The sequence below is a fragment of the Thalassoroseus pseudoceratinae genome (genome assembly GCF_011634775.1).
GTDB lineage: Bacteria > Planctomycetota > Planctomycetia > Planctomycetales > Planctomycetaceae > Thalassoroseus > Thalassoroseus pseudoceratinae.
The window spans coordinates 576,715-634,385 of sequence record NZ_JAALXT010000002.1 but is presented as its reverse complement, the minus strand read 5'-3'; the positions used below and the strand labels follow the sequence as shown (position 1 = coordinate 634,385).

The 57,671-nt window shown below is 54.3% G+C and carries 50 protein-coding genes, 2 tRNA genes and 1 pseudogene (2 of these 53 only partly in view); 24 read left to right on the top strand and 29 right to left on the bottom strand.

Going from position 1 to position 57,671, the window contains the following annotated elements:
- Positions 1-916, bottom strand: the 5' portion of a protein-coding gene (locus G6R38_RS08115; protein ID WP_166822627.1) for a hypothetical protein. The gene continues 242 nt to the left of window position 1, outside the view; only the first 916 of its 1,158 coding nucleotides appear in the window; it begins with the start codon at positions 914-916; its stop codon lies beyond the left edge, outside the window.
- A gap of 314 nt (positions 917-1,230) precedes the next feature.
- Here G6R38_RS08115 and G6R38_RS08110 point away from each other — a divergent pair, with 314 nt between their 5' ends.
- Both G6R38_RS08110 and G6R38_RS08105 read left to right on the top strand, forming a co-directional pair.
- Entirely contained in the window at positions 1,231-2,100 is an 870-nt protein-coding gene (locus tag G6R38_RS08110) for a DUF1571 domain-containing protein (protein WP_166822624.1), read from the top strand.
- Positions 2,101-2,416: 316 nt separating this feature from the next.
- A tRNA-Ser gene (locus G6R38_RS08105) sits at positions 2,417-2,505 on the top strand.
- Positions 2,506-2,831: 326 nt separating this feature from the next.
- On the opposite strand, the pseudogene G6R38_RS28410 reads toward G6R38_RS08105, so the two are convergent.
- Positions 2,832-3,446: pseudogene (locus tag G6R38_RS28410) on the bottom strand (site-specific integrase); the annotation flags it as partial.
- Between G6R38_RS28410 and G6R38_RS27990 the strand changes: the two are divergent.
- Positions 3,327-3,908, top strand: coding sequence for a hypothetical protein (locus tag G6R38_RS27990; RefSeq protein WP_240928115.1), 582 nt, complete (start codon positions 3,327-3,329; stop codon positions 3,906-3,908). The pseudogene G6R38_RS28410 and the gene G6R38_RS27990 sit on opposite strands and share 120 nt — an antisense overlap.
- A 586-nt stretch (positions 3,909-4,494) precedes the next feature.
- On the opposite strand, the gene G6R38_RS08095 is transcribed toward G6R38_RS27990, so the two are convergent.
- The 16 genes from G6R38_RS08095 to G6R38_RS08020 form a co-directional block, all read right to left on the bottom strand.
- On the bottom strand, positions 4,495-4,665 hold the full coding sequence (locus G6R38_RS08095) for a hypothetical protein (protein WP_166822621.1): 171 nt from the start codon (positions 4,663-4,665) through the stop codon (positions 4,495-4,497).
- Positions 4,658-4,921 (bottom strand): hypothetical protein, encoded by a 264-nt coding sequence (locus tag G6R38_RS08090; protein ID WP_166822618.1) that lies wholly within the window; start codon positions 4,919-4,921, stop codon positions 4,658-4,660. Before G6R38_RS08090 ends, G6R38_RS08095 begins: the two co-directional genes overlap by 8 nt.
- The gene (locus G6R38_RS08085; RefSeq protein ID WP_166822615.1) at positions 4,909-7,635 is read right to left on the bottom strand and encodes a hypothetical protein; all 2,727 of its coding nucleotides are present in this window, start codon (positions 7,633-7,635) and stop codon (positions 4,909-4,911) included. The genes G6R38_RS08090 and G6R38_RS08085 overlap by 13 nt, the downstream gene beginning before the upstream one ends.
- Positions 7,635-8,036, bottom strand: a complete 402-nt coding sequence (locus G6R38_RS08080) for a hypothetical protein (protein WP_166822612.1) — start codon at positions 8,034-8,036, stop codon at positions 7,635-7,637. The genes G6R38_RS08085 and G6R38_RS08080 overlap by 1 nt, the downstream gene beginning before the upstream one ends.
- A gap of 120 nt (positions 8,037-8,156) precedes the next feature.
- Positions 8,157-8,393, bottom strand: coding sequence for a helix-turn-helix transcriptional regulator (locus G6R38_RS08075; protein WP_166822609.1), 237 nt, complete (start codon positions 8,391-8,393; stop codon positions 8,157-8,159).
- Positions 8,383-8,619 (bottom strand): hypothetical protein, encoded by a 237-nt coding sequence (locus G6R38_RS08070; protein ID WP_166822606.1) that lies wholly within the window; start codon positions 8,617-8,619, stop codon positions 8,383-8,385. The genes G6R38_RS08075 and G6R38_RS08070 overlap by 11 nt, the downstream gene beginning before the upstream one ends.
- Positions 8,620-8,940: 321 nt before the next feature.
- Entirely contained in the window at positions 8,941-9,372 is a 432-nt protein-coding gene (locus G6R38_RS08065) for an ASCH domain-containing protein (protein WP_166822603.1), read from the bottom strand.
- Between the two features lie 446 nt (positions 9,373-9,818).
- Positions 9,819-10,157, bottom strand: a complete 339-nt coding sequence (locus G6R38_RS08060) for a hypothetical protein (RefSeq protein ID WP_166822600.1) — start codon at positions 10,155-10,157, stop codon at positions 9,819-9,821.
- A gap of 103 nt (positions 10,158-10,260) precedes the next feature.
- The gene (locus G6R38_RS08055) at positions 10,261-10,461 is read right to left on the bottom strand and encodes a hypothetical protein (RefSeq protein ID WP_166822597.1); all 201 of its coding nucleotides are present in this window, start codon (positions 10,459-10,461) and stop codon (positions 10,261-10,263) included.
- Positions 10,458-10,739, bottom strand: a complete 282-nt coding sequence (locus G6R38_RS08050) for a hypothetical protein (RefSeq protein WP_166822594.1) — start codon at positions 10,737-10,739, stop codon at positions 10,458-10,460. Before G6R38_RS08050 ends, G6R38_RS08055 begins: the two co-directional genes overlap by 4 nt.
- 70 nt (positions 10,740-10,809) lie before the next feature.
- A complete protein-coding gene (locus tag G6R38_RS08045; RefSeq protein ID WP_166822591.1) occupies positions 10,810-11,070 on the bottom strand; it encodes a hypothetical protein in 261 nt (86 codons plus the stop codon).
- Between the two features lie 77 nt (positions 11,071-11,147).
- Positions 11,148-11,345 carry a hypothetical protein gene (locus tag G6R38_RS08040; RefSeq protein WP_166822588.1) on the bottom strand — a complete coding sequence of 66 codons (198 nt, stop codon included), beginning with the start codon at positions 11,343-11,345 and terminating at the stop codon, positions 11,148-11,150.
- 161 nt (positions 11,346-11,506) lie between these two features.
- Complete coding sequence (locus G6R38_RS08035; RefSeq protein WP_166822585.1) at positions 11,507-11,773, bottom strand: helix-turn-helix domain-containing protein; 267 nt, start codon at positions 11,771-11,773, stop codon at positions 11,507-11,509.
- 121 nt (positions 11,774-11,894) lie between these two features.
- Positions 11,895-15,005, bottom strand: a complete 3,111-nt coding sequence (locus G6R38_RS08030; protein ID WP_166822582.1) for a type I restriction endonuclease subunit R — start codon at positions 15,003-15,005, stop codon at positions 11,895-11,897.
- Positions 15,002-16,381, bottom strand: a complete 1,380-nt coding sequence (locus G6R38_RS08025) for a restriction endonuclease subunit S (RefSeq protein ID WP_166822579.1) — start codon at positions 16,379-16,381, stop codon at positions 15,002-15,004. Before G6R38_RS08025 ends, G6R38_RS08030 begins: the two co-directional genes overlap by 4 nt.
- Complete coding sequence (locus G6R38_RS08020) at positions 16,378-18,171, bottom strand: type I restriction-modification system subunit M (RefSeq protein ID WP_166822576.1); 1,794 nt, start codon at positions 18,169-18,171, stop codon at positions 16,378-16,380. The genes G6R38_RS08025 and G6R38_RS08020 overlap by 4 nt, the downstream gene beginning before the upstream one ends.
- A gap of 399 nt (positions 18,172-18,570) precedes the next feature.
- Between G6R38_RS08020 and G6R38_RS08015 the strand changes: the two genes are divergently transcribed.
- The 3 genes from G6R38_RS08015 to G6R38_RS08005 all read left to right on the top strand — a co-directional run bounded on the left by G6R38_RS08015 (position 18,571) and on the right by G6R38_RS08005 (position 20,688).
- Entirely contained in the window at positions 18,571-19,434 is an 864-nt protein-coding gene (locus tag G6R38_RS08015; protein WP_166822573.1) for a HipA family kinase, read from the top strand.
- Between the two features lie 17 nt (positions 19,435-19,451).
- Complete coding sequence (locus G6R38_RS08010) at positions 19,452-20,261, top strand: DUF3037 domain-containing protein (RefSeq protein WP_166822570.1); 810 nt, start codon at positions 19,452-19,454, stop codon at positions 20,259-20,261.
- A gap of 277 nt (positions 20,262-20,538) precedes the next feature.
- Positions 20,539-20,688, top strand: a complete 150-nt coding sequence (locus G6R38_RS08005; RefSeq protein ID WP_166822567.1) for a hypothetical protein — start codon at positions 20,539-20,541, stop codon at positions 20,686-20,688.
- Positions 20,689-20,859: 171 nt separating this feature from the next.
- On the opposite strand, the gene G6R38_RS28405 is transcribed toward G6R38_RS08005, so the two are convergent.
- Both G6R38_RS28405 and G6R38_RS07995 read right to left on the bottom strand, forming a co-directional pair.
- Positions 20,860-21,471 carry a TIGR02996 domain-containing protein gene (locus G6R38_RS28405; protein ID WP_390881383.1) on the bottom strand — a complete coding sequence of 204 codons (612 nt, stop codon included), beginning with the start codon at positions 21,469-21,471 and terminating at the stop codon, positions 20,860-20,862.
- A 147-nt stretch (positions 21,472-21,618) separates the two neighbouring features.
- On the bottom strand, positions 21,619-22,353 hold the full coding sequence (locus tag G6R38_RS07995; protein WP_166822561.1) for a hypothetical protein: 735 nt from the start codon (positions 22,351-22,353) through the stop codon (positions 21,619-21,621).
- Here G6R38_RS07995 and G6R38_RS07990 point away from each other — a divergent pair.
- Positions 22,345-22,917 (top strand): hypothetical protein, encoded by a 573-nt coding sequence (locus G6R38_RS07990; RefSeq protein WP_166822559.1) that lies wholly within the window; start codon positions 22,345-22,347, stop codon positions 22,915-22,917. The genes G6R38_RS07995 and G6R38_RS07990 overlap by 9 nt on opposite strands.
- 167 nt (positions 22,918-23,084) lie before the next feature.
- Positions 23,085-23,172: transfer RNA gene (locus G6R38_RS07985), tRNA-OTHER, on the top strand.
- Between the two features lie 109 nt (positions 23,173-23,281).
- Here the strand turns inward: G6R38_RS07985 and G6R38_RS07980 are convergent.
- The 5 genes from G6R38_RS07980 to G6R38_RS07960 all read right to left on the bottom strand — a co-directional run bounded on the left by G6R38_RS07980 (position 23,282) and on the right by G6R38_RS07960 (position 27,730).
- The gene (locus G6R38_RS07980) at positions 23,282-24,523 is read right to left on the bottom strand and encodes a tyrosine-type recombinase/integrase (protein WP_166822556.1); all 1,242 of its coding nucleotides are present in this window, start codon (positions 24,521-24,523) and stop codon (positions 23,282-23,284) included.
- Positions 24,501-24,827 carry a helix-turn-helix domain-containing protein gene (locus tag G6R38_RS28400; protein WP_166822553.1) on the bottom strand — a complete coding sequence of 109 codons (327 nt, stop codon included), beginning with the start codon at positions 24,825-24,827 and terminating at the stop codon, positions 24,501-24,503. The genes G6R38_RS07980 and G6R38_RS28400 overlap by 23 nt, the downstream gene beginning before the upstream one ends.
- A gap of 83 nt (positions 24,828-24,910) precedes the next feature.
- The gene (locus tag G6R38_RS07970) at positions 24,911-26,029 is read right to left on the bottom strand and encodes a hypothetical protein (RefSeq protein WP_166822550.1); all 1,119 of its coding nucleotides are present in this window, start codon (positions 26,027-26,029) and stop codon (positions 24,911-24,913) included.
- Between the two features lie 618 nt (positions 26,030-26,647).
- Entirely contained in the window at positions 26,648-27,103 is a 456-nt protein-coding gene (locus tag G6R38_RS07965; RefSeq protein WP_390881382.1) for a transposase, read from the bottom strand.
- Between the two features lie 279 nt (positions 27,104-27,382).
- A complete protein-coding gene (locus G6R38_RS07960; RefSeq protein ID WP_166822544.1) occupies positions 27,383-27,730 on the bottom strand; it encodes a transposase family protein in 348 nt (115 codons plus the stop codon).
- A gap of 362 nt (positions 27,731-28,092) precedes the next feature.
- Between G6R38_RS07960 and G6R38_RS07955 the strand changes: the two genes are divergently transcribed.
- Both G6R38_RS07955 and G6R38_RS07950 read left to right on the top strand, forming a co-directional pair.
- A complete protein-coding gene (locus tag G6R38_RS07955) occupies positions 28,093-28,314 on the top strand; it encodes a helix-turn-helix domain-containing protein (protein WP_166822541.1) in 222 nt (73 codons plus the stop codon).
- Positions 28,315-29,033: 719 nt separating this feature from the next.
- On the top strand, positions 29,034-30,773 hold the full coding sequence (locus tag G6R38_RS07950) for a TolC family protein (protein ID WP_166822538.1): 1,740 nt from the start codon (positions 29,034-29,036) through the stop codon (positions 30,771-30,773).
- 35 nt (positions 30,774-30,808) lie between these two features.
- Here G6R38_RS07950 and G6R38_RS07945 read toward each other — a convergent pair whose 3' ends face one another.
- Positions 30,809-32,902, bottom strand: coding sequence for an efflux RND transporter periplasmic adaptor subunit (locus tag G6R38_RS07945; RefSeq protein ID WP_166822533.1), 2,094 nt, complete (start codon positions 32,900-32,902; stop codon positions 30,809-30,811).
- A 1,057-nt stretch (positions 32,903-33,959) separates the two neighbouring features.
- On the opposite strand from G6R38_RS07945, the gene G6R38_RS27825 reads away from it, so the two are divergent.
- Positions 33,960-34,130, top strand: coding sequence for a hypothetical protein (locus G6R38_RS27825; protein WP_206028502.1), 171 nt, complete (start codon positions 33,960-33,962; stop codon positions 34,128-34,130).
- A 391-nt stretch (positions 34,131-34,521) separates the two neighbouring features.
- On the opposite strand, the gene G6R38_RS07935 is transcribed toward G6R38_RS27825, so the two are convergent.
- The 3 genes from G6R38_RS07935 to G6R38_RS07925 form a co-directional block, all read right to left on the bottom strand.
- A complete protein-coding gene (locus tag G6R38_RS07935) occupies positions 34,522-34,809 on the bottom strand; it encodes a hypothetical protein (protein WP_166822530.1) in 288 nt (95 codons plus the stop codon).
- Positions 34,810-34,949: 140 nt separating this feature from the next.
- Entirely contained in the window at positions 34,950-35,093 is a 144-nt protein-coding gene (locus tag G6R38_RS07930; protein ID WP_166822527.1) for a hypothetical protein, read from the bottom strand.
- A 15-nt stretch (positions 35,094-35,108) separates the two neighbouring features.
- Positions 35,109-35,585 (bottom strand): ArdC family protein, encoded by a 477-nt coding sequence (locus G6R38_RS07925; RefSeq protein WP_166822524.1) that lies wholly within the window; start codon positions 35,583-35,585, stop codon positions 35,109-35,111.
- Positions 35,586-36,813: 1,228 nt separating this feature from the next.
- On the opposite strand from G6R38_RS07925, the gene G6R38_RS07920 reads away from it, so the two are divergent.
- From G6R38_RS07920 to G6R38_RS07860, 13 genes are all read left to right on the top strand, one after another.
- On the top strand, positions 36,814-38,238 hold the full coding sequence (locus G6R38_RS07920) for a TolC family protein (protein ID WP_166822521.1): 1,425 nt from the start codon (positions 36,814-36,816) through the stop codon (positions 38,236-38,238).
- Positions 38,239-38,249: 11 nt separating this feature from the next.
- Positions 38,250-39,677 (top strand): efflux RND transporter periplasmic adaptor subunit, encoded by a 1,428-nt coding sequence (locus G6R38_RS07915; protein ID WP_166822518.1) that lies wholly within the window; start codon positions 38,250-38,252, stop codon positions 39,675-39,677.
- A gap of 115 nt (positions 39,678-39,792) precedes the next feature.
- A complete protein-coding gene (locus tag G6R38_RS07910) occupies positions 39,793-43,218 on the top strand; it encodes an efflux RND transporter permease subunit (RefSeq protein ID WP_166822515.1) in 3,426 nt (1,141 codons plus the stop codon).
- Positions 43,219-43,264: 46 nt separating this feature from the next.
- Positions 43,265-43,759 (top strand): hypothetical protein, encoded by a 495-nt coding sequence (locus G6R38_RS07905; protein ID WP_166822512.1) that lies wholly within the window; start codon positions 43,265-43,267, stop codon positions 43,757-43,759.
- A 619-nt stretch (positions 43,760-44,378) separates the two neighbouring features.
- Positions 44,379-45,065 (top strand): GNAT family N-acetyltransferase, encoded by a 687-nt coding sequence (locus G6R38_RS07900; protein ID WP_166822509.1) that lies wholly within the window; start codon positions 44,379-44,381, stop codon positions 45,063-45,065.
- 255 nt (positions 45,066-45,320) lie between these two features.
- Positions 45,321-46,859 (top strand): TolC family protein, encoded by a 1,539-nt coding sequence (locus G6R38_RS07895; RefSeq protein WP_166822506.1) that lies wholly within the window; start codon positions 45,321-45,323, stop codon positions 46,857-46,859.
- 165 nt (positions 46,860-47,024) lie between these two features.
- Positions 47,025-48,548 (top strand): TolC family protein, encoded by a 1,524-nt coding sequence (locus G6R38_RS07890; protein WP_166822503.1) that lies wholly within the window; start codon positions 47,025-47,027, stop codon positions 48,546-48,548.
- A gap of 43 nt (positions 48,549-48,591) precedes the next feature.
- On the top strand, positions 48,592-50,079 hold the full coding sequence (locus tag G6R38_RS07885; RefSeq protein WP_166822500.1) for a copper oxidase: 1,488 nt from the start codon (positions 48,592-48,594) through the stop codon (positions 50,077-50,079).
- A gap of 119 nt (positions 50,080-50,198) precedes the next feature.
- Positions 50,199-50,666 carry a hypothetical protein gene (locus G6R38_RS07880; protein WP_166822497.1) on the top strand — a complete coding sequence of 156 codons (468 nt, stop codon included), beginning with the start codon at positions 50,199-50,201 and terminating at the stop codon, positions 50,664-50,666.
- A gap of 117 nt (positions 50,667-50,783) precedes the next feature.
- Positions 50,784-51,113: an HMG-box domain-containing protein gene (locus G6R38_RS07875; RefSeq protein ID WP_206028501.1), complete on the top strand. Its 330-nt coding sequence runs from the start codon at positions 50,784-50,786 to the stop codon at positions 51,111-51,113.
- An 11-nt stretch (positions 51,114-51,124) separates the two neighbouring features.
- Positions 51,125-53,326 (top strand): efflux RND transporter periplasmic adaptor subunit, encoded by a 2,202-nt coding sequence (locus G6R38_RS07870; RefSeq protein WP_166822494.1) that lies wholly within the window; start codon positions 51,125-51,127, stop codon positions 53,324-53,326.
- Positions 53,327-56,818 (top strand): efflux RND transporter permease subunit, encoded by a 3,492-nt coding sequence (locus G6R38_RS07865; protein ID WP_166822491.1) that lies wholly within the window; start codon positions 53,327-53,329, stop codon positions 56,816-56,818.
- A 15-nt stretch (positions 56,819-56,833) separates the two neighbouring features.
- Positions 56,834-57,671, top strand: the 5' portion of a protein-coding gene (locus tag G6R38_RS07860) for a permease (protein ID WP_166822488.1). 377 nt of this gene lie beyond the right edge of the window; 838 of the gene's 1,215 nt are visible here — the first part of the coding sequence; it begins with the start codon at positions 56,834-56,836; its stop codon lies beyond the right edge, outside the window.

Here is a 57,671-nt window from a genome sequence, read left to right as displayed (position 1 = left end):
TCGACGGCGTTCGTGACCTGCTTGGAGCTTCGGATTCCCAACCATCGTTGGAGGAGAACTCCGGTTCGCGAGGGCGTGATCGTTGGGGATCGGGCACATTCACCCGACGATCCGGCGTTCCCGGTGGTCCAAAGAGTGTGCGATCGGTCGACGGGCTTTCATCGTTCACGGCCAACTCCCCCATGGAATTCGAGGACGATGGTGGACCGAAGACGGAATCATCGACAGACGGTGATCCCGAGTTTCCATCCGAAGCAGTGTTGGCAGACTCGGCGAGATCGGCGTTCCATTCAAATGGATTGGCGGATCGAGGCGACGCCGGATTGCGACTCGGGCTCTCGTTCGACAGCGGACGAGAATCGGCTAAGTCCTTTGGGAATCCCGATGACGGCTGCTCAGATGCCTCTTGATGTCGGGTAATTGATTCCGACGGCGTGGAGGCTCCGAACGCGGGTGAATCTTCGAAGGGGTTCTCCCAACGGTTTTGCTTCGGTTGATGTGCCGGTGTATTGACCATCAGCGACGTGGGCTCGGAATCGGCATCCGCACGTTCACTCGACGGAGGCGAATTGTCCGCAGGCGGTTCGAAGGAGGGCAAGCTAAGTGGATGCGCCATCGCTACGGGACTCCCATTGGACGGGTTGTCGTTGGACGAGGCCGGAGGCAGCGTGTTCCCCGCCGGTTGAGCGTTGTCGAGTGGGGCGAATAAGTCTTCCGGGGTACGGCGGGCGGTTGCGGAATGACCGGCGCCGGGTTCGGGAAGCTCTGGCGCGAAATCCAGTGTTTCGAGATCAACCGCACCGGCAGCGATGTCCTGCGTCGGCATCGAAACACCAAACGCGGCCAAAAACGGAACCGCCAGAAGTGGCACAAACATGAGCAGGGTTGCCGTCAACCCATTGGCGACTGAATTCATAAGCGGGGACCTCCTTGTCGGACCGCGATGGTATGCGATTGGGATGTCACTCACCTGACATCGACTACTGATTTTCGAAACGGGTCGACCTGTCCCCCCAGTGAATCGTCCCGATGATGGTTCACTCAGGCAGTTTTCATGCCGGAATGGAAAAAATCACGATCATGGCATCAAATGTGCCTTGGACGGCCCAGTGTTGCGGTCTTCGAAGCAGGACAGGAGGAAAATCCTGCTCACCGCGGCCCGATTCTGGTAATCTTTACAATGGAATCGGCAGATATTGCACAACGCAGCCGCAAAAAGGGAGTCGGTCGGTGAACACTTGGAAAAATTTGCGTCGCTCTGCAATTGTTGGTCTATTCGTTCTTGCCGCGACGGCGGTTTGGTTCGGTTGGAGTCATGGAGTCGATCAACTCGATGCCCAAGACAAGTCTCCGATGCTCGTCGTGGATCGCGGTGTGGTTCAGACGGCCGCGACGAAAAGTCCGGTGGAAACGCATCCACTCACGGCTCCCCTCCGACTCGCTAAGCGATCCCGTGTGGCGGTGGAGAACCTCGATGAGTACGCCTGCCGATTTGCCAACCGCGACGAAGTGAAAGGCCGAATCTATCACCATCAGGCAGCCGTCAAATTCCGGGCTCAACCGCACAGTGTGTATATGCGATTCGAAGGCGAACACGTCGGCCGGGAAGTGTTGTACGTGGAAGGGCGACACGACGGCAAACTGCTCGCTCGTGAAAAACGAGGTCTTGCTGCCCTGGTCGGAACCGTGATGCTCAAGCCAGAAAGTTCGCAAGCTCTTTCTGAAAGCCGACAGCCAATTACCAAATTCGGCATGGCCCATGTGCTGCAAGCGGTGATCAAGCAGTGGGAGTCCGAAGCTCGATTCGCCGCCGAGGAAACCGTCTCACAGTATTATCCCAGCGCGAAACTTCAGGAAATGGATTGCCAGGTCATCGAGACCTATCATCCAATCCGCCGCCGTGAATTTCCGTACTACCTGACTCGCTTGTTCATTGATAAAGCGACTCAACTTCCGGTGCGGATCGAGCAGTACGATTTTCCATCCCGTCCGGATGCCACGCCCCCGCTCGTCGAAGAATACACATTCTGGGACATCGTTCCCAACCCCGGTTTCACCGAAGCAGACTTCGACAGTCGTAATCCCAAATACAGTTTCTAGTTGGTCAAACATCGTCACTACAAGGGTTCGTTCGTCCGCAGGACCCTTGTTTCGGCAGGACTTCGGTTTCGCCGTTCCAAGACTTCTCCGTAAGTCTTGCCCGAATTAACCACATAGTGGTCTTTGGTGGCGATGCTCGACACAAATCAGGCCCGAGTTCCCGGGCTCAACCCCACAAAAACCTGCGAAGAACAACGCGAAATCGTGATAAAACAATTCGCCGCTGACCCGCATCGGAGATAATCGTAGGAATCATGGCACCAGCCTTTCCGTCAGCTTGACCCGCTTGCCGCAAGTCAGTATTATCGCCCGACCCGGAGAGATGCCAGAGTGGCCGAATGGGCCGGATTGCTAATCCGGTGTTCGGGTTTACCCGGACCGCGGGTTCGAATCCCGCTCTCTCCGCTTGTTTTTGACTCGAACCCCTGTGAGCCTAACGGCTTACGGGGTTTTTCGTTGCCAGCCGCATCCGGGTCGCCTGGTTTTTCCGAACCCGCAAAGCTGTCTGTTTTCGGCACAGAGCGGCATTGTTCGGCACCCGGTTTGGTCCTACTGGTGGTCTCACGATTGGTAGGCCGGGGAACCGAGTCCGTTGTGCCGGTTGCCGCAAGCGGTCTTGGTGACGTTGGGACCTTCGGAAGCTTGTTGACTGACTGACCCAAATCGGACACCGAGAGCTTCGTGTAGACACTTGCGGTCAACTTTGGGTCCGAATGCCGGGCGAGCCGCTGGGCGTCCTGAAGACTCACACCGGCCCGGCCAAGGTCGGTAATGAACTGCGACCGCAAAGCGTGGAAGTCAAATTGCAGTCCGTCGGCATCAACAAACTGCAATCGGTCGGATTGTTTTCGCCGCTCGTGTTCCGCGTCGTCATGGGCTTCTGCAATCCAAGCAGTTCGAGCCGCTTCCAGATCGCGTCGAAGCATCTTCGAGCAACTGTTGAACCATTTGCCCGGCCAAAGCTTTTCCGCTCGCGCTCCACCAATGGAGACGGTATTTAGTTCGCGGTACGAAAGCCAGTTTGTGATTTCAACCGCAATGTCATCAACCAAGGGGAGGACTGCCCCCCGACGTGCTTTTTCGTCGCCAGCATCAATCCTGACAGTGGCTGGTGTCGAATTCAGATCGAGATGCCCACAAGTCAAGCTGGCGAGTTCCTGAGCCCGTAAGCCGGTGCGTCCAGCCATCAGATACAACATCGCCCGATCGTCACCGGACAAGCCACGATGAACTTGCTGACTGTTTCTGGCGGCTTGAATCAGTCGTCCGAAGTCTTCCAGCGACAACGCCCGGCGGACAAGTTTGCGATCGGTTTCGACGTTGCCGCCTTCCAGATGGGCGAACACGTTCAATTGCATTCGGTTGTTCGCCACCATCCACTTAGCGAACGCCTTGGCACAACGAAGGTAATCATTCGAGGTTCGAACAGAGAGATTGCCGTCGGTCCGTTGCTCTTTCAGCCAGCTATACAGTTTGTCCGCGGACAATTCGGAAGGAAACACGAACTTGCAGCCGTCGAACGCCTTTCGCAACCGCGATGCGGTCAGCTTCACGTGATCACTTGTATTGTCCTTGGCGTTGAGGTATCGCCGGAATTCGTCGATGTGAGCCGACAACGGCTTCGCTTCCGCCACGGCCCGCGGATCGAGCATCCCCCATTTGGCGAGTTTCGATTTCAGATTACCGTCGATCGTTTGCAGCCAGCCCGATATCTCAGCGTCCGGCGGTTGGTGCATCGCGACGAACTGAGCCAGGCGTTCGAGCTTACGCCCGAGTTCCTGCGACAGTGCTTTATCGGTGAAGCCTGACACCTTGCGAAACGCTCCGCTGTGGTCGCGGAACTTGACGGACCAGTTCGAGTACTTTTTCGTTTTGCCGCCGCTTTTGTATGTCTGCTTGAAAACGCTCGCCATTTGTTACCCCCGGAAAAGTCATTGCTACCTAATCTTGACCCACGCCACAACCTTGAACCGCCGCAGTCCCCACGGGCTGCTTGCGATATTCACCCCCAACGCTATGGATGAGCTTGTCGGCCGTTCGTTTGGCCGCACTCAGTATTAGCCACGCGGCACCTCCACACGTGCGAACCCCAAACCGGCTTCACGACCCGCTTGACCGGACTTTTTCCGAAACCGATTCTGGCTCGGCCCCTTTTTCCAGAACCTCGCGGCAATGGGTACACCGCAGGGAAAAAGCCCGCAGTAATAATTTCAACGCTGACCGGAGCCGCTGGATGACCGATACATTGCTGTCGCTGCCCGACAAGCGGATTTCAAAGACTCGTCGCTTACTCATTCTTTCAAATCCTGAAGAAACAATCCGAGCGATTCTAACGCGGACACGCGGTTGAAAAGAGCTGCTCGGACCTTGTCGAGCGATTCGGCCACGCTGTTTTCAGTTTTGCCCCTGGCCGACGGAGTTGTCGATCGATTGGGCGAGATACGCACAGCCGTTCATAATTGCGACGGCGATCGCGTGTTGACCATCCTCGGGCAATGCTGCGATGTCTTGCTGCAGGCGGCCGGTGTACCACGGGTGATTGAATTCGAAATTGGGTTCAGTCATTGAAAAAGTCCCTTCTTGCCAATCGTTCTGCTTCGTCAGGAGATAGCCCACCGTCGACGACCATAATGGCGATCCGTTCCGCCAAGTCTTCTTCCACATCGGGGGTGAGTAGTTCCACAATTGCGGGCTTGTTATCTAGCAATTCGATTGCGACTGCCTCGGCTGACTTTGGCCCTTGTACGACCAACCGCTCGCCCTCGACACCCACAGTTAGTCCTACACGCATGGCTTTGGCCAGTAATGTTACCGCTCCCATCTCACGGCCTCCGCTGCAGGTGATGCGGGTGATTGCAGGGGATGTTTCGCCCCATTACTGATATGGATTCCGTTGTCACGCCTTATGCCTTGTGTATTGTGGGGGTTTTCATCACCTTCAATGCCCTTCATCACCTGCGTTTTCTGTGGCTCCGCAGGTGATTGCGGGTGAACATTCTCTTGGGTCTCGACCAATCGCCAGACTGCCGTCTTCTGACGGTCGGTTTCACAGTCGAGGCAACAACCGTTAACGATTCGCCGCCGAACGCCCCGAAGTCGATAACCGAGAACTCGCGGTGTAGGTAATCCACCAGACTTCCCAGGTGCGAATTCACAGATAGCATCGTGTAGCCGTTCCAGGTCGACTGGCAATTTGAATTTTGGCTCCCAAAAAGATGGATCGAGTTTGCGTAGTAGCTCTGCCAACCGCACACCGTCCGCAGGGATGTGGTGTTTAGCCTCGCTCCATGCTTCCAAGAGTTCCCGCAAGGCCATCACTTCGGTATCAACGGATTCGGAAAGTTCTTGCCGAGTTTTGCCGGGATCGGTCAAACCAACCCACACGACTGCATTGCGGACGGTTTCTGACCAACCCTCAAATGATCCCCACGGCGGAAGCTTCATGTCTGGCTTGCCAGCAACTTGATACGCCCGCAGAATCGTGAGTGCCGCGGACAACAGCCGCCCCCGGTTTTCGCGGGCATAACGCCTGATGTCGGGATGTTTGAACCCTTGGCGTTCCTCTGGCTTCTCACAATTAGCCTGCAGTCGGATGTGAGCGGTTCGCCGGGATGTGTCAGCCTCAAGAGCAACATTGTTCCCGCTGGCACACCATGTCATATAGAGCGGAAGCTTGATCTGCTCGTTTCGGCCGAGAACTCGGTCTTGCCAAATCGTTGACGTTAAGGCCGCATCAAGACTGGCACACCCCAGTTTGCCGCTGATGTTGTCCAACAGAACAAACATCGTGCACCACATCGCCGCCGTTGTAATCTGTTTGCGGCATTCTTCATTGTCTTTCGGGTTGCTCATGCGGGCAGCACTGCGGCCGTAGCAAATGATGCTCACCAGTTCGGCCAACAAGCTTTTCCCGACGCCCGGCGTGTTCGCGTCGATCAGAAATAGCGGAGACGGTCCATCGTAAGCCATGCGGGCCAACACGGTGAGCAGGAACGCGAACCACGCCGCCCTATGCGCGTCGGTCGCAAATGGGAAATCAGTCGTCAATTCCGAAAGCATGTCTCTTGCAGCGAGAGCTTGTGCTCGAGTCGGATTGCTGGGAACTGAAACCCGGATTGCACCGTCATGAAGATACAACCCCGTCGCTGCGTCATATCCGGGTTGCGTCAGGATCGATCCGTCGGGTTTCAAAATCGCGTGTTCAACAATCGCCCTGAGCGGTCGCACACTTTGCGGATATTGCCCTCGATCACGAATCGCCTGCGAACACCATTGTGGTGGGTGTGCCGGTCGCAACTCCTGGCTGCCGTCTTGATTCTTCACGATCGTCATGAAGTCGCATTGACGGGAAAGACACTCCCGAACGCTGGCAATCGATAGAGGTGCAATCTGAGGAACAGCGACCGTTCCGTTCGGTTCAACTGCCGTCGTCACAGTAACGAGTTGACCGGCCCGTTGGTAGATACTCGAATCCTTTGCGAGCAGTTCAACCGCCTTGTCGTTGACCTTGTGTTCCTGATGTGAAAGAACGATCTGGCGTTCCTTCTGCTCCGCAACATTACTCTTGGCTTTAGCCAGCGTCAGCTTGATGTAGTCCGGACGTTGGGCTTTGAGTGGTTCCTCATCGTGAATTCGACGATGTTCGCTGACCAGCCAAGCCGTTTCGGAGTCAGTGAAACTGTTGCGATAAGCGACGTGTGCCAAGTGCCAATCGTAGGCAGATTGTGAGCCGTCGCCAATTTCCGTTTCGCGGTTCCAGACCGCCGCAAACTTCGGTTGCTTCAACAGCAATTCGAGTTTTGCCGACGCCTCTGGATTGTCTTCAAGTTCGATGTGATCAACATTGACCTGCGACTTGGCAACTTCTTCCGGTTCAAACTCTTCGAAGTCGCTCGGTTCGTATCGTCGATCGCGATCATCTCGTAGTATCCTGACTTCTTCCCCGCCACTCTTTTGGTGGTATGTTCCCGGCGGACGAAAAATCCTGGCGAGGTCTTTCAGCCGTTCGTACTTGTATCCACGCTTGACAAATTCAGCCTTAATTAGATCGTTCCATCCCTCAAGTAATCGCTCGGCACAGATGCGATCTTCGGGAGTTTCAAGCATGGTCGGTTCATGGAAAAGCCAGTAAGCATGAAGACCGCCATTCTCGCCAGAGCTTCCGACAACCAGCGTCGGTGCGAGTGGCAACGCCTCAAGAATCTGCAAAGCCTCACTAGCGTCTGCAGGGTGATTCGGTCCATGCGTCAACGCGGTGTCGATGTCGGCGTACAACCCAGGCAACGCCGACGATAGTGAACTGTCGCCGCGTTTTCCCTTGGCGGGAATTCTCTCGAGAGTTGTGATGCGAAAATAGATGTCTTCGTCCGCACCCGTCCGATTGATGAATTCCACAGTATCAGGGATGTTGGTGAACGTCGCCGGAATAAAGTTGCTGGACGGAGTGCAGACACTCAAGAGATAGCCGTTGCCTGGTAGTTCTCCGTAGATTTCTTCAAGAAAATCGGTCGTTGCAGCGATGTTGATTGTCTTCACTATGCGTCCTCCCACGTGGAGAGAGCCGCCTTAGTCAACTCGTCAACTTTTGGTTGCAAGCGTTCAGCGTCATCTTCATTTTGCCAAGTGCAGACGACCAACTCGCCGTTGGGTAATTGGGTCTGATAGCGATGATCGGCAATTGTCAGTTCGCCAACTTCATTGATAAAATCCGCCGCGAGTTCGGGGTAGGTATAGCCCTCACACAAAGTCACAACCAACGCGACGACCTCATAGAGTTCGTCGCCACCACCCCATACGTGAACCAGTAACATCCGTTGCGACGGTGGCGATAAGCTGGTCGTGAGTGCCTTGGGGGCGTTGTCCCACCTTGAATTCAGTGCCCGAATCCACTCCTTGAGCAAATTCCCGTTGTTTCCTCGATTGTTCTGCCTTATCATATTCCTAGGTTTGAAAATTGAAGGCGTCCGCTCACCCCTAAAATGCGCGGGCGTCTTCGCATTTGTGATTGAAAGATTTCAGCCTTAACCCCCCGGTGCAAGGCCACAAACTTCAAACGATCACCGTGAAGGTGACTTCTTCACGACATCCCACCGTTCGCGAGCAGGTCCGCCAGCGGCCAGCCATGCCCTGAGCTCGACAACTGACCATCGCGGCGACTTGCCGAGTTTGATCGGCTCCGGAACCCGTCCTGCCGTGTTCAAGTCTCGGAAGTGCCGCTCGGAAATTCCTAAAAGGGCGGCAGCGTCTTTCGCATCAACGGCAAGCCGGTCACTGGGTTTGAGTTCACTCACCATCTGCTTCGGCTCCACGTTGCTGACTCGGGTATTCATCCTCACCATGTTTGTCCAGGTACGCCAAAAAATCGGTCCCCATCACGAACCCACGTCCGCCGGCATAGCGGACCCGCAGTCCTTTGCGCCTTGCTTTCCGTAGCGAATCTCGGCCCCAGCCGGTCATCCGAAAAAAGACCTCAAGCGGGTAGGCAGTGCCGCCGGTGATCGGTTCAAGAATCTGAGTCACTTTCACCTCCAAAATGAAACTTATGGTGCTAGGTCAGCCCCAGCGTTCGGATAGCATCGCACAGACCCCTAAGCCCCCCCCAATGTCAGATCGAGAAATTTTTTCAACTTTTTCGGAAATCGTCCGCGCACGAAAAAACGCGACGGAACCCCAGCGAATAACTGGAAAGAGCCGCCGCGTCGGAGCACGGGATGAAATCGCTAAGGAAAAAAATTGGCTACATCGAATTGAATAAGGCCGTCGATGCACTTGTATCCGACCAACTGGACCATTGCCGCACCCGGTGGGCAATGCGAACTGGCTCCATAAAAACTTGTCCGCTCAGATCTCATACGGCCACAGGTTCAGCTTGCCTTTAACACCTTCAATCGGCTCGATCTTCACCGGATTTTGGAAAATCCAGCAATACGGACCGCAGACGTGGTGCCATTGGTCCTCGTCCCAGGTATCCGCGAATTGCCGGATCTCGTCGGGACAGCCGCGACGGAAGGATAGCAGCAAGTCGGATTCGGTGATGTCGGTTAGATCGACATAGCCAATAATCGCCTGCGTCGAGCCGTCGCCAGGATGACCGGCGGCCATTGCTTCGGTCTGTTCGCGTTTGGAGTGCCAGCGGCTAGCGTGGATGTACAACCGGCCGCGGTGCTTGGTTTGCCAAGTGCGGTTTTCTACCGGCTTATCACCGGAGAGGATCAGATCGGCATACGGTTGGCGGATGGAGAGGACTCTGACGGTCTGTTTTTTCTTTGGCATGGTTTCCTCGGTTTCGGACAGCGGACAGGAACAGCATATGATAGACCGCACGGCGGCGAGGCGGTGCGGCTTGATCACGGACTGTTCTCTCTGCCGGCATTCGCATCGGCTTTCGTAAGCTCGGCCAGGTGACGTTGTGCGGCTTCGATAATCGACCGCGTGAATTATGCATCCAGCGATCGGATAGCGTTCAGCAGATGCGCAAAGTCGCTCAGACCGCGCCGTTCTTCTAGCGGCGATGGATACTGAGCGAGGCGAGCGGTGGATTTGTCGTTTTGAAAGCTCATGCGATTGCCTTTCAAGGTCTTCGGCGAGTAGGTCGCGGCGGACTTGCTCGCCTAGTAGGTCGTTGAATCGTTCGGAGAGGACTTTCAGTTTTCGCGCGTCGGTGTACCGGATGATCAAGGCTCGGACGATGTGCAGCTTTGTCGCGAGTTCAATGTCGGTCAGGTTTTGCAACATTGGTCGGCCTCGCCTTTCGCGATTGCAGCCATCAAGTCAGCCTTTGTGAAAGCTTGCAACTCAGTGACGGTCATTAGACCGACCGCGTAATACTTGCCGTCCGTCTCCACAGCAGCTGAGAACAGAGGTTCGCCGTTTTCGTTGTCCGTGTATGGTTCGCCACAGAGGTAAGCGGACAATTTCATCAGTGCCGGAGGGACGCATTCGAGTCCCCAACAGTATGCTTCCTCGGTGATCTCGTAGGCTCGTCGTTCTCGGCCTTCTTGCCAATTCTGCACAGTTCGATCACAAGCCGTTGACCAATCGAGTGGCGTTTCAGTCATGTCGGTTTTCCTTGGTGTTGAGAGAGCGACCGGCGGCGAACCGGCCGCGAGTGTGGGAAACGATCAGAGTGACTCAATCGTACGAACGGCAGCGGTCGCGGCTTCATAGCGAGTAACCGAACAGGTGGCGGAAGTCGGCGACAGTTTGCCGGATGTCGTCGCGGTACGCTTGGCAAGGGAAATGCCGGTCAGTCGCTTCGGCTTCGAGGTCGAGACGTTTCAACACGGCTTCCGCATGGAATGCGAGGTCGCGTAAAACACGGCGTTCTTCGTCGGTCAGGTTGCGATTTTCGGCAGTGATCATCGGCCTAGCTCCTCATTAGTAGGAAGGGATGCAACGGCGCCGCGGTCGTCAAGGATCTGCAAGCAAACCGCGATGACGTCGGTTAGCTCGGAGTTCGTTAGCGGCTTAAACTCGCGCTTGAGCAAGCCGTGATGGAGATTCATAGCAAGCTCGATTTCGCGGACGGTTTGAGCGGTCCGTCTGGCCGGGAGCTGGCGGAAGTCGAGTTCCGCAGCGGCACCGGCGAGTCCGCGTGCTGGCTTGTCGTAGATGCGTGGCTCAGTTTTCTTGTTGGTCATTGGTGAAGTCTCCGGTTCATAAGCGGGAAGCCAGCCAGCGCCGATTGCCAGCCGGCGAGGTTAGCGGCGGTCAGGCGGCGGAATAGTTCTCAACCAGAGCGGTTGCCAAGTGGCGGAAAAAGTGATTCACGTCGCCATTGAGGGAATCGATTTTCACAATCGTGGTTTTGATCTCGGCTTGCTCGTGAGCTGGAGCAGTCTTGATGGCTTCGATCACGACTTCCGAGTCAATGACGTGTTCGGTGCCATCGCTGGCGGTAATGTTCCAGTGAGCGACTGGGAGGTTCTTTTCTTCGAGGAAGGTTTCAAACCATTGGAGAAAAACGGACATGGTTTCAATCTCCTGCGATACCAGGACGGTGAAAGATGCGACCGGCGACGGTGCCGGTCGCGGGAAGCGTCGGCGGCTTAGGTCCACCAGGACGTCGCCTCTTTAGCAGCGTCGATCGGTAACAATTCGTCGAGCGTTGGCCGATCGGAGTTGCCAGCGTGCCAAGCGGCCGCGTAAGTGTCCGACAGCTTGGCGGCTTCAATGTCGAGCGCTGCCGCTTTTGAATTGAGGATTGCGAGCGTCTTACCAATCGCCGCGGTGTACTCTTTTTTCATCGTTTCAGCCTCATTCGGATCAGAGACGGATTGACGCACCAGTCGTCACTGTGTTGACTTCGTGGCCGTCAGCACAGACTAAATCGTTCTGGCGCAATGTCAACACTGTGTAGACTGCTTTGAAAATAAAACCGGGAATTGGTTTGCTGAGCAGTATTGAGCTACTTCACAATTTCCGCAGCGGTAACGCCTACGGCAGCGGCGACAGCGTCCAGTCTATCGATGTCCGGCGATCGAGAACCGTTCTCCCATGCGAACCAAGTCGCTCGACTGACGCCAACAATCTCCGCGCATTGATCGGCCGTCCAACCGCCAGCAACGCGGGCGGTCTTAATGTTTCGTCCGACTCGTTTGCGGACTTCGCCGGGTTCGTTCTCAGGGCGTGGCATAGTCGTCACAGTGTAGGCATTGAATGAGGAAAGTTCCACCAAAACTTCAGTGACCGGGCCATTCGATAAACGGACCACTCTCATGTTGAAAGAGTACGGCAATCAGAGGCCGGTGAACACGGACTTCAGTCCCCCCCAGGTACGTCTGCAATCTATTCAGTCACGCCCCGGTAGCTCGGGTTTTCAGTTTTTCGTAAAGGCCGAGGTGGTTGAGCATCAGATGCTTGAGGCGTTCTTGTAGGTCGGCGGAGTTGAGGGCTTTGGTGCTGAGTTCGGTTTGAACATCCATGGCCTCAATAATTGCATTCACAATTTCGTTCTTCAGATCTGGCGAGTTGGCGAATTGCTCTTTGGTGTTGTTGGCGGCTTGTTGTTGTAGGAGGGGCGATTCCAGCACTTTCTCGTTGAGTGTGTTGGCGTGCGAGAGCTGGTCGCCGTCGGTGGTGTCGGTGCCGTAGATCTCATTGAGCTTGGAGATGATCTCGGTGAGCAGGGCCTTTTCTTTCTCATGGACTGCGCCGCCGCCGATTTCCGTGAGTGGATTGAGCTTCGGTGCGTCGTCGCCCGCGAGACCAAGATTCCCTTGACCACGCCGGCTGAGTTTGTGATGGGTGAGTTGGACTTCGGAAAGATCGACGCCTTCGCGTTCTCGACCAAACTTCAGGAGTCGCACCAGGCATTTGTAGAAAATCGCTCGCTTCTCGAAATCGGTGTTGCCGTAGTCGAAAATCTGCGAAAGGAACGTGTAGGCTCTCACGTAGGTGGCGATGTCCGTACGGAACAGCATCAACGCATCCATTGTGTCCTGGGCGGCCTGCGCGGACTTCTCGTCTTTGTGTTCTTTAGCTTGGGCCTGGGCTTCCTTGGCGGCCGCGAATTTTTTCAGGAGCCGATCCGCAACGGGGGTGATCGCGGCTTCGAGTTGCTTCTGTTTCGACTTGGGATCGAGGACCACTTTGACCACGCGTTCGATTTCGTGTTCATCGTAGTAGCCCAACGCATCCAGCTTGGAACGCAAGTCGAGAATAATGTTCGGGTCGGTCGCGTCGGAGAGTTCAGCAGTTGTGTAGTAGGTTTTGAAGGCCCCAAGGATTTCGTCGGGCTCGTTGACGAAATCGAGAATGTAGGTGTCGTCTTTGCCGGGGTAGCAACGGTTGAGCCGGGAAAGTGTTTGCACGGCTTGGATTCCTGCCAACCGTTTGTCGACGTACATGCCGCACAACAACGGTTGATCAAACCCGGTTTGGAATTTGTTTGCGACGAGTAGAATCTGGAATTGGTCCTCTTTGAACGCCTCGGCGATGTGGCGGCCTTTGAGATCGGGGTTGAGAACCGTGCTCGTCTCTTTGAATGGCTCGGGGCCGGATTCTTTGTCGTCGACTTCCCCGGAAAACGCGACTAGGGTTTTGAGTGCGTATCCCTTTTCTTGAATGTATTTGTTGATAGCCAGTTGCCAGCGGACCGCTTCTTTGCGGCTGGTGGTGACGACCATGGCTTTCGCTTTGCTGCCGAGTAGCGGGGCAACAGTTTCGCGGAAGTGTTCGACGACGATTTGCACCTTCTGGGCGATGTTGTACGGATGCAGCCGCACCCAATTCATCAGTCCACGCATCGCGGTGCTGCGTTCGACTTGGATGTCGTCGAGATTCTTGCCTGCATTGGCAAGTTTGAAGGCGAGTTTGTACGTTGTGTAGTTCTTCAGGACATCGAGAATGAACCCTTCTTCGATCGCCTGCCGCATCGAATACACGTGGAACGGTTCTGGCAGGTTGCCTTGGGCGGCAGGTTGGGTTGGATCGGGACGGCGGCCGAAGAGTTCGAGCGTTTTCGCTTTCGGGGTGGCGGTGAAGGCAACGTAGGTGATGCCCGCATCCGCCGCCCGCGAGGCCATTTGTGCGGTGAGGATGTCTTCGCTGCTGATCGTTCCGCCGTCTTTGAGTTCTTCCTGTTCCTCGGCAGAGAGCACCTGTTTCAACTTCGAGGCCGCTTCGCCGGTCTGGGAACTATGGGCTTCGTCCGCGATGACTGCGAACCGTTTGCCCTCGGTGGCGGCGAGTTCTCGCACCGTCTGAAGCGCGAACGGGAAAGTTTGGATCGTACAGACCACGACCTTCTTATCGCCACTCAATGCGCCGGCGAGTTCGGCACTCTTACTGCCTTGGTCACCTTTGATGGTCGCGACCACGCCGGCTGTGCGTTCGAAACCGTAGATGGCATCCTGTAGCTGCCCGTCGATCACGCGACGATCGGACACGACTAGCACCGTATCGAACACTTTCTGGTCATTCGCATCATGCAGGTCGGCGAGGAAGTGGGCCGACCAGGCAATCGAATTCGTTTTCCCGGAACCGGCGGAGTGTTGGATCAGGTATTTCTGACCGGCTCCTTCGTCGAGCACGGCGGATTGGAGTTTGCGGGTGGCATCGAGTTGGTGATAGCGGGGGAAAATAATTTTCGTGATCTGCTTTTTCTCGTTCCGCTCGGCGACCAGGTACCGGCCGAGAATGTCCAACCAACTGTCTCGCTGCCAGACTTGTTCCCACAAGTACGAAGTTGCGTAGCCGTTCGGATTGACGGGGTTGCCGGCGGCACCGTGGTCGCCTTGGTCGAAGGGCAGGAAGTGGGTGGCGTGTCCGGCGAGCTTGGTCGTCATCTTCACATGACTGCTGCTGACGGCGAAGTGCACCAGGGCTCCCGAGGGGAACAGCAGCAGCGGTTCGGCGGCTTGTCCGGGAGGCTGGGGTTGCCGGGATTGTTTGTACTGAAAAACGGCATCGTTGATGCTTTGCGTGTTGTTCGTTTTGAGTTCGGCGGTGGCGACGGGAATGCCGTTGAGAAATAGCACCAGATCGAAACTGTTTTCGTTGTGCGTCGAGTACCGCACCTGCCGGACGATCCGCAATCGATTGTCGGCGTAGCGTTGCATGATGTCGGGGTTCATGCCGAGGGCAGGTTTGAACTGGGCCATCCGCAGGGGTTTGCGAAGCCCCAGCACATCGAAGCCGTTCCGCAGCACGTGCAGTGTGCCGCTGTGGTCGAGTGACGTCCGCAGCCGTTTGAGCAGCGTGGGTTCGGCGGCGGCACCGTGGTTCTTGGTGAGCGTCTGCCACGCCTTCGGGTCGGTTTGTTGGACCCACGCGAGGACGTCGCTCGGAAACAACGCCAAGCCGCGATCGTACTTCGCCGCATCCTTCTCGGCGTATAACCACCCATTCGCGGCCAGATGCTCGCAGACGTCGTCCTCGAATTTGTTTTCGTGGTGCAGGCTCATGCCGTCTCCTGAGTCTCAAACTCTCGAACATCGATTTTGCCCGTCACCGCCGCGGAAATCAAAGCCGTCCGTCGTTCTTGGAGAAGATCGATCGCACGTTCGGCTTCTGCTTGAAGCAGGTCAAATCGCTGCGATTCTGAATTGAGTTGATGAATTAGTTCATCCTGCTCATAACGGGTCGGTAGAATAATGATGAGATTGGCGATGACTCCCGTATTCAAACCTGGAAGGATTGCACCCCGTTTTTTCTGTGTTATTTGCTCGACAATGTACGGCGCTTCATGAAGTATCTTTGACAGATAATGTGAGGCAATCTTGTTTTCGTCGACACGGATACGAATCGTATCTGAGTCGATGATACCTGGTTGCGGAAGAACTTCGATCAGTCGTGCATTACCTAGACTGCCCTTTCTAGTGAGTACTAGGTCACCAACACTAGCGGCGTAACGTGAAAGCTCCATATAGCGATCTTGTGAAATCCATCGTTGACCACGCGTAAAATCGCCGGAGATTGTGTTTTCTTGACCAAACACTTTGTATCCGGTGTCTTTTCCGTCGAGATCCAATAGCATACCGCCAAACGGTCCCATCTGAATTCCGTCATCTAATTGCACCAAGTATTTGATACGCGTAACACTCCAGTTTTCAGGAATAACGCCGAGCCAGGGGATGCCGGAGGGTTTCATGGGGGCGTTAGGGTTGAGGCCTTTGGTGACCGCGTGACTGATGACCGCCTGCCGCTTTTCCTTCAGCAACTCAATCAACCGCCGCTGCTCCGCCACCAAACCATCAATCTTCGCCGTCTCCACATCCAAAAACGACGCGATTGCCTTCTGCTCGCTGACATTCGGATAAGGCAGAAGTACTGAATTTAATTTGTTGATTGGAATCCGCATCCGGATGGTATTTAGCTTTCCCGACGTTTCGGATTCCTTCACCATAATTCCATTTCCAAGCCCAAACAAGCTTTTCTGAAATGCCGTGGCTTGAAAGATATGTGAGAAATACCTCACCTCGTCTTGCTCGTATCTCGGATGAAGCATGTAGTAAACCGGGCTAACAATCCCAAAGTATTCTGATAGCCCCACAGACCCAGCAACGACATTCATGCTGTTGAGTACAATGTCGTTGGGATATGCCAGTTTATATGCAGTCAGATCCTCTTTGGCCTTATTTCCGCCGCCGCCGCGTTCAGCATATGGGATTACACCTCGGTCCATAGTTAAAGACAAAATGTTCTCCGATTTGATCGGATCATTTTTTTCGTTTCTGTCTTTCAGTATGGATTTCAATTTTTGGATACGCCACCTGGTTGGTATGTCGCCTATCCAAGGCACTCCAGAAGGTTTGTAGCTTTCATACGCCGGAAAACTCATTGGGACAATTCTCCGATCATGTGGACGATGCGATCGGTGACGACTTTGAGTTCGGCGTCGATCTCGGTTAACTCGCGGGGCGGTTGGAAGACGTAGAAATGCCGGTTGAAGGGGATTTCGTAGCCGATTTTGGTTTTGTCGGGGTCGACCCAGGCGTCGGGCACGTGCGGCAAGACTTCCCGTTGGAAGTAGGCGTCCACATCCTCGCCAAGCGGCACGTCTTCGGTGTCGCGGAGTTTCGTGTCGGGCTTGGGTTGGCCCTTGCGTTTGCCCTTCGTCTCTAACATCGGCTTGCCCTGCTTGTTCAACTTGGGTCGCTCGACGGTGATGGTCTGGTATCCAAAATCCTCGTTCCGGAAAATGCGACTGATCGGCACCGCCGCCGATCCCGCCGCCCGCGCTTTGGGGCCGACTTTCTTACGGGTTTCGGGATCGACGTAGACTTCCTTGGCGTCACCGAATAGCCGGGTGATTTCGTCGATGTGCTCCTCACCGAGTTCCTTGCGTTTGCTGCCGAGACTTTTTCGCATCTTCTGCCACAGGCCGCTGGCGTCGATCAACTGCACTTTCCCCCGGCGATGATCGGGCTTGCGGTTGGTGACGATCCAAATGTAGGTGCTGATGCCGGTGTTGTAGAACATGTCGGTCGGCAAGCCGATGATGGCTTCGAGCAGATCGTTCTCCAGCACGTACCGGCGAATCTCGCTTTCCCCGCTGCCGGCGTTGCCGGTGAAGAGCGGCGAGCCGTTGAGCACAATCCCGAAGCGACTGCCGCCGTCTTTGGTGGGTCGCATTTTGGAGATGAGGTGCATCAGGAACAGCAGCGAGCCATCACTCACCCGCGGCAACCCCGGCCCGAAACGACCGTTGTAGCCGTCCTGCTGGTGTTCCTTCTTGATCTCCTTTTGAATTTTCTTCCACTCCACCCCGAATGGCGGATTAGAAAGCATGTAGTCGAAATGGTTGCCGGGGAGGCCATCGTCGGACAGCGTGTTGCCATGGATGATGTGGCTGATGTCCTGGCCTTTGATCAGCATATCCGCCTTGCAGATGGCGTAGGACTCGGCGTTGAGTTCCTGACCGTACATGACGAGCCGAGCATTCGGGTTCTGACCGGTGAGATGATCTTCCGCGACGGATAACATCCCGCCTGTCCCAGCGGTGGGGTCGTACAGCGAACGGACGATGCCGGGTTTAGTGAGGGCGTCGTCATCCTCGATGAACAGCAGGTTGACCATCAACCGAATGACTTCTCGCGGCGTGAAGTGTTCCCCGGCAGTCTCGTTGGAAAGCTCGGCAAACTTGCGAATGAGTTCCTCGAAGACGTGCCCCATCTGCTCGTTGCTGACGAGGTCGGGATGCAGATCGATGCCCGCGAACTTCTCAGTGATCAGATACAGCAGCTTGCTTTTCTCCAGCCGTTGAACCTGGGTGTGGAAGTCGAAGCACTCGAAGATGTCTTTCACCGCCGGAGAGAAGGCCTCGATGTAGGAGAACATGTTCTCGGCGATATTGTCCTGATCGCCCATCAGCTTCTTCAGGTCCAACGGCGAGGTGTTGTAGAACAACAGCCCCGACTTCTTGAGCAGAAACGGCTCCGGATTCAGCCCCGCCGCTTCGCGTTTTTCCTTCTCTTTGAGCACGGCGGATTTGGTCGGTTCCAACACACAATCCAACCGCCGCAGCACCGTAAACGGCAAGATGACGCGACCATACTCCGACTGCTTGTAATCCCCCCGCAAAAGGTCCGCGACCGACCAAATGAAGGACGAAAGGTTCTGTTGGTTCATTGCTCTGGTTGTCTATTTGACTGTTTCAACGACGTGGATGTTGGTGAACTCTTTGTTCAGGAATCGCAAAGAGTAACCGACCTGGACCGGAATTTCAGCCTCACGGTTAGCCGACGGTGAAGAAGCGAGGCCACCGGGGCTCGATAGGGCAATGAATGCCTTGTTGTTGGGGCCGGCACCGCGGGAAAACCTCGACATCGACCAACGGATACAGCAAAGATTGCAGTCGGCTTCGAAAGCGGGGAAATGGAATTTGTCTTCCATGGACACTCGGGCGAAAAAGTCCCTCGGCCCGTCGGCTGGACAACATCGGTTCTACTGGCCACGATGGATGCTTTAGTGAACGATAAACCATGAGTAGAAGACGGGTGCCCAGCTTGAAATGGGGGAAGGTGAGGCGTGAGCTCAGGTAACCCTGCGGATGATTTGGCACCGGCGTGGCCACCTACGACCTTTGTCCGGTTTGAGGAGGGATTAGATACCAGCATGGGGACAGCCCGGATTGTTACTGACGCGGGTCGAGCCTACATTAAGGCGATGGGCAACCGGCAAGGACCGCACCCACTCGCCTGCGAAGTCGTGGCGACTCGGTTGGCAGCTTGGTTCGGCTTGCCGACACTTGAGCATTCGATCCTCGACATCGACGCAGAATTCGACGAGATTCCGTACGTTCGCGGAGGGGTTGCTGCAACTGGGCCTGCATTCGTTACAAAAGCAATAACTGGACATCCATGGGGCGGGTCGGAGAAAGAACTCGTGAACCTTGTAAACCAATGTGACGTTGGACGTTTGGTCGTGTTCGACACGTGGGTGCGGAATTGTGATCGGCACCCTCCCGACTCGGAGGCACGTAAACCGAACTATGACAATGTTTTCCTGGAGGATCTTAGGGAGGATGACTCAGGCAAGACGCGACTGATGGCGATCGACCACACACATTGCTTCACTTGTGGCCGAGATCTGAACAGCGGCGTCGCGAACATCGGAAACGTGAAGGACGAACGTCTTTACGGACTTTTCCCAGGATTCAGAAATTTGGTACTCCAAGAGGATGTTGAAGCCGCGATCGCGAAGCTGAACGAGTTAAATGTGGAAACGGTTAGGCCAATAGCCGAAGACTTACCGAACGAGTGGGAAGTTGACGATAGAGCAAAAGATGCATTAATTGATCTGATTGTCCGGCGAGCTGACTTCGTGGCGGGCATAATCCTGGGACTCATCGCTCGGCAGTGTTGGCCATCTCGGTTGTTCGGCAACTGCTAGCACCGGAGTAAGAAAAAATGAAACCTCAGCGTGGGTATTACAGTCTCATTCAATTTGTGCCTGACGCTTCCCGCCTGGAAGCCGTCAATATGGGCGTTGTGCTGTTCTGTCCCGATTCTGGATACTTGCGTGCGAGGACATCAGGCAGTAACAAGCGGGCCGAAAAGTTGGTCGGCCGTGGCAACCTTGAGAAGGAAGCGCTTAACGCAGCCAAGGATGCGATCGAGAAACGACTTGAAGTGGACCGAGAATCGTTTCGGGACATCGAAGACCTTGAGCAATACATTGACACCCGAGCAAATTGGCTGAAGTTAACCAAAGCCAGACCGGTAAAGGTGTTTCACCCTGAAACGGAACTCGACAAACTCTTTGTGGAGCTCGTCGGTGGGCGGCCAAGTCGACAAGCAAAAGCCGATAGCAGGGAATTGTTTCCTGATCTTCACGACGTATTTCAACGATTAGAATTGGAAGGTCGTGCTCAGCTTGACGTCAAAGTTACGGTGCCCGTTCTACAAAGGTCTCTGAACGTACCCTACGCCTATCAAAACGGCGTATGGAACCTGGTAAAGCCACAACGATTTTCAAGCAAAGAGAGCGCATCTATCAAGACGGCGATGGGACTCGCCATGGAAGGCGATCTCGTTAAACGACATGGAACCAAACCGCAGAATGATGCCCGTATTATCGTTGTATTGTCATTCGACGAACCGGAGAATACAGCACTCGTCTCAAAGGTTGATTCGTTGTTCAACGAATATCACGTGGAGACAGTGGCAAAAAACAGAATTCCAGACTTCGTCGCCAAGGTGGAGAGAGAAGCTCACTAGAGCGCAGAAAATCCGTGCCTGTTTGAAATCAGCACGATTCACTTGCCGAGTAGTATGAACAGATTTACCGTTCCAGGATAGGCAGACCAAGCAGCTACCGACGACAACGGGAACAGGCACAGCGCCAAGCACACAGGAATCGCCGGATTCACGCCCTACGGCTTTCCGTCCGGCTGACTGACCGAAACGTTTACGACATCGTGGTTCGCCCGCAGCGTGTCATTCTCGCCGCCGACGGTCGCGAGATTCGCAAAGCGGATTCCGGTCGACGCATCAATTGGGTTTGGTCCGGAAAGGCGACACCGTCACGCTAGGCGAATACGGCGACGCCCACGTCCAAACCGTGATGATCGAAGAATCGACGCCCATGGTGGAAGCCGCCAAACCGATTACAACCGCCGCCGATTGGTTGGCGGGTCGGTGTTGATTCTGGTGTGACCGTTACCCGCCCCGAGCCAATTGCAATCGGCGTGCGTATTCGGTGGCGATTCATTGGGCCATACGCGGATTTCTTTGTCATCGTTGAGGATGAAGGCGAGGGAATAGATTCGACGCGGGCCGTCGGTGGGTGGGGTTGGTGTGTGGTGGTGGGGAGCGGTCATCGGGACATTTTGCCGCAATGTAGGCAAAGACGATTCCAACTTGGAACACCATTAACTCTGCTCCAAGTGTGGCGACACTTAAGTCGGTCGGGGCGGCTTAAGACTGGCACGAATCCATGCTGCGGATCGCACCCGTCGCTGCAAAGTTCCGCTTCATCTTGGTACGCGATGCCGCAGCTTCGGCAACGCTTTGTTATCAGCCTTTTCTTTGTTTTCGTTGGCTGATCATCATACCCGAGTTGCAACCGCAAGGCGGTATGGCGATTGTCCAAATCGTTGACAACCTGAATTAGATTTAAGTATTGCTTTACATGCTCACTCGTCCATTTTGCGTCCTTATCCGGGACGTGATTAGCCTTTCTAGTCGCGAGACAAGCCAGATCGGACTTGTGAATCGCCAACTCCGCTTCCACCCGGATCAACTCCCCACGTGGGTCGCCGCACTTATCGAACCAATCAGCGAACACAAGACGTGGAAGAGGGTTCGAAGGATCGTCAACGATTGCTTGGGCGAAGCTAAGCGTTTCGGCATCAGTCTTGTCGATTTGAATGCCGCACAGTTCAGCGGCATATCCACGGAGGGCGTAGGACGAACGAACGCAAATCATACAAGTTGGTGGTGGACCTAAAATATTGAGCCCGTAGTGCACCGGATGCCCACATTGCAGCATGTCAGCCATCAATGAACGCCCTTAAGAAGGAAATTCCCGAGATATAAATCATCAACCGCCCCCCCGTGAAACCAGCCCGTCGATTCACTTTGAATTGCCAGAAGGCCCCGCCGCCATGATGTGCTCCGTCGCCACCTGCCAGGGATTGACCTCGACACGAACCACACACCAGCCGCTCGGCACGTTGTCGGCGAAGTCATGCGAACCACCGCAAATTAAATACGCTGGCGATTTCCCGGCCGCAACGATCCGCCGCACGATCTCATCTTCCCGACATTCCAGGTCAGCATTGGTGAACCCATCGCGGAACGGATACCCGGCTTCCCAGAGTTCCGCATCCTCCGCTGGCATGACCTCGAGTTCTTCACCATCGACGATCATCAGAGCCGCCACGCCCATCTCCACTAAATCGGATTCCATCATCTCGGCAAGTTCGCTGGGGTTGTCCCTGACCGCCCGCATTGCCTCACACAAGCCACGGTAGCCGTCGGCCCGCTCATCGGTCAGACCTTCGAGCCAAACCCGCTTGACGCCAATTGACGTCATCAGCGATTGCTGTTCGATGTGGACCTCGGCCACGGTCATGAGGAACTCGGCATACGCTTCGGCGAACTCCTCTTCGGTTGCATCGTCCGGAAGTTCCTTGCGTAAGTCCTCGACGGAAACGTGATGCCAGTCGGCGATATGGACGATGGTTTTCTCGCCGCCGCCGTGGACCGTCACAGAGGCGACTATGGGGCTTGTGTCGAGACGTTCGACCAACGGGTCGGTCTGTCCGCAACCGACAATGAAGGCAAAAACGAGAAGAGTGTGTCGCATCCAGGCATTTCAACGCCAATCGTTACCGGAAACAACTGTCAGCAAACAGAAAAAAGAGTGATCCGCTGGGCAATATCACTCGTTCCACCAATTGTGGAAATACTCCGTTCGCAAGAAACACCGGTGAGATACAGCGAAATGAACAGCAACATTACAATTGATGATTACTATCCGGCTTGGATATCTGCAATTGAGAATGAGACATTCCTGACCCAAAAACATGATCCAAAGAGCGTCGGCACGTCATACGCTGGGTTCCGAACTGTGGCAGTAAAATCTCAATCCGGTATAAAAGGCTTTATTGAGAGCCGCGAATACACCGTCCGCAAGTATAAGAATAACAACCCGAATCACCCGCCAGACTATCTGCAGCTCATTCCAAACGATCAGTCAATGGTTACTGGATCGGGAATAAAGCCACATTCTACCACCCCAACCTCTTCATGTGATTCGTTCATAATCGTCTCTGGAGTTAAGCAAGGGTGGCACATCTTTGCGGAGCATTCGAAAAAAATCGAAGAAAAGGAATCGAAGGGATACATTACACTGCAGGTTGAACTCTAGCTGCTGGAAATAGGCCCACATCAGCCGAGGTTTTTCACAATCGCTAGAATCGTCCGCCGATCGGCCTCGCTCAGATTCGGCCACGCATCGACCACACGCTGCAATTCGGGCGTTTTGGTCTCACTGGTGGTCCTACAGTCGTCAGTCCGTTCCGTAACCTGTTCAACGGAAAGGACATTAGGATGATCGATTCCCGGATTGCTAATCCGGTGTTCGGGTTTACCCGGACCGCGGGTTCGAATCCCGCTCTCTCCGCTTGCTTGATTGCTGCACTCGTAACCTCTTGATCTACAAGAGTTTGCGGATGCGGTTTTGATTGACACACTCGACTGTGGCAATGAGTGTGTCAATCAGCCAGAATTCATCAATACTCCGGTGCCTCCGGACGTTGGTTCGCATCGGCGGACCGCCCGCTGCTGCTCCCCAGAAAATCCAATTGCTGCATCCTGCGTTTGGCTTCCCCATCGTGCAGGTGGTAGTAATGCCGGACCATCTCACTGCTTCTGTGTCCGAGCCAACGCATCACCATTTGTTCCGGGATGCCATTGTTGGCGCACGTCGAGCAAAAATAATGGCGGAAGCTGTGAAGCCTTCCATCTACGAAGCCGATTGAATCGTCCTGCTTTGGAAAACGCGATTGGAGCGGGCGGAGGACGTCGCGGATCAAAACATTGCGGACGGTGTCGGGCTTGAGGCGACCACCTTTGGGGCCGTAGAAAACCTGCGAACCGCGACGCATCTTGTTCTCAAGGACCGTAAGAAGGTCCGCATGGATCGGGAAGGACCGACCGTGTCCCGTCTTGGTAGTCCGGCGCTCGGAGCGACGCTTCGCCGGACTTGCTGTTTCGTCCGTTAGGCTGAGCACAGCTTTCGAGAAATCGAGGTCGGACCAGCGAAGCGACGCGAGTTCACCGATCCTGAGTCCGGTACAGGCGAGTGCGACGATCACATCACCCAGCCATTCGAGTTCGGCATGCTGTCGACAATGCGCGATCATGGCGGATACTTCTTGAGCGTGCCAACAATACGTGTTGGTGCCGCGCGCTTTCTGTAAAGGCATTGTTATCAGATGATCCGCTGAGAGATGCTGCTCTTGGACCATCCATTTCACGATTTGCTTGATGGTATTCAGTTCCAGGTAAATTGTTCGCCACGCGTAATTGTGTTCTTCCAAATGACTGGCATATTGACTCATCACCGTGTTGCCGATCTCGCCCCAGGACTGGAGACGCTGGCTTTTACAAAAGGCGAGGAATTTGTCGAGGACGGCCCGGTAGCGTTTGGCACTTGACGGTCGGACACCACCGATTATTTCGGGTCGACCAATATGGTTTTCGTACAATTCTCGTCCGGTTAGCAGCGGGAGTGTATTCCGACTGTCTTGCGTGAGAATGGCGGGGTTGGCGAGTCCCTGTTCGACGGCCATCGTTCGGTCAAGTTGTTCGAGGTTCTTGAGAGCCTCAGTCCGATCTCGGGTTCCGAGCGAGTGGCGGCCGGCGGAAACGGGGTTCGAACGGCCATCCGCTTGCCAGACTTCTTTACGGTTAAAAATTTTCCATGTGAAATAGCGGCAACGGTAGAGTTCATTCGTTCTCTGCTTGGGCATTTGATTTTCCTTGTGACTGAGCAAATGGGGTCAATTGGGTCCAACTGGGCCGGGGGCCGGGGATCCGTTTAGGCTGCTCGGCTTGCGGTGAGGAAACAGAAGCCGGGGCGGAAGGTACAGTCGCCCGCAGTGCACTAGCGGGAATTGAAATCCGGCAGCGATGCCCGCCCGGTTGGTAACTCGGCAACTTACCGTTTTTGACATACCGCCTGACGGTCGGCTCAGAGAGACCGGAACGCCGGGCAAATTCGGCGGGAGACAGATATTCCGGAGCTTGATGAGAATCTTGAGGCAAGGTTGACATTTGAAAATTAAAAAACGCGGACAAGGTGATGAACTTCTCACCCTCTCCGCGTTATGAAATAGTGCCGACGTTATTTTTTGAGATCACCCTTTCCGGGAGCGGACATAGTCGATGAACCGCTGTGTCTCCGGTCGATCGGGTCGCATTTCAAGAGTTTCGATGATTTCCGCGTCATTTTTCCCCTGGTCAAGCAAAGCCTCAATATCCATCACCAACTCCTCGTACGTGTATTCGTCTTGCGAATTCCGATCGAAGGGCTGGACCGATTCAATGCTTGTACCAAGAGTGGCTTCCGGCGTGAGCCGTCGCGTTGGGGAACGTTGAGGTCGACGACCGCCTTGATGAACTTGCGTAAACCCAAAGTCGACGAGCTTCGTATCGCCGACGGTTCGCCACCAAAGCCGTGGTGAGTACGGGTGGCCGATGATTAACTCGAACGCTCGCCGATACTGGCTGATGATTGTGGGTAATGTTCGGCCGGTTTCATCAGCAATCTGGCGAAACAACTTTTCCTGCGAGATGTCGTAGCTCGCACCGTTCCAACCTTCGCGCAGATCCCAAACTTCAAGATACTCGGAAAACTTGTCCGAACGATTGCGATGTTCGGACAACTCGCGCTCTTCCCGCCACTGGGATAACAGGGCATTCATCGCCTCGTTCACGACTCGAGCCGATGCGGCTGGATTGATCGTGACAATCGGCTCGTCGACAAAATTGTCGAGATCGGGATTTGGCATTCGTCTCAGACTGAAATAGGCCGACATGAATCCTGATAGTTCGTCTTCCGGATCTTGCCGAGCGGCTTCGGAAAACAAGACACCCAGGCTACTTAGCGTTTCGCGAGAAAGAGCCCATAGGAGCAGCCCGGCCATTCCGCGTAGCGTAATCGGATGCGCGGCCCCGGACAGCCACCCCGTTTGCAACTCGGATTCGCCCAATTCAGCGAATGGCGTCGCGGGATCAGGCGGTTCTCCACTGATTCCGATGGCTTCCAAAATGCCGACGCTCCTCATTCGGAGTTCGGCTTCAATCGCATGATTAGTAATTGGCTCGTTACGGAAGTAGTTTCGGGAACCAGTCCAATACGTCTGATAGTACGGATGACGACGGGTTACTTCCCACCGCATAGCCAGAGGCAACGACCGGAGTTGAAATTGCGGTCTTGAAACGACTCCATTTTCTTCGAGCTGAGGGTTTGTCATTGGTAGGTCCTTGCGCAATTGGAGGCGTTTTGACGGGGCAATAAGCCAAGTTAAATCCTTTCGTATGTTACGAAGTATTGAGCAGACATTTGAAGCCAAATGAAACCACAAGCAAGAATTGGGAACCAGCAGAGTTGATATACCAGTTCCACGAAATTACTACACAACAGCATAGTTGTTTGTGCACACGAAAAGAATATGGACTCTCCACTAGTACGCAGTCTTCGATATATCGATTCGTGCGTGGAGAAAGCCTCATATAGGAACATTTCTATAATTTCGGGACGCATTGGGCATCCTTTCGTCATGAGACGGCGTCTCCGAACGGCTTGATTGAGGGACTGTGTGCTATATGTCGGATGACTCTCGCTTCCGAGAGCTAAATGAGTCCTTCACTAACACTTGACGCAAAAACACGCTGAATTTAGCTCCTAAAGAATATTTCGCCGGGAATAGTCATCTACATATCGATATTGAGTTGCCACGCATTGTCGTTAATGGTCTATCTCAACCGAAAGGCTTCGAATCCAACAACATCTGGGTTATTTTTTGCGCTAAGGTGTTGTAAACAACGGTCGGAAAGAGAATGTTCGGCAAACTTGGTGAAGTGGGGCGTGCTCATCCGGCACGGATCATTCGGGCTCGGAGGAGTGCCAAGCCGGCCCGGCCGGACATTTGACGCTTGATCGTCTTCAAGCGGTTAATGTGCCCTTCGACTGGTCCACTGCTCCAAGGCTCGTCGAACGCAGCCTGAACCGCATTTCGGTCACGTTCCAGTCCTTCGGCAAATCCCCGCAGTTCCGAACATGGGCTGTCCCACGCTTTCGCTTGCCATTCCCGCCAAGTCAAACAAGATGACTTGCGGATTAGGGCTGCGAATGTTTCGACAAGGTCCACCGCCTCGGTGATTCCAGGACTCAATTTGTGCAGACAATTCACCTGGCTTTGCTGCGTCGGTGTGCGTCGAGTGGGATCAGTCATCACGGCGAACGAAAGAGCTTTGGTGGACGGAGCTCGTGACCGAGGAGGTTTGGCTGCGTTGATTCGCTGACGGAAGAGGCCGCGAGTCGCCATTAGTCGGCTGACGTAGGTCCGCACGGTGGTGTAACTCAACCGAACGCCTTCACAGAGCAACCGCCGATGCAGGGCCGCCGCATTATCGTTCCCATCCGCTAACCAAGCCTCGATGCGTTCCCGGTAGTTCGTCATTTGCGATGGTCGCTCGCGGACTGGCTGCCAATCTGGGAGCTGATCGGAGTGGATATAGCGCTGCACGATTCGCCACGACAACTCCATCTCGCGGGCAATCCGGCGAAGCGACCGTCCCTCATCGTGACGCCGACGAGCCTCTCGCTAACGCTCAAGCCGTCGCTTCTGCTTGCCAGCCAAACGAGCCCCTGGTTCACCACCCAGCGCTAGCCCAATCGTGCGATGGGCATCCGCCAGCCGAGTGGTTGAATGAGCATGCTTGGCCAGTAGTTGCGGGATGGGTTCGCAGAAAACTCGACGCAGACAATCGGCGTTCCGGCAGAAAAAGCGGCGAACCGTCAAGTATAGCCGGACCGGGCGACCTTGAATTGGTAGGTCCCGGGCGGTTCGAGTGTATCGACTATGAATGTAGCCGGTTTCCTGACCACAGTCGGGGCAAGCGGCGGCCAGAGCCAAAGGGCTCAACGAAAACGTAACAAGAACATCATTCATTTCCACACAGTCTAAACGCAACCCCGCGTCGGACGGCAATATGGGTAACAACGTACGCAAGCTCCTGTGGTACGTGGTCGAAGATCAATCAATACTCAATTCTACGCCCCCGCTTCACCAAGTTTGCCGAAGAACCACTTTCCAACCGTTGTTCACAAATGGAAACTTTGTTGTCGGAGGAACGTGCTTTTTCAAGACCGCGACTGTCGTGCGTCAATGGAGACTTACTGTGTCAACACCGGACCTACCGGACGACATGTTACCAGCAGTATCCATACTGTCGAACTGTAGACCTATGGTAAGGGGAGGAAGACACTCTCGCAATCAGTTTTTTTAGATTTCCGATAGGTGTTGAGTGTTCCATGAGCCGGGATGTCCGGGTTCGATTCGGTGAGCGATTGCGTGAAGTCCGCACGGGACACGGCATTTCCCAAGAGCGTTTGGCCGCCTTAGCGGAACTCCACCGGACGTTCGTCTCTTTGATTGAACGTGGTGAACGCAACGTTACTCTGCAAACGGTCGAAAAACTGGCTCTGGCACTCGATGTGGAAATGGCCGAATTGATGCCTGTTCAAGAGCAGTAAGGACAGACATTTTGTTGACGCAACACAACCAACCGCATCGTGTGTATTCTATAAATCAACCGATTCATGCCAGGAAAAACGGAGATTTTTTGTCAGCCAATGCTCGTCTCAAAACATGAATGCCGTCGCAAGTCGATCGACCTCCCTGATGACCGGCGTGTCGTCCCGGGGCGATCTGTAAGCGATAAAATACATGACCGTGATTGCACATCTGATTGGATTCAAAATTCGACAGGCATCGTTTGTGATACGATTTGCTGATTCAGACGATCAAGGAAGAATGGGCTGTCTGAGGGCTTTACCCCTGATTGATCTTCAACATGACATGGTTTTCGTAATTAGAATCGCAAAGGTCGACAGGAGTTCGACAACGCCATCAACCATACTGGTTCCAGTCTTGCCTGACGACAATAGTTGAGTAGGCATTTCATCCATGTAGAGCGATCGATTGGTGTTGAACGACTCGGGTTAATCGGCTACGCTTCCAAAACTCACTCAAAAATGTAAACGTTTGGACACAGAAGAACCGCTCCATTTTTGGAGATTGATGTTCACGGCCCACTATGCGTTTCACACCAATCATCTGTGTAATCTGGGCTGTTTGGGGGTGTCAAAACGCGCCTTTAACCTTGCCACAGGGTACGCAATCCGAGCCACCGTCCATAGAGGCTAATCAAGGGTCATCGAACGAGCCTTATCAAAGTTATCGTGTCGCGTATGTGGGCCATTCTGTTGGCGTCTCGGCAAATTCCGAGCCGACGAGCCTAACCCCTCAACAGCCAACCACGAGTCAGGCCGGTGATCAACGGGCCGAACGACGCCCCTTTGCCCTGCGAGAGGCCATTCAACTCGCGCTGCAGAACTCGAATGTCATTCGGACACTCGCAGGCGACACGGTTGTGTCAGCCCCTACGACGGCTTATGCACCGGGAATCGCCAGCCAGCTCGTGGTCGTGGAAGAGGCCGAGTTTGATCCGACCGTTGAAATCAATGCGTCAGGGCGTCGTTACGATGAGCCGACCGATACTGCCGATCCATTGCGTCAGTCACGCGGTCTCGTTCGTGACGAAAGTGATTTTGTTGCCAAACTTGCCAAGCGATGGACGCCGGGCACTGTCACCAGCCTATCTTATGAACCTCCGTTGGGGTATCTCTACCGACGTGATCCTTCACTCAATAGTTTCAATCCAAGGATTGGTGCCGCTGTAGTCGCTGAAGCTCGCCAGCCGTTGCTGCGGGGCGCAGGATCGGAGGTCAACACCGCGCCAATCCATATCGCCCAGTTGCAGGCCGATCAATCAGCGTGGGATGTCAAGGGCGAAATACTGGCCGAATTGCGAAGCATTGAGGAGACTTACTGGCGACTACAAGCAGCTCGTGTTTCGGCGGATGCGCTTGATCGCATGCTTCCCCTGCTCGACGAAGCCGTGCGAATCGAAAAACTGTTGCTGCAAGCCGAGCGAGTTACCGCCGCAGAGGTGGCCCGGGTCCAACTGCAAAGGCGTGAATTCTTGCAGCAACGAATTCGTGCCGGTGCAAACATCCGGGAGAGCGAAAACTTACTACGGACATTGGTCGGATTGCCCTTGAATGACGGTCAACAACTGATTCCAGTTGATCAGCCCGATGAGCGGTATCAACCTCCCACGCACGACGAATGTCTTTCGTTGGCACTTTCAAATCGCCCTGATGTCCTGCAGCGGCGACTCCAAGTTCGTGTGCGTGAGATCGAGAACGATCTCGCTCGAAACCAACAGCGACCTCAATTTGATCTAACGGCGTTGTATCGACTCAGTGGAATCAGCGATGAATACCAAGATGCCTTTGACCAAATTGGTCAGGCGCAGTATGCGAGTTGGTCTGCCGGATTCTTGTTCTCCGTTCCATTGGGCAATCGTGCGGCCAAGGCGAGGCGTTTGGCCGCCGAACAGCAGTTAGCCCAGGAACGTGCATTGTTACAGCAACAGGTTCAGAATGTTTCTACGGAACTTGCGAACATCCTCAATGACATGGCTGCAACTTGGGCCGAGTACGAACAATCGACGAAGCAAGTCAGCGAAGGTGAAGATTGGGTCCAAACGGCACGCTTGCGTTTCAATTCGCCACCGCCCGCGGGAGAACAGGGAGGTTGGCTAATTGTCGCATTAAACGATTACCAACTCGCACTTCGAAGCAATATCGAAGCGTTGACGAATTCCGCTCAATTGCTAGCTCGATACAATGCTCTGCTGGCCCGACTGCATGAAGCTCAAGGAACTCTCCTCGATCGTCGACTTGTTCAACTCGATCGTGATCCAGTCGTCGAAACTCAGACACATCTGAATGAGTGGCTACACAAGCCGAGCCCTATTGGACATAGCCAGCCAGAGAACTCCGGTCCTTCTTCAAATCTGCACGCGGACACTCCGCATCACAATGGTCTGCAGCCAACACAAGCGTGGTCCGACTCATACCGATGAGCCTGACAGAATCGGTATACTGGTGAAGTAGTAGTCTACCACCAAAACTCCGTTCGCACATACTTGAGAACCTTGTTGATTAGCAGGCTGCCCAAGGCCGTTTCATCTCTTGAGATGCGAGCGAAACCGGTCATTCCCGTCTTCAGTTCACCATCGGGGTTGTCGACACCACAATAGACGGTAAAAGTATTCGTTGTCGGGGTGGGCTGCTGACCAATCACTTCAGGTGCGGCTATCGTTGGAGCGATTTTCTCCACGCGAGCTTCGACCAGTTCAAACGGCAACGAGCGGGCCTTCATTTGCACGTGTTGGCCAACTTCTAGCCCCGCGACATCTTCCTCTGGTACCGTGATTTCGATTCGGGCGTTCTCAATGTTTTCGACGATGCAGACCAAGCCGCCTTTGAGCACGAGTTGACCATACTTCTCCTGCATATGTTGGGTCGCGACCACACCGCTCACCGGCGATGCAATCTTGAGCTTCGTCTGCTCCGCTTTAAGAAACTCCAGTTCCGCCTCCAATCGTGTCAGTTTGGCTAGTTCTGCTTGAATATCTTCGGTGCGCGTGCCTGCTTCCAAGAGGGCTTGCTCGGCTTTTGCGGCTGCGAGTTCATGCTGCCGTCGAGTTAATTCCGCCTCTGCGGCCCGCACGCCCTGCATCTTTCGAGAATCATATCGCGATTGCGCCTGCTGGAGTTTGGCGTCGACAACCATAGCCTTCATCCGCTCAGCGCGATACTGTTCACCCGCCATTGCCCCTTGTTCATATAATTTCTGAGACCGAACGAGTGATGCTTGGACAAACGACTGTTCGTGCTTCTGTTGCTCGATCTCTAGGTTTAACCGCAACAGCTCCTGTTCCAAAGTGATCTTTGCCCGGGCTAGTTCATCGTTCGCATGCTGTAACCAAACTTCTGCTCGGCGAGCTTTCTCACGTTGCTCGGCAACCAGTTGAGGTCGTGGCCCGACTCGCAATCTGGCTAAAGTGGCGGTTACTTCTTGAATTTCCGCTTTCTTGCGAATGATCTGACTTTCAAGAGCCGGTGACTTGAGTTCGGCAATCACATCCCCAGATACAATCACATCACCTTCTTCGACATGAATTTTGTATAGAAATCCTTCGACCTCTGAATGCACTTCTACCCGCGTGGCCGGTCGGACGACAAATTGCCCTTTCGCCGTGCGGTTCCAAGGCACGAATATCAGTAGCATGGGTATGGTCAGGACCAGTCCGCACCAAATGAATGTGCGTCGATAACGAGAACGGATCATCATAGCAAACTCACTTGCAAAGAAACCTTTGAAGACTCGCTTCGTACCATACGACATGAGTAAGAGGACCATTAGCCAACCGAGCCACAGAGATTTGCCATCAAACAAATCCAACATGCCAAACAACAGGAAGTCGAGGAAGACAATCGCTGTCACCCAAACGAAGATTCCATAGATGATCAGAATTCGGCCACGTGGCTCTGGCTGTGGTCGCTCGGCCCCCCAGAGAAGCCATCGAACGTGAGCCATCCAATACGTATTTGCGGACGCTCTGAGATTAGGGATTTCTAGAAAATCACTGAGGAGATAATAGCCATCCAGTTTAAGAAACGGATTCAAGTTCAGCAGCGATCGCGTACCACAGACTGAGAACAGCACGAAGGCCACGTGGTGAACCAGAGTCTCAGGGACGGTCACCCGCCAAACAAAGACGGCAAATGCCCAAACGCATAGATCGGCATACGCTCCCGCCAGAGTAATCCAAAGCCGCCGCGACTTTTCGCGAATGAGCCAAGCGTCTGAAACATTGCAGTAGAAACAAGGCATGAAGAACATCAACAGCAAGCCTGCGTCAGGAACTTCTCCACCGAAGTGCTTGCAGGTGAGTCCGTGGCCACACTCATGAATACATGTTGCTAGGCAAATCATTCCCCAAACGACAAATAAAGTGTTCCAGCCAACCGCTGCCGGCACGGATGACACCATCACTTGGCGTTGATCAATCAAGACAACAATAGCCGCAATGATTAGCGATAACGTCGTGACAAGAAACCCAGCCGACCAAACCCAGCGAATCTTTGGTTCGAGCCAACTAAAGAATCGATCCGGCCGACAAAGCGGAAGTCGATAAAATAACAAGCTTCCTTTGCCAGGAAATTGCCATTTCTTCGCTGTTTCATCCGTCGAATCCGAAGATGAGTCGGTAGTTGATGAAGGGGTGGATTCTGATCGTTTTCTTTTGACCAACCGTTGAGTACGAACAACCTTTACAAAATCTCGGAGGTCGGCTTCAGAAAGAGGATCGTGGAACCTTTGCTGATACGCTTCGCATATCTCAGAGGCGGCACGCTGTCCGTCTAAACTGGTCAATAGAAAGTGTTCTTCGGCCCCGAATTTGAAAAACGTACCTTCTGATGGGCATTTCACTACATATTCGTTGTCGCCGGTCATTCGAATGACCAGGTCGGACCGGACTTGGGGCAGATTGCGAGTTTTAGTCGACATAGAGATTAACAGTTCACCAAGTCGTGAGATACTAGCTCAATCGATTGATTCACTTGAACTGGCTGCCGGTCTGGGAGCGTGGGGCCTTCTAACAGGATTTCTCGGCTTTCTTCTTCCGTCAAAATGTATGCAAAATAGGGAATTCCTAGTTCTAGGCAGCGGGCAGCGCGGTGATTCCCATCAATTAGCAAGTGCCCATGAACTTCTTCATGAGAATTCATCGGAAACCAAACGTGACTAATGATGCCAGGATATTTGGTGTCAACGTGGAGCAAATGTTCTTTATGAATTCGTGTGTCTTCGAGTTCCAGCCGTATACTCTCTTCATCGACTTCGACTGGCGTGCGATTGTCAAGAACCATCTTCCGAGCAAGGCTCACGTCGAAGCGAAAACGTTGACCTAGATGTTTAAAACGAAAGGTTTCAGCCCCTGATCGACAGTGTCGACAGGTTTGGCCTCGATCAGTCCGTTTTTTCCGACTATTAGAACTGCCCATTGTGACCTCTGGGTTTACTTGAAAGCATCCAGTTGCAAGACAAATGAGGGGGCGAGGTTCGAAACAAGTTTAGGTCGTCAAGAACTTCACCCACCCCCACAGAATCTAACAGCATAGAGTTAGCTGACTATAGTCAGGTTTCTCAATCAGCTGTGCGAGAAACCATTGTCTAGTAACATACTGAACTACGCTTCTTGCTCGACTTCTTGCTCGACTTCTTGCTCGACTTCTTGCTCGACTTCTTACTCGACTTCTTGCTCGACTTCTTGCTCGACTTCTTGCTCGACTTCTTGCTCGACTTCTTGCTCGACTTCTTGCTCGAACCTTTGCCTGAGGAACCTTTACCAGACGATCCGCCACCATAATCGTCGTCATCGCAGTCACACCACCCGAATGCACTCGGCGTAATGCGTTCTTCTAGCCGTTCGATTTTGAATTTTTTTGTGCCTTCTTGTTCTTCAGCCATAATGTTCCTCAAAAGCATCGAGTGATGAGAGAGTGTCGACTTCTCGATTGGAAGTCTGTCGGGAACCTACTTTCGCAAGTAAGATGCCAAAGATGCATAGAGATGAAGGTTTCGTTAACTTCAGTGTATCCCAACACTTACATAGAGCGCTTTATTAAAACCGATCCATCGGTTTGTGGCCTTACGGAAACATGCGGTTTTGACGTTGATCGTAAGGCATTGATCCTAGACATGGTTACGTCGATGTTGCCGATATCGCTCAATGAGGCATTCCGACTACACGCGATGACTCAGTATTCTTCGGGTAGTAAGATCGTCGTCGCGGACCGATCAGCTTCCGTGATGACCCGCAATTTGACATCCTGGGTTGTTCTGTATACCGACAAGATGCGTTCGCCGTGCAGAAGTACATTTTCATTTTCGCTGGCATCTTCTTCGTCGACCTCGCCCCACTTTCCCGCGACATGTTGCTGGAGAAACTCCATTGGCGATTGATTTGCTTCTTGGATTGATTCGAGAGCGCCGGGAGTCGCAAGAGTTTGACCCAAAAAGAATTTCGGTTGGCGATCTTCGTTCATTAGACCTTCCCTTCGTTTAAGAACTTGTAAGTCGTCGGCAATTGGGAAATTCAACAGGGATACACTTACGCAACCGTTTGAGTTGCCATCAAATTGGGGTCGGACTTGGTGGAGGTGACTGCTTCGGCGGTATCCAGAATTTAAGCGACGGCGTCGCAGGTCCGTTTGAGAACGGTTTGACAGGCGGCAATCGGTTCCAGCTTGGCATCCCAGGCATACGCTTTTACGTATTCCCAGCAACCGCCCACGTCCGCTTCGCCGTCGTGTCTGTGTATTGCCAGCAATGTGGCTCCACCAAGCTAGGCCACGATTTCACTTCGCCAGTGTTGGCCGCGTTCTTTCACATGACCAAGCCGATGATCGGCGGCATGAACCATTTCGTGGGACCACGTCGCCAAGTTCTCGACCCCAAGCGCGATGTGACCATCGAAGCGGAACTTGCCGAGCGGACCCGTCGATCGACCGCTGTAGACTTCGACCGTGATTCCCCAATGCCTCGCAACATCCAGTAGCGGAAGCGATTCGATCCATTCATGAATGCGGGGATCGGCGGGCGGCAACGGCTTCCCTTCGGTTTGCTCCAGGCCAAACACAATCGTGTGCTTGAATCCGTAAAGGACCGATCGCTGAGCCGTTTCGCCGTTGTCCTCTTCAACCGTCACTCGTTTACGGAGCGGAACCAAGATTGGAAAGCCGCGTTCGCTTTTCTTGACCGTTCGTTCAACCTGCTTCCACTGACGAAATCCACGGGCGTCGGCATAGCCGGAAAGAGCCACGAGCAGCTGATTACTCCAGGACCATTGGCGACATGGGACATCATCTTTCCGGCGGATAAAAACCGGAGCAAGGGCGGCGGGAAGGGATTCGGGAGGCTGGAAGGCGTTTCGGCATGCTCAGACGCTTCGCCGCAGCGATGGAGATTCCGCTTCAAGCGCTGCTGGATGAAAGTTCGTCACAGGGATAACGATGGCCTTGGTCATGCGTGACGACTGCAGAATCAATCAACTGTAAGGTGCATCAATCGCCTCAACACACGGCCTCGAAGCGACTCCAGAATTATACAACTTCTTGAATTTGTATTGATAGCGTTCGACTCTTCCGGGGCGGTGATGCGCAGAATTCCGATCAAATAGGATATGCCGGGCGCCGGAGATCACCGGTTCGAGGGGGCTCATGCAACTCTCGTGCAAATACTGTGAATTGCCTGTCATAGGACCGTAGGATACAATCGAGTGCGTCAGTGATTTCGAAGGGGAAATAGTGGTGGATGCTCGTGTTTTGCGAATCGGTTTGACATCGCTGCTTTTGGCGGCGGTGTTTTTGGGGAGTGTCATTCCCCCAGCCGTTCAGCATGCGCACGAGGGTCATGATCAAAATCCCACCTCAAGTGTGACATCTCAAGATGTCTCTCACACCCATACTCATCAACATCCGCACCATCATTCGGCTCAGCCATCGACCGATGAGGAATTCCCGAACCGTCATATACACCTGAGCGTGTTTGGATGGGATGTGACTTGGCCTTCAGGTAACATGCCACATGAGTCGCTTCCCGGATCAAAAAGCTTGTGCGGTCCGGGTGAGTATTTGGTTCGTCTTGTGGATGGCGATTCGATTTTGGTGGCCGTTCACGTGGTCGAGTGGCTCAAGTTCGATTTACCTTGTTTCACGTGCTGCGTAAACACTGCACGACACATTGCCACGCCTTCATTCGACGCGAATCCCCCCGATTCACCGCTGTTGTGCGATCGCGCGCGTGGTGAACGGTCGGGTGTGCAGTTGATCTAAATCTCTCTTTGCCAATTGCTTTTGGCATCCCAGCGTCTTGCTTCTTCGCTGGTTTTTTTCCATGTCGTTTTCGGCGTTGACCTACGCTGCGCCGGTCGCATAACGACTCGACTTTTGTCGTGATGTAACCCGCTCTCGTCATGTTATGACTGGTGGCGGCACCAATACGTCGCTTTCCCATACTCAATTCTTCGCAAGGATGTGGGGGAGGTACGAATGTGCAAATTCATTTCGGTATTGCTTGCGCTTACCGTCTCGGTGTCCGTCGGATGTTCTTCGCCACCTGTTTTGAATGGCAAAGTGACGGGGCCGATTGAGACATTGACCCGGTATCAGCCGGTCGCTTATTCGGAAGGCGAGACCGACAAGTCTGTTGAGTCAGACAGGCCGAAATCGGAGATGGCTGTTCCTGAAGAATTGGCACCCGTGTCTTCCGAAACCGTCATGGTCTTTGAAGTGACGAGTTTGCCGGAATTGGTGAACTTGACCGTGGAGAGCCATCCGCGACTTGGGGACGTCAGTTGGGCGGTCAACGCAGCAAAAGGCCAAGCCTTCCAAGCCGGGCTTTATCCGAATCCATCTGTCGACCTCACCGGTAATGAACTGGGTGATCGCACCGGGCCGGGAGGAATTTGGAGCCTGTTTGCCAGTCAGGAAATTGTCACTGCGAACAAACTCGAACTGAGCGAAGCGGCCAGACTCAAAGAGGTCGATCAAGCATCATTGACGGTCATCAGCGAGCAATACCGCCTGCTGACCGATATCCGTCAGGCATTCTTTGAAGCGTTGACGCTACAGCGTCGGGCCGAAATTCTCACGAACCTTGTCCAGCTGGCTGAAGAGTCGGTTTCCAACGCCAACGAGTTAATGAAGGCAAAAGAAGCCGCCGAACTCGATGTCGTGCAATTGGAAGTGGACCTCGAACGATATCGAGCAGACTTGCAAGCGACTCGGCAAGCCTTGCCAGGGGTGTATCAAAAACTCGCTGCGAGCGTTGGCCGACATGACCTACCCATCTCCAAACTGGTCGGGGATTTGGAAACCCAGCTGCCCAATTACGATCTCGACGAAGTTCGGTGGTACGTCCTGGGAATTCATCCTGAAATCCGGTCGGCACAAATTGGGGTCGAACAAGCGCGTCTGGAGTTGTGCCGAGCGGAAGTCGAACCCATTCCGAACGTCACCGTGGGGGCGGGTTACACGCACCAGAGTCAAAACCGTTCGGAGGACTGGGATATCGGTGTGAGCTTACCGATTCCGGTCTGGAACAAGAACCAAGGCAACATTCTGACTGCACAATCTCGGGTGCATCGAGCCGCGAATCAGGTCGGCGTGATTGAAAACGAAATCGCCACTCGGTTGTCAGCGGCATTCGCCACGTATTCCGCAGCCCGTGAGCGTTCAGAGCGATACAAAACGGCCATCCTCCCGAAAGCCGAACGCACCTACGAATTGTCGCGTAAGGCGTACCAAGGTGGACAGTTCGAATATCTCCGTGTTCTCCAGGCACAACGGGCCGTGGCAGAAACCAATCTCGAATACATTCGCTCGTTGGGCGAAATGTGGCAATCCGCGAGTCAAATTGCCGGGCTGATGCTCGAAGACCAGTGGCCGCTCGCCCCAGTAGGGCCAGCAAAATAAAGGTGTCCCGCATGAAAACCATCTTACGAATTCTTAAGCCCGTGCTCGTTCTGGCACTGTTTGCTGCCGTGGGTATCGCGGGGTATATGACTCGGGATCGCTGGTTGCCATTTCTGCAACACAAACAGTCTGAAGTGACCGAGACCACGCCATCGAAAGCAGCAAAAGAGTCCGAAACACAAACAAAAATTGTGCTGTCGGATCAGGCGATCGACAATCTCGGACTGACTGCCAAGTCAGTCAAACCGCAAACCTATTGGAAGTCGATTCAAGTTCCCGGGATGGTCATCGATCGGCCTGGTCGAAGTGACCTGGGAGTTGTGTCGCCCGTGGACGGTGTGGTCTCGCAAATCAACAACTTCCCGGGCGATACGGTCCAAGCAGGGGACGTGCTGTATACGATTCGTCTTTTAAGTGAGACGTTGCACCGAACTCAATCCGATCTGTTCAAAGCCACGCAGGATATCGAGCTGGCGGAAGCGACTCGCAAACGGCTGAAGAGCGCGTCCAACGCCTTGCCGGAGTCTCGAATCATTGAGGTCGACAACCAAATCACCCGGCTGCAAGTCTCTGTACGTGCCTATCGGCAAGAACTCGCCACTCGTGGTTTGACGCCGGACCAAATCGATCAGGTCGCACAGGGGGAGTTCGTCCGAGAAATCGACGTGGTTGTGCCTTCGCAACCATCGGAGTCGAACCCACCGAAACCACAGCCCATCATCCAGACAGCCGCGGATGAAACCGAACTGCGTCCAGTCGCCACCTTCGAAGTCGAAGAGTGTGAAGTCGAACTCGGGCATCGTGTGGAGGCCGGACAAGTTTTGTGTCTGCTTGCCAACCATCAGCTGCTCAGTGTGGAAGGCCGAGCATTTCGTGATGAAACTCAGTTGCTCGAACGAAGTGCCAAAGAAGGTTGGCCAGTCGACATCGATTTTCAGGAAAATGAGGCAGCGGATTGGCCGCCGATCGAACAGATATTCCCGATCCGCTACATCGCGAACAATATCGATCCCGTCAATCGCACCTTTGGCTTCCGTATGCCGCTCAAGAATGAATCGCGCGTGGTCCAACACGAAGACGGCGTTCAACTTCTGTGGCGATTCCGACCGGGGCAAAAAGTACGAATCTTAGTGCGGGTCGAACGACTCGATGATGTCTTCGTTCTCCCGTCCGATGCTGTCACCCGTGACCTTGCCGAAGCCTTCGTCTTCACGCAAAACGTCAACACCTTTGAGCGGAAGCCCGTACGAATTCTCGCGGAAGATCGTCTGCACACGGTCATTGCTAACGATGGTTCCGTGATCCCCGGAACGTATGTCGTGCAGAACGGGGCCGCTCAGTTGAACCGCATGACAAAATCGCGAACTGGCAACGATTTGCCCGAAGGCTACCACATTCACGCCGACGGCAGCCTGCACAAAAACGAGAGCGAAGACTAGTGCCTTATTTAAGGCTTTGATTTGGAATACGTGTCAACAAAACCGGCTACGTTGTCGCTCATCACCTACACATCAATGCCAATTCGTTGAGTCAACGCTCGACAAAGAGAATCCCATGTTGAATGCCATTATTCGCCTCGCATTGACTCACCGGACATTAGTAATGGCTGGTTGTGTTGTCGTGCTCGTCTACGGCGGCTATCTGTCGACGACGCTGCCAATCGACGTGTTTCCCGACTTGGACCGTCCACGAATCGTGATTTTGACGGAATGTCCGGGGCTGTCGTCAGAAGAAGTCGAAACACTGGTGACCTACCCGCTTGAAACGGCGGTCTTGGGTGCGAATGGCGTGGAAGATGTTCGCAGCCAATCCAGCCAGGGTATGAACGTCATTTACATCGAATTCGGCTGGGAAACCGATCCGCGTTATGCCCGCCAGATTGTTTCTGAACGACTCGCGAATGTGCCGATGCCGCCAGGGATTCGTCCCATCATGACACCGCAGGCGTCGATCATGGGGCAGATTCTGCATTTCGGAATCCATCGGCGGACTGGTCCACAGGGCGGTCAATTGACCGCGATCGAGCAGACTGGCCTCGTTGCTGAACGGACGATGGCGGACCACAAATCCCAGCTCACCGTTTGGAATCCCACCCAACGCAATGATCTCAAAACCTGGAAAAAAGTTTCGGTCGAAAATGTGAGTTGGGCCGAAGGACAATCAGATCGCCTCGTGATATTCGATTGGAATGGCCGTTCGCATTCAGTGGAGTTTCCGACCGATCTCGAAGACCGAATGGATTTGCGAACGACCGCGGATTGGTTGATTCGGCCCCGTCTGTTGAAGTTGTCCGGCATTGCCGAAGTGATCGTCATGGGCGGTGACACGAAACAATATCAGGTCCTCGTCGATCCGAATCGGCTGCAAGAGTACAACGTCACTTTGCAAGAAGTCGAAGACGCAATTCAAGCGAATAATCTAAACGCCAGTGGTGGGTTTCTGGTCGAAGGTCAGAGCGAACGTTCGGTACGGGTGATCGGTCGGCTGGGACCGCTGCCGGAACAGGTCATCACCGATCTGCAGCAAACACCCGTCAAAATGAATGCCGATCGGGCCGTCTTACTGCATCACGTGGCCCAAATCGTCGAAGGTCCGGCCCCGAAACGTGGCGATGCGAGTATCGATGGTCACCAAGGCGTCGTGATCACCATCGTCAAACAACCCCACGCGGATACACGAAAACTCACCGACACTGTCAAAACAGCCCTTCACGATGCGGAAGCTGCGTTGCCTGCTGATGTCGTGATCAACACCGACTTGTTCCAACTCAAGAACTTCATTGATCGCGGCATTTATTATGTCGAAGAAGCGCTCGTCATCGGGGCCGTCCTCGTGGTGATCGTGTTGTTCCTGTTTTTGCTTAATCTTCGCACCACATTCATCACCCTCACTGCGATTCCATTGTCCTTGGTGATCACCACACTCGTCTTCCGACTCGTCGGCAAAATGACGGGAGCCGAACTATCGGTCAACGTGATGACACTCGGCGGGATTGCGGTCGCCATTGGGGAACTGGTGGATGATGCCATCGTCGATGTCGAGAACATCTTTCGCCGGTTGGGTGAAAACAACTCTAGCCCAAACCCCAAGCCTCCAATTGTGGTGGTTTATTTAGCGAGTATGGAAATTCGCTCGGCCATCATTTTCGGGACCGCGGTCGTGGTCTTGGCCTTCATGCCGCTGTTTGCCTTATCTGGAGTCGAAGGTCGACTGTTTGTGCCACTCGGGGTGGCTTATATCGTTTCAATTCTTGCTTCGCTGCTCGTCTCGCTAACAGTGACACCCGTCTTGTCATATTACTTGTTGCCACAAACGCAGGCGTCACACGAACACAAAGACGGACTCCTGTTGCGTTGCCTCAAATGGATGGCAGGTTTTCTAATCCGGTTCAGCATGCGGCATGCCACCATGTTACTGCTTTTAACTTGGGCGATCGTTGGATTCAGTGTTTGGCAACTCACGCAATTGGGGGCCGACTTCCTACCGAAGTTTGATGAAGGAAGTGTTCAAGTCAACGTGTCACTCCCGGGTGGTTCCTCACTGCAAGCCTCGAACGAAGCATCCACGTTGATCGACGCCGAACTACGAAAGCTACAGAAATCGCCGGACAATCCCGATGGCCCTGTGTTGCACTTCTTCCGGCGAACCGGTCGGGCTGAGTTAGACGAACACGCCCAACCAGTGAACGTCGGCGAATACATCCTCACGATGAACTCCGAAGCCGCCTATGACCGGGATGAGTTCATCGATCAGTTACTTGACGATTTAAGGGCCAACGTGCCGGGCGTGGGTATCGAAGCGGAACAACCGTTGTCGCACTTGATCAGCCACATGCTTTCAGGGGTCAAAGCACAGATCGGGATCAAAATCTACGGGGACGACTTAGACAAATTGCGAGAGTTAGCCGGTGACGTGCGGAATGCCATCCAGGATATTCCCGGGGTGACACCCCCGATTATCGATCCGCAAGAACGGGTGGATGAACTCCATGTCGTGCTGCGTCCCGACGATCTTTCTTTCTACGGGTTGAGCCGGGAGTATGTGGCCGATTTTGTGCAAACGGCCCTCAAAGGGGAAGCCGTCTCACAGGTCTTAGAGGGACAGCGGCGGTTCGATTTGGTGGTCAAACTTGATGAACCATTCCACTCGGACCCTTATAACCTTCGCGAGCTAAGACTCGAATTGCCAGACGGACGCGGCCAGATACGTCTTCGAGAGGTCGCGGATTTCCCGCAGTCTGCGAGTGGTCCCAACGTCATCAATCGGGAAAACGTCAGGCGACGGCAAACAATCCGGTGTAACGTCTCGGGACGTGACATGGAAAGTGCTGTCACCGAGATTGAAAACCGAGTGCGAAATCAAGTCGCAATGCCGACCGGTTACTTTGTCGAGTTTGGTGGGCAGTTCGAGGCTCAACGCTCGGCGACACTGTTGATCACGGTTCTCGCCGGTGTTTCGGTCGCGGGCATCTTTATCGTGTTGATGATGCTCTATCCATCCACCCGGATCACGTTTCAAATTCTCAATGCCATTCCAACCGCATTCATTGGCGGCGTGTTGGCACTCGTAATCACAAACCAATCGCTGACGGTGGCCAGTATGGTCGGCTTCATCTCGCTGAGTGGGATTGCCGTCCGCAATGGCATTCTGCTTGTGACGCACTACTTCCACCTGATGGAAGAAGAAGGCGAGGGTTTCACGGACAGTATGGTTTTGCGTGGCAGCTTGGAACGTTTGGCACCGGTACTGATGACCGCAATTACTGCGGTGATGGGACTGCTGCCGATCGTTGTTGGCGGGCAAAAGCCCGGGCTAGAGATTCTTTATCCGGTCGCAACGGTAATCGTTGGTGGACTCGTGACTTCGACGTTCTGTGAGTTCTTAATCCACCCTGGATTGTTTTGGAAGTTTTCAGGCAAGGATGCCGAGCGTTTGGTTCGCAGTGATAGTTCCGACGAGGAACTGCTGCGGGCAGCGTAACACTACAGGATGTACCACTTGTTTTTATAAGGAAAGGATTGCAGAGATGGTACGCACAAAGATTTTAGGACTGAGCCTTTTGGCCAGCGTGTTCGCATTCGCGGGCTGTTCGGAGAAGACCGAGACGCCCGCAGCAAACCCCGAAGGCCAAGCGGAGACTCATTCCGAAGACTCGCCGGACCATGCCCCGCATGGAACGGGTCCGAACGGAGGAGTGGTGTTCGACTTGGGTAAGTATCATGCGGAGTTCACCGTCGATCACTCGAAAGAAACCGTCATGGTTTTGATCTTGGGAGATGATGAAAAGACAACAACGGCAATTGATGCGGAAGAATTCACGCTGAGCATCAAAGAATCGAATACCGCAGATGGGACAACCGTCGAGCCCATGACGATCACACTCAAACCAGAAGACGCAACCGACGGGAAAGCGTCCAAGTTTGTGGGTAGCGATCCTGGGATTGGCAACGTCGCTGACTTTGAAGGGACCGTCGTTGGCGAGATCGACGGCAAACCATCCCAAGGCGAATTCAAAGAGTAACCGTCTGCCATCGCCAAATCGAACGTGACGAGCAGCCGCCGTCTTGGCAGACAACGGCGGCGGTTGCTTCTTTTGGCATGCTTTCCGCGTTTGGAGATCAAATATGTGGTGGACTGTCACCAAAACTATCATTGCCGCTGTGACTATCACGGCGGTCTCAGAAATATCCAACCGCTCCCCCCGATTGGGAGCACTTCTGCTCACGCTCCCAACGATCAGCATCCTAGCTTTCATTTTCACCTGGACTGGCCAACGGGATTTGACAACGATCTCTCGATTGGGCCGGGAAACCCTCGCCCTGGTACCGCTCGGCCTGCCGTTTTTTCTCCCCTGGCCTACGCTTCGCGTTCGGGGTTGAGCTTCTGGCCCGCATTCATCACTGGTGTGCTGTTGGCATCCGTGACAATCAGCCTGTGGTTCTGGCTAGGGCCAAAGACGACATAGCGTTTTCTTCGGCGTTCGCTCAAATGGTGTTCTACCAAACGAGGAATCTTTAACTACTTCGAAATGCAACCTCAATCGTTCCGGCTTGTCACTAACAGCACACCGCAACAATCGATTTCAATGCTTGCGACGACATCGCAACCTCTTTCCTGCAAACGATTAGTCGAGCATCTCAATGCTATCAGATAAACAACGGCAAGGCATGAACCGGTGGTTCATGCGACGACAGCGAAAACGTGACCTCGTGCGACTCTTGATCAGCAAGCTGACAGGTCGTGGAATCGGCTCGCTACTTTCGAACATACACCCGCGCGACCTAACTCTCGAAGGCTGTGGTGATGACAAACAAAAAATCAGTCCATTCCAAGATGTGAAGTTGCGGAGTGATCGCTTGATACTTCGGGAAGTCAGCATTGATGACATGGAGACTTTAGTGTCACTCTTCCCGACAATCTCCGGGGACAGCAAGAACGTTTTTTGGACGGACCAGTACACCTTGCTGAGAGAAGTGGTCACTACCTACGCGACTTGGGTGATCGTTGACCAAGATCGGAACACAGTGGTCGGATATTGTGGCCTAACAGAGTTGGAAGTCGACGGTCAGACCGAGCACGAAGTCGGCTATCGAATTGGTGAAGCCTACGCGGGACGGGGGTTTGCCACTGAGGCTGCTCGGTTGGTCATGGACTTTGCATTCCAGCATGGACTGACTCGCCTGATTTCGAGCATCCAGCCGACCAACATCGCATCCATTCGAGTCGCAGAGAAGAACGGCATGGTGTTCGAAAAACGGACAACATTCGGCAACGCAGAAGTCGACATCTATGTGGCGAATTCCAACAACGAGCAAGCACTTCGCTGAAAGCTCCAGGGCCTTCGTACTTTCGTTTTGGCTATCGCCGACGCCAATACCTTCCCCAGATTAACTGACCGGCGCATTCCGGCGATTTTCGTGGAAGTATCCACAGAATCGTTGTAATCGTTTCATTCGGTCGTCGTATTGGTCGATCTCATGAGTGGACCGTGCCGCGATTTTCCCCGGAGCCTGTGAGTCAGTTCTATTGCGACTCAAATTCGCGAAAAGACAATGGGCCTGGGATGTTCACTGAGGTTTCACATGCGGGCACATTCAATACGCACGTTTTTCGGTGGAGTGTGTGTTTCATTGACGGTGGGATGCACAACCCCACCGACAGCTCAAACAGATGCGTCATTTGTGATGATCTCGCCGGATCAAGCCGACCGCAATGCGGGTGAAATCAGGCCAGAACTGACAACCAGGCTGCCAATGATCGGCCAAGTCGCTGCTGAAGACCCGGATGCAAATCCCGGCAATGAAAGTGACGCTCACGCCGATCGGAAGATGGAAAACAGTCAAGAACAATCGGCTCCTGAACCAGCACTGGTGGCTGACGACGGTCTTGAGTATTTGGTTCAAATTTCGTTGGACCAAAACCCGCGTTTGGCCCGGCTTTATCAAGAGTATCAAGCCGCCGCCGCTCGGACGCAGTATGCCGACAAACTTCCCGATCCTAAAGTTGGGGCCAATGTCTTCGGGAATGCTCTCGAAACCGCTTCGGGGTCGCAACGAGCGAATTTCAACGTGAGCCAAGTCTTTCCGTGGCTCAGTCGGCTGGATGCCCAACAGCAGCGGGCGTGTCTGGAAGCGCTTGCGATTCAGGCTGAATGGGCTGCTGAACAATTGCGAGTCGTGGCTGGTGTTCGGACGGGCTGGTATCGGCTGTATATCATTGATAAGCAGATCGAAATCGCCGAAGCGAACCAAGAGCTGCTCGAATCGTTGATCGAGGTCGCCAACGCGCGGATCGCTGCCGGGAATGCCTCTCAAGGGGATGTCCTCCTGGGGACGGTTGAACTCTCGAAGCTCGAAGAACGGCTGCTCTCTTATCGACGGCAGCGGCAGGGTGTTGAAGCTGAACTCAATCGGTTGACGGCACAACCGGCTGAGACGCCCATTTCGTCGCCTACTGAACTTGAGATTGAACTGCCGAAGTGGTCGTCAACAGAGATACACGAAGTCGCGTTGCGATCGCAGCCTGAGATCGAAGCCGCTCGGCTACGGACGCAGGCAACCCGTTGGGGCATCGAGGTAGCCCGGTTGCAACGCCGGCCCGAGTTCATGGTTTCTGCCAATTACTTCGTGACTGACGACAATCGTCCGCCAAGCCGCGTTGTCGATGTCGGTGAAGACCCGTTCTCGCTCAGCGTCCAAGTCAGTATTCCGCTTTGGCGGGACGATTATGACGCCATTGAAAACGAGGCGGCTTGGAAGCATCAAGCGGCTCACAGTTCGGTGAGAGAATTGGTCGTGCGCTACAATTCCATGATTCTCGATCTATTGACTGAAGCCCGACGCGCGGACGAGACTGCGGAGCTTTACAAATCCACGATCCTGCCTCAATCCCGTCAGACACTCACGGCGGACCAGGAAGCCTATGTCAACGGAACCGTCGAGTTTGATCGCGTCATTCGAGACTATCGGAATTTGTTGACCCTGGAACTCGGGTACCACAAAGCGATCGGTGACCTTGCAATTGCCATCGCTCGAATTCAGCAAGCCGCCGGGCAAGACCTTCTCTTGCTCCCATCTTCAAGCCAAACTCCCCAGCTTCCGCAACCAGACCCAGTGGAATAGGCGGGCGAAAGAATCGTTGCAACCGTCGCAAAACGGCAAATACGCTGTGTGGCAATTGCCGATGAAGTGACAGGACCGTGCCTCTTTCATAACACTGCAACGCCTCAAAACTGACAGGGTCATCCTTGGTCAGTTCGTCGTTATTGCATACTGAGAGGCTTTCAAATGTCAGAACGTTCCGGGTTTTTGGTTGTCCTCATTTTGACCGCCGTTGCGACAGGAGGATGTGCCACCCAGTCATCAAGGGCTGTTGGGCGTCAAAATGTCGAATCGCTGAATGATCTTGATGAACCATCTCAGTCGGAAGCAGCTGGAGATCACGAGTCGGACGGTCACTCGTTCATCGTGTTGACGCAATTCCAAGCCGACGACGATGTGAATACGGAACTCACTGAAGCCCCGGAAGACGTGGTTCCCCCTCCCAATGCCGTCCTGCACTGGGAACTTGGGGAGTCCGGTGAGGTTGCACCCGGAGAGGTCTATGACCTTTCGACTTTGCTCGAATTGGCGTCCGCCAACAACCCGACGCTGCGTCAGGCGAACCTGCAAATTTCCGGGACGCTCGCCATGGCTCAGCAGGCTGGGTTGTATCCCAATCCGACATTGGCCTACCTCGCCGAAAACATCGGAGTCGACGGAACAGCCGGTGAGTTTCAGGGAGCGGAAATCCAGCAACGATTCGTGACTGCGGACAAGTTGGAGTTGAGTCGCAACAAATATCTGCAACGTGCCAAAGTCGCCGAGCATCTGGCGGTGATGCAACAATTCAAGGTTTGTAATGATGTGCGGCTGCACTATCTGGCGACACTAGAAGCTCAAGCCTTGCTTGAATTGCAGCGGGAACTTCTAAAAACTGCCGAAGACCGACTGGTCACGGTCAAGGAAATGTTCAATCTGGGACAGGCCAACGAGGTCGATGTTCGTAAAACGACAGCCAACTTGCGGCGTCAACAGCTGGATGTTCTGGCTGCGGAAAATCGTGTTCGCCAGCGGTTCCTTGAACTCACCGCTGTTGTTGGCGTTGAGCTGGCGTTTCGTCCGATGGGCGGGCCTCTCGAACGGTGCGGTGCCTTGATCGATTTTGATCAGGCCTATTGCCGGATTCGCAGCGAGAGTCCGGAACTTCTGGCGGCGGTCGCGAAATTGCGAGCGGACCACATCACGCTGCATCGCGAGCGAGTGGAGTGGGTGCCGGACATCGTGGTCGGTGCGGGACCGGGATACAATTTCGACGCCGGTGATTCCGTCGCCAATGCGATGGTTCAGGTCGAGCTTCCACTGTTCGACCGCAACCAGGGGACCATCCGGCAAGCCGAAGCGGACCTTGGACGGCAGCAGTCGGAAATCCGCCGCGTCGAAATGACGCTGCGACGCCGATTGTCAGCGGAGTATAACCAATACATCTCTGCTCTCCAGCGTGTGGAAAACTATGAGTCTGTCGTTCTACCGGAACTGCGACAGGCATACGAGCAAGCCCTGGAAAGCTACAAGGCTGACCGGCAGGATTGGCCCGACGTATTGGATACCCATGTTGAATACACGATGCGACGGATGGAATACACGCAGAGTCTTCGTCAGCTTTGTGCGGCGGAAGTGATGATTTCCGGTTTCTTGCTTCGCGATGGCTTGGACCCCGCTCCGAACCCGACGCCTCCGGGTCACATCGATGCGACCCCGAAACCGAGATGATCGAATCGTTCCGGCTTTGCCAACCATTCTTACGGAGATTCCCATGAGTGAACACCATTCCCAACCTCGTCGCGAGTTTTTGCAAAACGGTCTTATTGCTGCGGCTGCCATCACTGGATCGGACGCCTTACTTCGACCGTCCGTTGTCTCAGCTGCACAACCATCGCGAAGATCGGAACCAGCAAACGTGCCGCCGCATGTCGAAGTGGAGTACGACGGGTTTTCTCGATTTCAGCCAAGTCGAGGCAATGACCCCGATAGTGATTTCTATCTGGGCAAGCTAGTCCCGGGTTTTCGCAAGCCCGAGGACGGTCCAGCGTCGTTCGTCGCGCCGGACCTGGAGAAGTTGGCCTACACCGAACGCAACGGCGTCAAAGAATTTCAGTTAATCGCGCAGCCGGTGACACGCGAGTTTCTGCCCGGGTACCCGATGAAAGTCTGGGGCTTCAACGGCTCAATGCCCGGCCCAACCATCGAGGTCACGCAGGGTGATCGGGTCCGCATTGTCGTCCACAATGAATTGCCCGAAGACACGACGGTCCACTGGCATGGTTTCGAGTTGCCGATTCAACAAGACGGGGCCAGCACACTCACGCAGAACCCGATCAAGCCGGGAAAAAGTTACGTCTACGAATTCGACATCCATGAGGAAGGCACGTTCTTCTACCACACGCACGTCGCTATGCAGGAAGCGTTCGGCATGGTCGGGTGGTTCATCGTGCATCCGAAGAAAGTGTTCAGCCCGCCGGTCGATCGCGACTTCGGTTTGATCTTTCAGAACTTCCACATCAAGCCGAACCAGACCATCAGCGACTCGTGGGCGATGGATTGGAATTGGCACACGATCAACGGTCGTAGCGGGCCATTCACGACACCACTGGTCGTCAAACATGGAGAACGGGTGCGAATTCGCATCATGAATTTCGCACCGATGCAGCATCACCCGATTCACCTGCACGGTCACACTTTCTGGGTGACGGGGCACGAAGGGGCGAGGATTCCCAAGTCCGCTTGGATTCCCCGCAATACGGAACTGATTGCGGTCGCTCAGGCCAGCAGTTTCGAGTTCATTGCCAACAACCCAGGTGACTGGATGTTGCACTGCCACATGACCCATCACATGATGAACCACATGGTCAAGCATGTCGGTCCCCGGTTGCGTCAGGGCGAACAAGTGGACCGGTATCTCGCGAATATCGACTCCCGCCCGTCTGTGGATTTCACTCGGGAAGATCAAGGTTTCGACGTTCCTGGCTATCCGCAGGGTATGAAGGGAATGTCTATGAGTGAGGACTTCATGAAGGCGATTTGGTCCCGCAAAGAAGTCCGAGGAATGCGGGCGACCGCCATGATGTCCGTCAAAGGTTTGATGACAACCTTGCGAGTGCTTCCCGATGATCTCTACGACCGCGTGATGACTTCAGGCGAATCGGTGCCGAAGGGGGCCGTCTTTGAGGAAATTGTCAAACGGTTTGGCAATCCGGCAACGTACCAGAAGGCACCCATGCCGATGATGCACAAGGGACAATAGCCCTTCGACACTTGCGTTCGGCAGCGATCAATCGGAAAAGTCGGCTTGTCCGATCTGAGTTGAGAAGTAGAATACGGGCATCTGATCCGCTGACTGAGCGAACGCAACAAGGCTCCAACGTGTCTCAATTTTTCCAAGTCACTTCCGTCTGGCTAACCGCAGCGATGCTGCTAGCGCAGATGGTATGTCCCGGCTTGGTGATGGGATGTGTGTGTCGGCAGGCGGTCGCGTCGTGCTGCACGGGGAGCGAGCAGAGTGCGTGCTGTTGTGCAGAGACACTTGGTCAGGATTCGTTAGAGTGTCCCCACTGCGGGGCATCGTCGCACAATCCACAGAAAGATGGCGATGCAGGCTGGCATCGGGCAGCCGTGTGTCACTGTGGAGACCAAATCCCGTTTGAGCCGTCGCTTCTGCAGACGCCTGAGTCGTCGGAAGTGATCATTCTCTTGAGCTGGCTGACGCAGGGTACGGTCTGCGAGATCGATACGCCTGTATTGCCATTCACTCCGGCACGTGCTCAAGTGCCGTCGAGCGACGCATTGGTGCCAAACCACAGTCAGCGGGTGTACTGCGTCTGGGTGATCTAAACCCGGTTTGCGTTTCTGTTTTGGCGAGGCTGTGCTTTGGTCTTGCCATGTTCTCCAGCCTAATGTTCGGGCTCGGATTCCATCCACGCATACCGTGTTCACTCTTGGAGATTATCCATGCGATCCGCATTTACGAAGTTGTTTCTTGGTTCCGTACTTTTCTCGGCAGTAGCCCTTGTCGGTTGCAGCCAATCGCCAACGGACGAATCCACTGACTCCGCAGACGCTTCTCTGAAAACGTTCAACGCCGTCTGCCCCATCATGGGCAGCGAGGTTTCCGCAGACGCACCCACCGTCGAATGGAACGGCAAGACCATCGGCTTCTGCTGTGCTGGCTGTGACGAAAAGTGGGAAGCCCTTTCGGATGACGAGAAGGCCGAAAAGCTCGCCGCCGCCGAGAAAGAAGCAGACGAAACTGACGATGCCGGTGAAGAAGGCCAGTCGTAACGAGTCCGTGTTTGAGCATTCAGTCGAATGCGGCGGCTGGTCGGGACGTTTCCCGGCACGGTCCAACGCTGGCGTTGTGTCTTTGGCCAGCCGCCCTCTTTCAAACTCGCACGTTCGCTCAAAAGGAGCTCGCCGTGCCCAACACCCCAACACACGAAAACTTATCAATCCCAACGGGCACAGCGCGACAACCAAAGCCGCGTTCCATTTGGTGGTGGGTGTCCCGCTTTGGCAACTTGGCGTTGTTTTTTGGTGCGGGGATTCTGCTGATTGTCCTGTTGGGTGTGGCTCAACGTATGGGATGGATACAAGGTGGAAGTATCAATTCCGCGTCATCATCCGAAGAGGATTCGCAGGCAATCCACACTTGCCCGATGCACCCGCAAATCCGGCAACCCGGGCCGGGGCGTTGTCCCGTCTGTGGCATGGCTCTTGTACCAGCAGCATCAACGGGGGCCAATCTGGACGAGTTGGCCGTCAACATTGAACCGGCTCAACGACGTTTGGCCAACATTCAGACGGCAGAAGTCACTCAACAACCCGTCACAACGACGATTCGCACCATCGGGGCGATTGAAATTGACGAAAGCCGTCAGGCGACCATTGCATCCTACATCGACGGGCGAGTCGAACGGCTCTTTGCCGACTATACCGGCGTTGAAGTCGAAAAAGGAGATCATCTCGCCGTTGTCTACAGTCCGCAGCTGTATTCGGCACAGGTGGAGTATGTCGAAGCCCAACGCACGCTCAGCAAAAGTAGCGCTACATCGCTCGCGTCCGTCCGTGAAGCCCAATCCAAGCTCGTTGCGAATTCCCGGCAACGGCTTGTCGAGCTGGGCATGACGGAAGAGCAGTTGACCGAACTTGAACAATCGGGGGAATCCAAGTCCCGGATGACCATCTACGCACCGATCGGTGGGACGGTGATCGAAAAGCTGGCGGAAGAAGGGAAATACATTTCCGCTAGCGAGCCCATCTATCGCATTGCGAATTTGTCGACGGTCTGGTTGGTGCTGGAACTCTACCCGGAAGATGCCTCCCGTATTCGCTTCGGACAGATTGTCGAAGCTGAACTCACATCGCTACCGGGGCAGACACTCGCAGGACGAGTCGCGTTTGTCGACCCGCGAGTGGACAAGTCCAACCGCACTGTTGGCGTCCGAGTCGAATTCAAGAATGAAACCGGCGAGTTGCGACCCGGCGACTATGCACAGGCTAGCATTGAGATTCCAATTGGTCCTCAAGGAGAAGTTTACGATGCCGAGTTGGCGGGTAAATGGATCAGCCCCATGCACCCGCAAGTCATCATGGACGAACCCGGCGACTGTCCGATCTGCGGCATGAAACTCGTTCCCACGACTCGTTACGGCTATACGGATCAACCCGTGGAACGCCACGCATCGGTCACAGTTCCACGCTCGGCGCTGCTTATGGCCGGTGAGCATAGCGTCGTGTATGTCGAAACGGAGCCGGGCCGATTCGAACTTCGTAATCTCACTCTCGGACCGATTCTCAAGAATGAGGCAATCGTCCTCGATGGCCTCAAACCAGGTGAAAAAGTCGCCACATCCGGCAACTTCCTGATCGATTCACAAATGCAATTGGCGGGCAAGCCGAGTCTGATCGATCCGACTCGTGCCGTTCCCAAGTTCCGCAACACGCCCCTGGAATTTGAGTCCATCAAGATCGCAAGAATCGCAGGACCACCTGGGGAGAAGCTTGAACAACTCTACGAGTCCTACTTCCAGATTCAACAGGCCCTAGCCAAGGACAAACTGCCGACCGAACAGGATGTCAACACGATCTCGAAATTGGCTAAAGAACTTTCTAGCGAAGACTCACTCAGTGAGAACGTTTATAGTCACCTAGAACAGATCGAGAAAAACTCTGCGCACCTACATCATCAATCGACTAAAGAGGCACGCCAGAAGTTTAAGTTCATCAGCCATGCCGTGGTTAAACTAGCGACTGAAGTTCGTGGGAAATCCGCCGAGCGCTCATTCAATCACTTCTTCTGCCCGATGGTGAAACAGGGCGAGGGAGACTGGCTACAAGTTGCCAACAAACTAAGCAATCCCTATTACGGCAGTCAAATGCTTCGCTGTGGTGAGCTCGTTCGAACGATTCCGCCTGAGACCAACATCGATCCGTCCTCAACGAAAGACGAACACAATCACGAAGGCTCTCATTCTCAGCACGAAGGAGAGAAGTAGATGCTTCGTGCGTTGATCGCTTTCTGCATTCGTCAGCCGCTCATCATGGCGGTGCTGATGGTGGTCGGGGTCGGGTTTGGTTGGTATGCGACTCAGCATGTGCCCATCGATGCGATTCCCAACATTGGAGAGAATCAAGTCATCGTCTTCACGGCGTGGCCGGGACGATCTCCGAAAGATGTCGAAGACCAGATCACGTACCCGCTCTCGGTGGCATTGCTGGCGGTGCCGGATGCCGAATCGGTGCGGGGCAAAAGCTTGTTCGGTTACAGCTTCGTTCAGGTGACGTTTAAGGACAGCACCGATTTTTATTGGGCCAGATCACGAGTGGCCGAACAACTTGGAACGGCGGGAGCGAGCCTGCCCGATGGCGTTGTTCCGACACTGGGACCGGATGCAACTGGGCTGGGCCAAGTCCTTTACTACACGCTCGAACCGCCGAAGGGCATGAACCTCGCCGAGCTTCGTAGCATTCAAGATTTTGTCGTCAAATACGAGTTGCAGGCCGTCCCTGGTGTGAGTGAAGTCGCGAGTGTGGGTGGCTATGTGCGTCAGTACCAAATTGAGATCGATCCCGATCGACTCCGCTTTCATAATGTGCCGCTTGACCAACTTGTTGAAGCTGTCCGAAAGTCCAACATCGATGTGGGGGCGAAGACCGTTGAGTCGGGCGGAATGGAATTCATCATCCGTGGTCGGGGTTTCATCGGTGCCGACCAGGACATAGCCAAAGCCGTCGAGGACATCGAGAAGACGGTCGTGCGGACCCGCGATGGCATCCCACTTCGCATTCGTGATCTAGGGCATGTGCAACTTGGCCCAGAGTTTCGCCGCGGAGCGATTGACCTCAACGGCACCGAAGCCGTCGGTGGTGTAGTCGTGATGCGATTCGGTGAGAACCCCCGGGCTGTCATCGATCGGGTGAAAGCGAAGATCAGGCAGGTCGAACCAAGTCTCAATGGCGTCAAGATTCGCATTGTCTACGACCGCACCGGCCTCATTGACGAAACCATCGGGACGCTCACCGAAGCTCTGTCGCAAGAGGTCATGATTACGGCGATTGTCATTCTGCTGTTCCTACTACACTTGCGTGCCAGTCTAGTCGTCGCCGTAACGCTGCCGATTGCCGTCCTGCTGGCGTTTGTGGCAATGTTTAACTTTGGCGTTGATGCAAACATCATGTCTCTGGCTGGTATCGCGATTGCTATTGGCACGATGGTCGATATGGGAATCATCGTGTCCGAAACTATCTATGACCGTCTCGCCGAGTGGGAGAACGAAGGCCGACCGGGTGGCAAACAAGAGCGGGTCGAAATCATTGATGAGGCAGCCGGTGAAGTGGCCCCGGCTGTACTGACGGCTGTTCTGACGACTGTGGTCAGCTTCCTACCGGTCTTCATGCTGACCGGGCGTGACTACAAACTCTTTGCACCGCTCGCATGGACGAAGACATTCTCTCTCATCGCTGCATTGATTGTGGCGATCACTTTGGTGCCGTTACTCAGCCGGATGTTCCTTTCCTCCAGTCAAATGAAGTTGCTGCCGAGATTGATTGGTTCTCTCGGATTTGCCTTCGGTTGCGGAGTCATCACACGGTTTGTCGGTCCCTCGTTAACGGCAACATTGGGAGTTCGTCTCGGTGTAGTAGTCGCCGGTGCGGTACTGCTGGGAGGCTTGGCCGGGTTCTGGTTGCTTGGTGAACGGCTCCGTCCCATCGACAAAAACCCGGTCAGTCGATTCATACTCTGGCTCTACGCGCCGACGCTACGATTCTTTCTACGCCGCAAGGGTTTGTTTCTTTGCTTGCCGACGATACTGCTCGTTCTCGGTGTCGGCGCTTGGTTCGGACTTCCGACTGTGCTGAAACCAATGGAAACGGCAGCCAGTCGTCTTGGTACCAACCTCAACGAAGTTCCCGGCTACGTTGACGCCAAACACACTTTCACGGGTTTGGAGTCGGACGACTGGATTGCACTCGACGAAGGCAGCTGGTTCTACATGCCGACGCTGTATCCGGCTGCGAGTTTCTCACAGGCGATGGAAGTGCTGCAAACCCAGGACGCACTCATCAGCGAGATACCGGAGATTGAAAACGTGCTGGGCAAAATCGGGCGTGTCGAGTCGGCCCTGGACCCCGCTCCCGCGGCCATGATTGAAACTTACGTCATGTTAAAACCACAAGAGCAGTGGCGTGACGGTGTGACCACTCAAGATATCTGGGACCAAGTCAACGCCGTCGCTAGTCTGCCGGGGGTGACACCGGCATCGCCACTGCAGCCCATTGAGGGGCGTGTCGTGATGCTGCAAAGCGGCATCAAGGCATCAATGGCAATTCGCATTTATGGTGACAGTCTCGATGGATTGGCACAGGCATCGTTGGATGTGGCCGAGCATCTCAAAGAGTTGCCACAGGTCAGTTCGGGCACCGTCAATCCGGACATTGTGCTGGGGAAGCCTTACGTCGAGTTCGAAGTCAATCGAGACATGGCCGCGCGTTACGGCATGTCCACGGCGATGGTCAATCAAATCATCGAAACGGCTTTGGGTGGTTCCAATATTACGAAAACGGTCGAAGGGCGAGAACGGTATCCCATCCGGGTTCGCTATGAACGCAATCTGCGGGAACGGCTTGACGAATTGGACCGCCTGCCGGTTGTCACTCACTCTGGTGAAGTCATTCCGCTGTCCATTCTCGCCACGATGAAGACAACGTGGGGACCGGGCGTTATCAACAGTGAAGATGCTCGCTTGGTCGCACACATATCGTTCTCCCCATCCGGGATGGTCGGCGACCTCGAAACGGTGCGGGCGGTGGAAGAGTCTTTGCGGGAAGCTCAGGGAGTTGGCTCACTCGAATTGCCAACCGGCTACGCACTCAAAGCCGTCGGTTCTTTCCAGAACCAGATCGAAGCCAACCAACGCCTAATGTGGGTCATTCCGCTGGTGATCTTCGTTAACCTGCTCATTATCTATTTGCAGTTCCGACACTTCCCGATCTCACTCACCGTGTTCGCTGGGATTCCAGTCGCCTTTGCTGGGGGGATGATTTTTCTCGCGATCAACGCCATCGAAATCAACACGGCGGTCTGGGTCGGCTTCATCGCGCTATTCGGGATTGCGGTCGATGACGGCGTCGTCATGGCGACTTACCTCGATCAAGTCTTCACCCGCAAACGATTGGCCACCATCGAAGATATCCGCAACGCGACCGTCGAAGCGGGCATGAAAAGAATCCGCCCCTGCCTGATGACGACCTTCACCACGATTATCGCTTTAATGCCGGTCATTTACTCGACCGGGCGTGGTTCCGATGTCGCCAAGGCGATGGCGTGGCCGGTCATTGGTGGAATGGCCGTCGAACTGTTGACCCTGTTCGTCGTGCCGGTCCTGTTTGCAGGGTTCAAAGAGTTCAAGATGAATCTCGGCATGGAAGACCGACATTGGGCCGGGATCGACGACTCGAACACAATCGCAATGAACGAACATCAATAGGGAATACGATTACTCATGAATCAGTTTGTCTCGAATTGGGGAGACGCGGCCCTCACGTCGCTGGGATTCTTCTGGATGGCGTTTTGGGCATTTGCGCTCGGCTACATCATCAGCAGTTGCATTCAGGTCTTCGTGACCAAGAAGCGAATGAAACAATCGATGGGTGAAGCCGGTGCCGGGAGCGTCGCCCTGGCCACGTTCTTTGGATTCATTTCAAGTTCATGCAGTTTCGCTGCGATCGCCACCTCGAAATCCCTGTTCAAGAAGGAAGCCGGGTTGATCCCGGCATTGGCGTTCTTGCTCGCTTCGACCAACCTTGTGATCGAGCTTGGCATCATCATCGCCATTTTCCTCAGCTGGCAGTTCGTTGTTGGTGAATACGTCGGTGGGATTCTGCTCATCCTCTGCATGTGGTTGATCGTTAAATTGACCTTGCCTTCTTCATTGGAGGATGAAGCCCGTGAAAACGTCAAGGAAGAGGGAGAAGATGAAGAGGTCCCCGATTGGAAAAAGATGATCCGCAGCCTCAAAGGCTGGAAGATGGTCGCGAAGCATTACTTCATGGAATGGGGTATGGTGTGGCGAGATGTCACGTTCGGCTTCACGGTCGCCGGTATTATTGCGGCGTTTGTACCGAACTCATTCTTCACGACCCTCTTCGCTGGTTCAGGAGCCGATGCCGACCCCGCCTTCGGCCAAGTCCTGTTACAGACCGTCGTGGGACCGCTAGCGGCATTTTTCACTTTCATCGGCTCAATGGGAAACATTCCGTTGGCGTCGATTCTCTATTCCAACGGTGTGAGCTTCGCTGGAGTGATGGCGTTTATTTTCAGCGATCTGGTCGTTTTTCCCG

Coding starts and splice junctions, on each gene's coding strand:
- G6R38_RS07915 (WP_166822518.1), top strand. CDS start 38,250: ATGAAAACCATCTTACGAATTCTTAAGCCCGTGCTCGTTCTGGCACTG.
- G6R38_RS07910 (WP_166822515.1), top strand. CDS start 39,793: ATGTTGAATGCCATTATTCGCCTCGCATTGACTCACCGGACATTAGTA.
- G6R38_RS07865 (WP_166822491.1), top strand. CDS start 53,327: ATGCTTCGTGCGTTGATCGCTTTCTGCATTCGTCAGCCGCTCATCATG.
- G6R38_RS08060 (WP_166822600.1), bottom strand. CDS start 10,157: ATGACTGAAACGCCACTCGATTGGTCAACGGCTTGTGATCGAACTGTG.
- G6R38_RS07895 (WP_166822506.1), top strand. CDS start 45,321: ATGCGGGCACATTCAATACGCACGTTTTTCGGTGGAGTGTGTGTTTCA.
- G6R38_RS08020 (WP_166822576.1), bottom strand. CDS start 18,171: ATGAACCAACAGAACCTTTCGTCCTTCATTTGGTCGGTCGCGGACCTT.
- G6R38_RS08055 (WP_166822597.1), bottom strand. CDS start 10,461: ATGATCACTGCCGAAAATCGCAACCTGACCGACGAAGAACGCCGTGTT.
- G6R38_RS28405 (WP_390881383.1), bottom strand. CDS start 21,471: ATGATTTGCGTTCGTTCGTCCTACGCCCTCCGTGGATATGCCGCTGAA.
- G6R38_RS07935 (WP_166822530.1), bottom strand. CDS start 34,809: ATGAACGAAGATCGCCAACCGAAATTCTTTTTGGGTCAAACTCTTGCG.
- G6R38_RS08095 (WP_166822621.1), bottom strand. CDS start 4,665: ATGACTGAACCCAATTTCGAATTCAATCACCCGTGGTACACCGGCCGC.
- G6R38_RS07965 (WP_390881382.1), bottom strand. CDS start 27,103: ATGGCGACTCGCGGCCTCTTCCGTCAGCGAATCAACGCAGCCAAACCT.
- G6R38_RS08045 (WP_166822591.1), bottom strand. CDS start 11,070: ATGTCCGTTTTTCTCCAATGGTTTGAAACCTTCCTCGAAGAAAAGAAC.
- G6R38_RS07890 (WP_166822503.1), top strand. CDS start 47,025: ATGTCAGAACGTTCCGGGTTTTTGGTTGTCCTCATTTTGACCGCCGTT.
- G6R38_RS08090 (WP_166822618.1), bottom strand. CDS start 4,921: ATGGGAGCGGTAACATTACTGGCCAAAGCCATGCGTGTAGGACTAACT.
- G6R38_RS07900 (WP_166822509.1), top strand. CDS start 44,379: ATGCTATCAGATAAACAACGGCAAGGCATGAACCGGTGGTTCATGCGA.
- G6R38_RS07960 (WP_166822544.1), bottom strand. CDS start 27,730: ATGAATGATGTTCTTGTTACGTTTTCGTTGAGCCCTTTGGCTCTGGCC.
- G6R38_RS07970 (WP_166822550.1), bottom strand. CDS start 26,029: ATGACAAACCCTCAGCTCGAAGAAAATGGAGTCGTTTCAAGACCGCAA.
- G6R38_RS07955 (WP_166822541.1), top strand. CDS start 28,093: ATGAGCCGGGATGTCCGGGTTCGATTCGGTGAGCGATTGCGTGAAGTC.
- G6R38_RS07995 (WP_166822561.1), bottom strand. CDS start 22,353: ATGCGACACACTCTTCTCGTTTTTGCCTTCATTGTCGGTTGCGGACAG.
- G6R38_RS28400 (WP_166822553.1), bottom strand. CDS start 24,827: ATGTCAACCTTGCCTCAAGATTCTCATCAAGCTCCGGAATATCTGTCT.
- G6R38_RS08080 (WP_166822612.1), bottom strand. CDS start 8,036: ATGATAAGGCAGAACAATCGAGGAAACAACGGGAATTTGCTCAAGGAG.
- G6R38_RS08040 (WP_166822588.1), bottom strand. CDS start 11,345: ATGAAAAAAGAGTACACCGCGGCGATTGGTAAGACGCTCGCAATCCTC.
- G6R38_RS07920 (WP_166822521.1), top strand. CDS start 36,814: ATGTGCAAATTCATTTCGGTATTGCTTGCGCTTACCGTCTCGGTGTCC.
- G6R38_RS07905 (WP_166822512.1), top strand. CDS start 43,265: ATGGTACGCACAAAGATTTTAGGACTGAGCCTTTTGGCCAGCGTGTTC.
- G6R38_RS08050 (WP_166822594.1), bottom strand. CDS start 10,739: ATGACCAACAAGAAAACTGAGCCACGCATCTACGACAAGCCAGCACGC.
- G6R38_RS07980 (WP_166822556.1), bottom strand. CDS start 24,523: ATGCCCAAGCAGAGAACGAATGAACTCTACCGTTGCCGCTATTTCACA.
- G6R38_RS08030 (WP_166822582.1), bottom strand. CDS start 15,005: ATGAGCCTGCACCACGAAAACAAATTCGAGGACGACGTCTGCGAGCAT.
- G6R38_RS27990 (WP_240928115.1), top strand. CDS start 3,327: ATGAACTTGCTGACTGTTTCTGGCGGCTTGAATCAGTCGTCCGAAGTC.
- G6R38_RS08065 (WP_166822603.1), bottom strand. CDS start 9,372: ATGCCAAAGAAAAAACAGACCGTCAGAGTCCTCTCCATCCGCCAACCG.
- G6R38_RS08025 (WP_166822579.1), bottom strand. CDS start 16,381: ATGAGTTTTCCGGCGTATGAAAGCTACAAACCTTCTGGAGTGCCTTGG.
- G6R38_RS07885 (WP_166822500.1), top strand. CDS start 48,592: ATGAGTGAACACCATTCCCAACCTCGTCGCGAGTTTTTGCAAAACGGT.
- G6R38_RS08075 (WP_166822609.1), bottom strand. CDS start 8,393: ATGGTGAGTGAACTCAAACCCAGTGACCGGCTTGCCGTTGATGCGAAA.
- G6R38_RS08010 (WP_166822570.1), top strand. CDS start 19,452: ATGAAACCTCAGCGTGGGTATTACAGTCTCATTCAATTTGTGCCTGAC.
- G6R38_RS07875 (WP_206028501.1), top strand. CDS start 50,784: ATGCGATCCGCATTTACGAAGTTGTTTCTTGGTTCCGTACTTTTCTCG.